Source organism: Pseudochrobactrum sp. XF203 (assembly GCF_020341615.1).
GTDB classification, from domain to species: Bacteria; Pseudomonadota; Alphaproteobacteria; order Rhizobiales; family Rhizobiaceae; genus Pseudochrobactrum; species Pseudochrobactrum saccharolyticum.
Map to the genome: position 1 here is coordinate 1,498,637 of NZ_CP084392.1, position 57,671 is coordinate 1,556,307.

Sequence of the window (57,671 nt, forward strand, 5' to 3'; positions counted from 1 at the left end):
TGAGTTGCATAATAGGGTGTTTCTGCGCTTTGGCAGACATGGTTGAGCAGCAGCAGGCTTTCACCTATTTCAGCCTCACACATCTCAATACGGTCAGGATAACCTCTGTCTTCAGCAAATACGCGTAGTGCACGATGCTGTTTCAGTTTATGATCGGGTAAGCCAAATAGGTGGCGAAACGGCTCCGGTGAAAGCCCTGTGATACGAAAATCCATAGAGAGTCTCCTGTAAATAACAGGAGGATTAAATTGCAGATACAAAGCGGAAACACTGCAATTCTGCTTTTCAAATTCTGATTTGTAAGATTGTTGCGGAGTATCCGGTAATAAAAAAGGCCCCGCAGAACGGAGCCTTTCATTGCAATCGCAATAACGATTTTATTCAGCTGCATCTGCCGGTGCGGCATTGAGCATACCGTAGCGTTCTTCGCCGATTTTGCCGAGCAGTTCGAGCTGGGTTTCGAGGAAGTCGATATGGCCTTCCTCATCTTTCAGCAATTCGTCAAAAAGCTGACGGCTGACATAGTCACCGGCTTCATCGCAGATTTCGCGGGATTTCTTGTAAGAGGCGCGGGCGTCATATTCACCGGCCAGATCAGCTTCCAGAACTTCTTTTACAGTCTGACCGATACGCAGCGGCGCAACAGTCTGCAGGTTCGGATGGCCTTCGAGGAAAATGATGCGGTCGATGAGGCGGTCTGCGTGCTGCATTTCTTCAATCGACTCTTCGCGTTCCTTTTTCGCCAGACGGGTATAACCCCAGTCAGACAGGAGGCGGTAGTGCAGCCAATATTGGTTTACTGCGCCGAGTTCGAGGAAAAGTGCCTCGTTAAGCCGCTCGATGACCTTTTTGTCGCCCTTCATTCCATTTGCTCCCGAATTGTTCACGTAACGCACGAACGCGATCAATATAGACAATGAACTCAGAATCATTGTGCTCGCGCCGAAGATGATATTCTTCAGTCACTCTTATGATCGTTTCAACAACATTTGGGAAGCAGCCGCAGCACCGGCCACGCTTCTTCATAGCATGGTAGACCTTGGCAGGAACAATCAATTGCCAGCAATCTTCATCCAGCATCTGGATGATAGTATTTTCGATTTCTTTGGCAGTAATTACATTGCAATGGCAGACTAGCATGCTGCACCATGCATAGAAAAAGCGGTGTTTAAGCCGGAAAATACGGAAAATGAATTTGAAATATGCAAATGACCTGAAGAAATCATGTTCTGATTTTCATCATGGTCGCTGAAAAAGAAAGCAACCTTGGCTGCATTCATAAAATTATACTGATTCATCATTCCTCCAAATGAATGGGTCAAGGCCAAACATTTAAAGTTGCACTGTAACTGTTTGATTTTCTAATGCTTCACAGAGGCAGGCTTGTCAAATTGTGCAGATTAAAACCATTCTAAAAATCAACAATTTAGAATGATTTTAAACCTGAGTTAAATACCCATATTAATTGAACTATTCGGTACGGAAAAACGGCAGAACGGAGAATTTACGGTAAAATCATACCGCTGTGGCGTGTTGTCACACTGCGTATAAAAACGGAATTTCAACAGGATTTTGAAAAAAACAACGCGCCCCGAAGGGCGCGCTGCATTATCTTCTATATCCGGTTCAACTCAGAACTGGAACTGAGTGGCGACAACGAATGTACGACCCTGACCGGAGCCCGATGTGCTGAGAGCCGGTGTGTATGTTTTATCAAACAGGTTGGTGACTTTGAGGGACAGGTCAACATTTTCATTGAATTTATAGGTCGCGAAAATGTCTACCAGATCATAGGAGTCGGATTTTGTCGGAGGCAGCAAATTGCCCCGTGCATCTGCAGCAGCAACCAGACCGCTGGAAACATAGGAATATTTCACACCGGCAGAGAGCTTCTTATCAAAGAAATAACCGCCGAGGGTCGCCGCAAAAACATCATCCGGCAGATACTGGCTTGCACCAAGACCCGGTGTCTGCGACGGCAGGTCAGACTTGTTATGGGTGTAGGAAAGGCTGCCGAACACATAATCGGAATTATAATGTGTTTCGAGTTCAAGACCTTTCACGCGGGATGTGCCCGGCAGGTTAACAAACTGCAGCTTGTTGAAAGTCGTATTACGCTGCGCTGCGATATAATTTTTAACATCCATATCAAAGTAATTGGCTTTGAAACGGATTGTGTCGCCTGTGGTAATCAGATCATCATGCTTCATGTTCAGACCGATATCCCAGCCGCGCTGCTCTTCAGGCGCGAGATAAGGGTTTGGCACATAGCTGGATGCTGTTCCGCCGGGATGCGTGCCGCCGATCATTGTTTCCTGCAATGTTGGCGCGCGCATTGACTGCGAATAGGTCACATATGGCTGGAGCCAGTCAGTTACATTGTAAGCGAGTGTAACTTTAGGGTTCCATAAGCCTTTGGACTGATTGGCGGAATACATGCCGTTATCTTCAAAGCCCGGAATACCGCTATCGGCTGTACCGTCCAGCTTGTAGAAGTCATAACGCAGACCGGTCAGAACCTGAAGGCGGTCGTAATTCCATTCGACCTGAGTAAAGGCTGCGCCGCGGTTCATGCTTGAATCAACCGGATTAACGCCGACTTTCACACCGCCGGTATTGTCGTGATTGTATTCAACGCCGTATTTCCAGTCGATATACAGATCATTGACTGTGAAACGGGAAGTGTTGGCGGCCGAGAAGCCGATGGATTCATTTTTGATTTCACGGCCAAGGCTCGACAGAGTAGGGCTGTTGCCACCGACATAAGTCAGTTTTGTGCTGTTGAAATAACCGTTGATCGCAAGGTCAATCAGATCATTATCGACAGGCTTGTAGGCGTAATTGGCTGTAAATGTACGGTTCTGCAGCAGCAGATCATAGTCAATTGTCGGCGGCACAGGCATGAAATTCGTCTGCGATGTGCCATATTTATTGTTATAAATCACGCCGCCAAGTGTCAGCTTGTGATCTTCGGCAAATCCGAATTCTGTTTTGAACAGGCCGGAAGTCATTTCCTGACCGGTTTTATTCTGGGTGATGCCGTCACCGTTTTTATAATCATTGGAATCGCGGCGGCTGAGAGCGGCAACAATGCCCACTTCATTGACGCGCATCGCGCCGGCAAGCATTTCAGAGAAGCCGACGCCGTTGCTGCCCCATGATGCTCGGCCGAGAACGCCTTTGTCCTTGCCTTCCATCAATACGTCATCAACGCCGAGTGTTTTGAAATTAACGCTGCCGGCAAGACCGCTGCCGCCTTCAGTGGTCACTGCACCGCGGGTAATATCAACGGAGGACAGCAGATTCGGATCAATATAGCTGTAACCTTGAGCATCATGTGCCGTGGTGCGGAAAGTCTGCGGCGCACCGTCGATCATCATATTCACGCGGCCGGAGCCTTCAAAGCCGCGAATATTGACTGCAACACCCGGATTGGAGCCGTTAATACGGGTGAACACACCCGGAGTTTCACGCAGAACCGTATCCAGTTTTTCACGGCCGTTCAGCTTGATTTCGGTTTTGGAGATTGTGCTGACCGGTGCCGGACGGGATGTAATATCCTGAGGATTAACGGTTTTAACGTTGATTGTGTTGAGCTGCACGTCGCCGGATGCATTTTCTGCAGCCGGTTTTGCAGTCTGAGCCTGTGCCTGCTGGGCATTGGCTGCGCCAGCTATTACCACAAGGCTGATAGCCGTGCTGCCGAGACCGATTTTAAGATATCTGGAGAGGTTGGAAGGCTGCTGCATTGAAAGTCTCCGCATCGTTGCCGCTTATTGGCGGGGCAAGCAAGGCATTAAAATTGCGTTCGGAACCTTGGCGCTTGCATCGGAAAAATGTTCTCAGCAACAATCAGCAGCTTTTCCGTACTGATCTGCGAGTTCCCTGATCCGGCTGGTGCAGGTTCAATTCTGTACTATGCGGAGGCCAGATATCCTCTGTTTTTCCACACAAGTTTATGGACAATCACATGATTTTTAATATGACTCTTAAAGTCCACTATTGCTTCCAATAATTAATATGATATTTTGTGTCAAGAAAACTTCCTGAAAATAAACAGGATGGTTGCATTGATGCAACGGGGGCCAGAAGGCGCCGATAAACTGATCCGGCAGTTTTGTTGAAAAGCCGGATTTGACGATGACACTAATAGACTGCATCCGGCGGATGTGGTCGGTACAGGCGTATAATAATGACTGCAACGCAAACACATTCTCAGTCCCTGACACCGCATGATATCCTGCGTCTGCGCAGTGAAAATCCGAAATCCCGTGAGAGGGACTTTGCTCAGGCTCATGGTATTACCGAGGCTGATTATGTTGCTGCCCATGTCGGCACATCTGCTATTCGCCTGAATGTGGACATTGCTGCAATTCTGAACGGCGCAACCACACTCGGCGAAGTTATGGCGCTGACCCGCAATGAAAGCGTTGTGCACGAAAAAATCGGACCTTATGAAAAAGTATCCGTCGGACCGCATGCGTCTCTCGTGCTCGGCAAGCAGATCGATCTGCGTATTTTCCCGAAAGCCTGGGCCTATGGTTTTGCTGTAGAGAAAACTGACAGCGAAAATAACATCCGCCGCTCATTGCAGTTCTTCAACAAGGCCGGTGATGCAGTTCACAAAATCCATCTGCGCGATGCATCTGATCTGGCCGCCTATGAAGCACTGGTTGCTCAGCTGCGCTCGGACGATCAGAGCCAGACAGTTGAAACCAAAGCTGCAACGCAAAAAGAGCCGACAGACATTGATACAGTTGATGTAAACGGCTTCCGTGAGCGCTGGACAAACATGACTGACGTACATCAGTTCGTGATGATCCTGCGTGATTACGCTGTCAGCCGCAAACAGGCTGTTGAGCTGGCCGGTGAAGAATTCGCCTGGGAACTGGAAGCCGGTACGGTTGAAAGCATGATGAATACGGTTTCCGAAACCGGTCAGCCGATCATGGTTTTTGTCGGCAATAACGGCTGCATTCAGATCCATACCGGCCCGGTTAAAGAGATCAAAATGATGGGTCCGTGGCTCAATGTTATGGACCCGACTTTCCATATGCATTTCCGCACCGACCACGTTCACACCGTTTGGGCTGTTCGTAAGCCTACCAAAGACGGCCATGTGACATCGCTGGAAGCCTATGACGAGCAGGGCGAAATGATTGCCCAGTTCTTTGGCGAGCGTCACGAAGGTGAAGCAGAGCGCACAGACTGGCGCGAGCTGGTTGAGGCACTGCCGCGTCTGGCACGTTCCGCCGCAGCCTGAAATATCTGAAAGCCATGCAGGGTGGTTTATACCGCTCTGCATGGCTCATTTTTAAAATTGCCCGCTGTCTCCCTTGGCGGTGAGTATTATCAATGACGGTCAGGATAGTTATCTTTGGCCGGAACAGTCTCGGATTGACCAATGTCTTTTGCCCGCAGCACTCTTTTTTCATCCCGGATCAGGTCTTATCGTTTGGTTGCAGCTTTTGCTGCCGGTCTGCTTTCTGCCACCACAGGCGTTTTGCCGGTCGCCGGTATGATCTCACCTGCACAGGCAGAAGAGGTCAAAACCTTTACGGATACAACACGGCTGGTGAGCGTTGGCGGCGCGCTGACAGAAATCATCTATGCGCTGGGTCTTGAAGACAAGCTTATTGCCCGCGACCGTACCAGTATTTATCCGGAAACAGTCAAAAAACTCCCTGATATCGGTTATATGCGTCAGCTTTCATCGGAAGGTATTTTGTCTGTTGCACCGACAGCCATGCTGGTGATTGAAGGCAGCGGCCCCGCGGAAACTATGGATGTGCTGAAACGCGCTTCTGTGCCGATGATTATTGTGCAGGATCAATATACCGCTGAAGGCATTACCAATAAAATCAATGCTGTGGGACAGGCATTAGGTGCTCAGGATAAAGCCGCGGCTCTGGCGGAAAAAGTTCGCACTGATCTGAAGGCTGTTGAGGCCGCCACCAGCAAAATCACTGAGAAAAAGCGTGTCCTGTTTATTCTCTCCCGTCAAGGCGGACGCCTCATGGCATCAGGGCGGGAAACTGCGGCTGACGGCATGATTAAGATGGCTGGCGGCATCAACGCGATTGACGAATTTCAGGGCTACAAACAGCTGACCGATGAAGCGCTTGATAAAGCTGCTCCGGACATGATCCTGTTGATGAATACCGGTCCGGATAAAGCATCGAATGATTATTCGGATCTGCTTGCCAATCCGGCGCTGGCTGCCACACCGGCAGGTCGCAATAAAGCTATTCTGGCCATGGACGGGCTCTATCTGCTCGGCTTTGGGCCGCGCGCTGCTGAAGCCGCGCGTGATCTGGCAGAAGGCCTTTATGGCAAGGCTGTTCAATAAGACATTGAATTGGTTCAGCCCGTTGCCGGAAAATTATTCGGCAGCGGGTAACGCATTCTGAAAAGGTAAGAAGCTGTCTTCTGCCGGAATGTGTTTTCATCAAATTTCACATTCGCAGCAGCTTTTCGATTTGCCTGCTGCATGGCTGAAACGGAAAGCATAAGATTTTGACTGATACTGTTGGCGATATGCCTGCTTCCCACTTTGCCAAACGCAATACAGTCGCGGCATCCTCAAATGCGATAAAGCCTGCTGAGAGCGGTAAAGGCGCAGCTGTCATGCAAGGTGACCGTTCGCGTCAGGCGCGTATTCTGATAGCACTTCTCGCGGTTCTGCTGGTGGCTGTTGCATTATTCAGCCTGACAGCCGGTGCTTCGCAGGCATCAAGCTGGTCGGTGCTGAAATCCCTGTTCTCCTCACAGATCAATCCTGATGATATTACAGCGCAGCGCGATCATATCATCATTATGGATATCCGCCTGCCGCGCATCATTCTCGGCATTCTGATCGGCGCTTCACTGGCCGTTTCTGGCGCGGTAATGCAGGGTCTGTTCCGCAACCCTCTGGCTGATCCGGGACTGGTCGGCGTTTCTTCCGGCGCCAGCCTTGGTGCGATTGTCGTTATTGTTTTAGGTGGTACATTCCTTGCACCGGTACTCGGATTTCTCGGCATGTATACATTGCCGCTGGCAGCCTTTATCGGCGGCCTGACGACAACACTGATCCTGTATCGTGTTGCCACGCGCAGAGGCAGAACTTCAATTGCCACAATGCTGCTTGCCGGTATTGCGCTTGGTGCCATGACCGGCGCTTTCAGCGGAGTGCTGGTTTATATTGCGGATGACAGACAGCTGCGCGATCTCACTTTCTGGGGGATGGGTTCGCTGGCCGGTGCCACATGGATTAAAATTCTGACTGCCGGACCGATTATTGCGCTGACATTGTTTGCGGCTCCGTTTCTGGCACGCGGATTGAATGCTCTGGCTCTGGGTGAGGCGACAGCCAATCATCTGGGCTTGCCAATTCAGCGTATTAAAAACACAGCAATCATTCTTGTAGCCGCAGCCACCGGTGCCTCAGTTGCAGTCAGTGGCGGCATCGGTTTTGTCGGCATTGTTGTGCCGCATCTGCTGCGTCTTTCCATCGGGCCCGATCACCGCTATTTGCTGCCTGCCTCTGCATTGCTGGGCGCTTCGATGCTGCTGCTGGCGGATGCTGTCAGCCGTACTATTGTTGCTCCGGCTGAAATCCCGATCGGCATTGTCACTGCATTTGTCGGTGCTCCGTTCTTCCTTTGGATTTTGCTGCGTCGCCGTGGTTTGCTGGACTTGTAATCATGATAGAAACAAAAAATCTGGCCGTTCATCTCAGCGGCAAAACCATTCTGAAAAATGTTAATATCGCAGCTAAACCCGGTGAGGTGACAGCCATTGTCGGGCCGAACGGCTCCGGCAAGACAACGCTGATCCGTGCACTTTCAGGCGATCTGCCTTATACGGGGCAGGCACTGCTTGATGGTGCATTGTTCGAAACCTATAAGCCCTGGCAGATGGCTGAACGCCGTGCAGTGCTTCCTCAGAACAGCGCTTTGTCCTTTCCGTTTACTGTGCGTGAGATTGTTAATCTCGGCCTGACCGGCGGTCGTTCCGGCCTGACGGCAGCGGAAGAAATCCGTTTGCCGGATCAGGCATTGGAGCTGGTCGATCTGAGCGGTTTCGGCGGCCGTTATTATCAGGAGCTTTCCGGCGGAGAGCAGCAGCGCACGCAACTCGCGCGCGTGCTGTGTCAGGTATGGAAACCGGTGCTCGATGGTCAGCCACGCTTCCTGCTGCTGGATGAACCCGTCTCCAGTCTTGATATCCGCCATCAGATTGTGGTGATGGATATTGCCCGTAATTTTGCGGCCAAAGGCGGCGGTGTCATTACGATTCTGCACGATCTTAATCTGACAGCCCTTTATGCAGATCATGTTGTGATGGTGCATAATGGTGAAATAGATGCCAGCGGCTCCGTGGCAAACACACTGACGAATGACCGTTTGCTGCGGGTCTATGAATGTCCGTTGCAGGTTGGTGTCGCACCGCCTGCCGGTCAGCCTTTTGTGCTGCCGCATTCGGTATTCGGTTAAAATAAAAAAGCCCTGAAACTGATGTTTCAGGGCTTTTAAAATTCATGGATAAACGGGATTAGAGCGGTTTATGTCCGGATTGAATCATAGTGCTCGCTCTAGATTTTTTATTTGGTCGCATTATCACGGGCGTCAAGTTGATCCAACTTGACTGTGAAATGCTCTAGTGTGCCGCAGCGACTGCGCGGACTTCCAGCTCATCAATACCCAGCAGCTTGCGTACATTCGGCCGTGCATCAATCAGATCCTGAATGCTGTATTTGCCAAGCACTGTGAAGAAAGCATTCAGTGCTTCGCGCAAAGCAGAATTCAGCGCACAGCTGTCAATCAGCGGGCACTCACTGTCACTGTCGAAGCATTCTGCCATTGCAAAATTATCTTCAGTCACACGCACCACATCAAACAGCGAAATTTCCGCAGCAGGGCGGGCGAGTTTCACGCCGCCATTGCGTCCGCGTACTGTTGTGACAATGTTGTTTTCAACGAGCGGCTGCAAAATCTTGAACAAAAACAATTCCGAGACCGTATAGGCCTTGGCGATTTCAGCAATACGGCTGAGACTGCCTTCATTTGCTGCACAATACATCAGCATCCGAATAGCATAATTGGTCTGTCTGGTAAGACGCATTTCAGGTCCTTTCCCGCAGCGCATCAGGGCGCTGCTAAAAACATGAGCGCAGTTTAGAACTATTCTGAATAAATATGAAGTCCTGTTTTGAAATTAAAGTCACTAAAATTAATCATGTTTTAGTGATTTTGCACAGCCCTTGTTTTAAAGTCACATTTCGGTGACCGTTTACAGGCCGTAATTTTGACTTCAGCCGAAGCGAAATTGCTGATTCCGCAAGAGATTTGCAATATCTGTCAGAGGCTTACTGACACACATCCACCCATTTTGCATTGGTCAGTTCGGCCAGACGATGCGGATTAATGCGCACAGCACTGTTAACAGCACCGGCCGCAGGCAAAACCTCTTCAAAGGCTTTCAGCGAAACGTCACAATAGATTTTCAAATGTTCAGCAACACCGAAAGGGCAGACCCCGCCGACAGGATGACCTGTGGCCTCCAAAACAGAATCAAAATCCAGCATGCGCGGCTTGTTCTGAAACTGATCTTTGAACTTGCGGTTGTCGAGCCGTGCATCACCGCGAGCAACAAGCAGAATAATATCTTCACCAAGTTTGAGTGAAAGTGTTTTGGCGATTTGTGCAGGCTCCACATTATGAGCGGCAGCGGCTTCAGCAACTGTTGCAGTGCTGGTTTCCAGCTCAATAACCTGCACATCCGGTGCTTTTTCAGCAAAAAAGGCTTTCACAGTTTCAAGGCTCATGAGATTTCCTGTGCGCTTTCGTCAGAACAGTCATATCAAAGGGGAATGGTTCTGAATTTCGGGATTGCCTGCATGATGGTACAGAACATCATCCGGCCTCAACAATTATTTGCAAACAAGCACAATAATTTAAGCGGAGGCGATTGACGAAACGACAAGAGTGCCTGTATGTAGCCTTCATTCGCCATCACAGTGCGTTTCAGGCTGATTTGCCTGAGGAGGGGTGGCCGAGTGGTTTAAGGCACCGGTCTTGAAAACCGGCGTGCGGGAGACCGTACCGTGGGTTCGAATCCCACCCCCTCCGCCATTATACAATCGCAAGCCATTGTTTTAATTAATAAATTATAAATCACATCTAGTTCATCCCTACCTTTATCCCTAACTGGCATTTTAATGATGCCAGCCATACCCCCTCGCGCACGCGCGCGTACTGGTAGCGCAATGAAGAACCATCATGACGGAATACGCTATAATTGAAAACTAGCTATACACACCCCATTGCTATGGCACTGGAATCACCTAAATTAACCCGCAATAAAAAAAACAGCGGAGCGGGGCAATGGCACTACTAAAATCAATATTCGCAACACTACTTATTAGCACTATACTTTCAGGGTGTCAGACAAAGCCCATAGAGGCTATGAGCTATGCAGAAAAAATTGAACTAGGAAAAAAACTGCAAGCTATATGCGAGAAACACGGCTTAAAACCATTAACGGAGGCTTACAACAACTGCTTTCGTACCGAGCTAAGCCGTGAAGCTTACCAAAGAAAACAAAATGCAGTTAGAGGCCAGCAAGCAGCGCAAGCCTTCTCTGAAGGAATGCAGAATATGTCCAATAACTATTACAGAGCAGCGGCTTCTAGACCTACACAGCAATCAATAACTTGCTCGCAAGTTCCTGGCCCAACCCCAACAGTTAGATGTAACTAAAATATAAATTCACTATAAACACCAAAGCACCACACTCAAAACCTTCAAAAACTAATTGCGCGATAGTTTTGAGGGTTTTGAAGGTTGAACTTCTAAGTTTTTACAGTTTATAATTTCTGCAAAAGAGGGTCCAACAATAACTATCTGTTGGCCTTCCCCCGTTCTGATTAGGCTGCTTATGGACCTTTCTGCAATGCCTAGTTTCAACCAGCAACTCAACCGACATTGCCACAACTTCTATATCCGTTAAGCCAGCCCAGCCTTTTTGATGAATGCCACGCACTGTAAATTGCTCCGAGGCTGAATCATAAAAAATTCATTTCTATCAGCATCTTGCGATGCGCCTTGTAAGCATGCGGATATTTGCGATATAAATCCACGCTTCAGCAGAAGCGATGGTTCTCTCGAAGTCTTTGACCAATCTGCGGCAACGGCCCAGCCATGCAAGGGTGCGTTCAACCATAGGGCCATGAATGCGCAAAGCTTCGGCGTAGACTTCATGGTCATCATGCCTTGCCTTGGTGTCAAACTCAATATCTTCAGTTTGTACGCTCCATGCTGCTATTCTAGCTATTCCTGCTAACTTGAGGTGTGGAATAGCGGGATTAGCGGAAATAGCAGGTGCAAAGCTTTCAGTTAAAATTTCATCCAGAGCAGCTTGAACCTCAAACTTCATGTTGCGCTCTCACAATTCTGTAGGCCTCTTTTCGTGCTTTTCCCTGTACAACAGCACCTTGTGGCAACCGAACGAGCCATCCGTGTTTTTGAAGAATTGTTAAAGCAGCTTTGGCAGTTGGACTTTCACGCAATTGGTTTGGGCCATACTGCACAACATCACTCGGTATAATTTCATCGTGCGGCCAGCTTTCCAAAATCCACTTGCGCAATACCTCAGCTTTGTCCGTTTCAGCAGAGATTGCTCCGGCATCAGCAAGGCGCTTTGCCTCTGAAAGGTAATATTGTGACAGCGTAATGCCATGTCCCATAACTAGGGCTGATATTTCTGGTGCATTCAAATTCTCCCATAGCGTCAAAACAGCCGCAATTCGTGCGGCCTGTTCTGTTGCCTTGCTTGCATAAGCTCTGATTTGTTCAAATTCTTGCCCAGTTCCTTGCCGCTTCTCAACATACTCATGATAGCGCCAAAGTAGTTCTTTTGCTGGGCCTGACAACGGCAAGTGAATAGGCGCCAACTCTTGAGGGTTCTCACTCGTTGGCATCGGCGAATTTAGAATTTGTTGTAGTCGGTCTGAAAACCTGCTGATAATTTCTTTGCTTCCGTCGTTAAACCCACGCCGCAAACGCAGACCGATATGACTTTGCGGCTCAGATATTAAAAAGCGAGCAAGAAAGCCTTGTCCTGATGCTTCTGGATCCGAGAGCAACGGTCTTGCCGCCACTGGTTGCACCATGAGGTTTGCAGCCAGTCTGCGCCCCCTAAAGATTGTAGCACCATCACCAGCACGTGTGCGGTCGATAGCTTCACCATTCCAGAGCCTTGAAAGACCAGCCATCGTTTTCAGTCTATTATCGCTATTCATAGCGTGCCCACCAATAAACCCGCCTGCCTCATCAGAAAACAATCCAAGAGAAGGACGGCCTACTTGGTAAAGTTTCAACAAGCCTTCAAAAGTTGGCTCCATTGCCGTGACATTCGGATATAATGGTTCTTTTGGCTCTGGCCCCATATCCAAAAGTTCAATTTCAGCAGTTGAAGCTTTATCAGCCTTGCTCCCAGCAGCCTCGGTAATCAGTCGTTTGCGTTTCTCTGCCCAAATTTTATGCACCTTCTCCCATTCGCTATAGGCTTTAAGATGCTCTATGCCACGGGTACGTTCGTATTCTCGCAAACCGCCAATCATGAGCCGGTCGCAGGTGCTTTTACGCTCTCCACTTTCGGCAATAGTTAGGCAAAATAGTGAACAGGGAGCATCCCCGCCTAATGTTTCGACATCTGCGAACCCTTGAACAGCTAGAGACGCAACGGACAACGCCGATTGTGCCGCAATTGCAAAAGGGGCTTGTGAAATATCTTGCACAGCCTCGACCACCGCCTTTAATGGCCCCAGTGCGTCGACTGGGAAAGGTTGGCCGCAAGGTATCTCACGCATTAAAGGTTGGGGGCCTTCAGGCTGAAACGGGATAGGTTCGAGCGCGCTCATGCAGCCCCCCTTTCATGGTAAGAATATCATTCCAATCACGGCCGTCAGGTGCAGGAAGCATTGAAACCTGCCAGCCAAGCGCAGAGGCACGCTCTGCAAGCGAATGTCCGGCTTGCCGTCCTGCATCATCGCCATCGGTTGCAATGGTCAACTCTGCGGGCTTGTCCGGCAAAGACAAAGCTTTCATGCCGCTAGTAGATAAGGCCGCACAGACAGACACGGAGCCTCGCACAAGGCCAGAAAGAAGCGAAAGGCCAGTTTCTATGCCTTCGCAAACAATCAGCCTGTCAGTCCCACCAGAGAGCCGTACAGCGCCACCAGAGACAGAACCAAGCATTGCCTTGGCAGGTTCAACCAGAGCCTTGCCCATGCCGTCAGCACTTAAATATGTCCGGTGTATTGAAAATCTTTCAGCGCCCTCGACCAGCGCCACCATTGCTGGAAGCTGCTGTCCGCTAGGATGCCAGCAAGAAGGATGAAATTTTAGAATATCCCCAATGAGGCAAGTTACGCCTCGGGAACGTAGATATGTTTCTGCCAAAGTACCTTGAAGGGGCTTCGTCATACTCCAACACTGAAGCGCTCGCGCTTCCTGTCGTTTGACTTTTTCCAACTCTTTAAGACGGTGCACCTCCATTTCTTCAGTTGACGGAGGCGCATAATTGCTCGATCCTGCAACCAACCCTAAACATTTGAGCGCCTCCAATATGGACAGAAAGTCACAACCTGCATGACAGCGCAGCAATAGTCGTCCATCATAACCATCTGAAATACTCAGGGCTGGACTTTTGGTGTTGAAATGGGCAGGGCAAAGGCAAATACCATAACGGCCATGCCAATGTCCGTTCAGTGCTTTTGTGATTGTTCGGGCGCTGGTGTTCATGCTGCGCTCCCTTCTGTCTCTACTCGTGAAACATGAGAGCGCATGACATAGAGGGCATGATTATTTTTAAACCTATCGACCATGCGCCACGGCTGATAACTATGGAAGCAAAGGCTTATTTTTTGTTTAGCTAACTGAGTAATTTTCATTTTTTAGCTCAACTATTGCGAGTCGAGCGAAACATACTAAGATAGTGTTCTTACACATCTACCAATAGCAACCTTCGCCCGATACTCGGCGTTGGTTACTGTTGTGAGTTTGGCAAATTCAAAATAAATTCATCTAAGTCACTACGGAGAATGAGGGTTCGTTTGCCTGCTTTGCGGGGCACAATTTTACCCTCTGAAAAAAGCTTATACAGGCTAGATCGTCCAATACCGCTGTATGATACGGCATCAGGAATTGTGAGTGCTATGCGTTGTTCTGGTTTCATTAAATCGTGCCTTTTTGATTGTACACGACCTAAGAATACTTACCTGCATCCATGAGAACAAAAGGACAGCAAATTATATTTTTTAAATGCTTGTCTCTTTTTTTAGAAGTCCTGCTCTATCAAGAGCCTTATAAATGGCCGCTCCATTAAGGGGCTTCCAATCAGCTAAAATATAAGACGCAGCAATAAATTCGATGAACGGGCCTTTTAAATTCTCCCAAGTCCTTGTTAATAAATAATTTCTACTTACTTTAAAGTTATTTTCATAAATATCCGAAAGTTGAGTTAAAATCATTTTTTGTTGACTAACTCCACTCAGCTCATCAAGGATTAAAAAACCATTCTTATCACTGTAACTTGCTTCATCCTTCGCTTTTTTCTCAAGAAGAGAAATCTGGTCAATGATCTCATAGATATCAATATCAGTCGCTTTGTTCATTTGAAGGTGAATAGACAAGCGTCCGCGCAAGATTAAATCATCATTCAGGATATTCGCAGCCTTACTAAGATGCAATATTAACTGTTTCAATTTTTCCTGTCGTTTTTTCTGTCTAGAGTCATTTGCTAACTCTGGATAGATATTAGGTAGCGAGAAAGCGATTGATAACTCATGGCCTAAATCACGACATGCTTTATTGGCAGAAGGCTGATCAGAAGTGAACTTTTCAGGAATTTCCACACCCGCAGCCGACACCTCACTTAGCAGCCATTTTATCGCTTCGACATGCCAGCCTCGCAGCGGCTTGTCCTCTAACGCCTTCATATCATCGTTCATTTACCGTACCTTCAGGGATCTAACAAATGTTAGCGCAAACATAACTAGCCCAAGCTTCCATCAACTCGCGTCGCTTTTGAAGTGCATCCGCACGACGATATGCGCGTTCAGTTGCATCACCCACTCTATGCGCTAAAGACTGCTCTGCAACCTCTCTTTGAAATGCGGTCTCATCACCAACCCAATCACGAAAAGCCGAACGAAAACCGTGAACCGTAAAATCTTGATAATTCATACGGCGCATTAGCATTGCAAACGCCATATTCGATAATGGATTGCCCGCCTTTTGACCTGCAAAAATATATTCCGAAGTTCGAGATGCATGCAGGGAATTAAGAATTTCAATTGCTTTACAAGACAAGGGGACTCTATGCTCCTTACCAGCCTTCATGCGATGCGCTGGCACTGTCCAAATAGCACCTTTAAATTCGATCTCATCCCATCTGGCATTTAACACTTCACCCGATCTGGCAGCCGTCAAAACAAGAAATTCCAAGCCACGTGCAGCCATTGCATCTTTACCTGCAAGAAGGCCCATAAAATTCGGCAGCTGCTCATATGGCATTGCAGCGTGATGCCCTTTGCTAAGCTTTTGCCTAGCAGGAAGGATTGACTTTAAATGCCCACGCCATAAAGCTGGATTCTCACCTTGCCGCCACCCCTTAGCCTTTGCAAAATCTAACACCCGTTCAATCCGTCCGCGTAGCCTTGAAGCGGTTTCATTCTTCTCCTGCCAGATTGGTTCAAGTACCTTTAAAACGTCATCAGTATCAATCAAAGAAACACGTTTAGGCCTTATTGAAGCAGCATAAGTTTCGAGGGTTGAACGCCATTGTGCCTTATGCTTTTCATTACGAAACTCATCGAGCTTGGCATTCAAAAATAAATCACAGCATTCACCAAATGTTGGCTCAGATTCTTTTTTCTTTTCATCAATTGGGTTGAGGCCATCAGCAACCATCTGTCGATAAGCGGCGGCTATTATTCGCGCCCTTGCAAGCCTGACAGTAGGATATGAACCAAGTCCGGTTTCATAGCGCTTACCGCCTTGCTTCCATATAAATGCCCATGACTTTGCACCTGATGGCTTCACATGCAGGTAAAGGCCGCCACCATCACTAATCCTGCCAGCAATAGCGGCAGTTTTGCATTGAACATCTGTTAGCTTATTAATTGCCCTTGCCATGCGTCCCCACCTTTACCCCTAACTTGAGTTAGGGATTATAGCGCATAATGACAAACACAGATAGACAGATAGGCTATTAAAACCTATGTTTTATGGGATTTGTTGAACAATTACGGACAAACTCAAACAGGAGTTCTTCGGACACCCCCTCCGCCATTTCAGTACAGAACAGAGCACTGCTGAACCGGTCAATTTCCCGCTACCTACTACAACAAATATCCGCAATAGCTCGTCTTTCGACCCCTTTATGAACACCTCTCGCTCGGAAATATCGACACGCTGCGCTTTTTCAGTTCGACGATATGCTCGCCGCGCCTTGATCGAACAAACATAGTAGCGATAGTGCCTGCCATCGCTTTTGCGTTGCGCTAACATTTTTTTTGTGGTCCGTTGCGAGAAGTATTCGATGTGCTGCATGCACTTAGCGGGAGCTGTAAGAGTTTGGCTGTAATTTCGATCAACGCTATTTCGTCTGCGCACCACCATATCGCCGATTCTGGATTTATTGTCCGCGTCACCTGCGCGGCTGCCTTGGCTCTTGTGGCTGTGTCTGTCGTTACACCGGCTCAAGCCGCAGGCTCGGATCAGCCTGCACTCAACCCGGCACCGTCGCAAGGCTATGAATTCACAGTCACCCTTGCTGAAGCTCCCGGTCCATTTAAAGTCGTCACCGCCGGCGCTCAATATGATGCTGAAAACTATGCCCGCTGCGGCAAATCAATTCGTCTGGCTGGCACAATCTCCCGTGTTACCAGCCATCAGGAAATCAAGCTGACTAAAATATCCGACACGACCTATCGAGGCATCGTCTATGCCGACCAGCTCATTGATGAAAGTTATTACGGCCGCGATGTCTGCCACTGGAAACTGACGAATGTCAGTGCATCGTTCAAGGCGAATGCCGACAATGTCAGTACAACCCATATTATGAGCCTTCCTGCGAATCTCATTGCCGCTGAAGGCACAGATACCCGGTACTTTTGGGAAGGCTACTACCCTCGCGCCAAAATGGAACGCTTTCGCGACTTCGGTGACGATTCCCTTAAAGAGGCTGTCAGACGCGAGCATGGAGATGAGTTTTTTTCGATTACAATGTCAGCCAAAAAGATATCCGCGCAAATGCCGTACGAGCTGGATTGAATCCCTTTACAACCCGATGCCTCTGGCACGGAATCAACATCAGTCTGGCAGATCATTATCATTGGAGGTTCTATGTTTAAATGCACTGTAATAGCGACATCGCTGGCACTCATGATCATACCGGCTCTTGCTCAGAACGAAGAAAACAATCACGCGGGGCGCTATGAAAGCGAAGGAGGGCAGTCCCTCACAGCCGACCTGACCCATCTCTCTGGCAATCGCTATTCGGTCGAAATTTCCACGACAGTCCCCATCAGTGGCGAGCGGCCCGGTTGCGGCGGCGGTCTCAAGGGGGAAATCGCTATCGAGGCCGATGCAGGAACGCTATCGATTCCCAATGAGGGTTTCATCGCATCAGAAGCCGAATCCGTACTAAACAGCAAACTCTGCAAAGTGAACTTCAAATTCAGCGATAAGTATACGTTGCAAATCGAAGAGGGTTCCGGCTGTACCTTTTATCATGGCGCAAGTTGCAGCTTTGATGGCACCCTCGTGCACGAAGCCAGCGGGATCTAGCTAGATTGCGATTCATTAATTGCCCTTTCCAGAAAGCTCCCTGCGGTTATAACCGTCCGCATCCTGTGTAACACTTGCGTGCTCACTTTCTGCGCCGTCCTGGCGGTAGTTGTTTGTCAATGAGGTCAATATGAGAATAGTCATGGCTATTTTTGTTGTTTTGATCGTTACCTCTTATGCCAATACACAACATCGCATGACAACCCTTGATCAGGACAGAGCGGACTGCACCCGCTTGGGTTGGCGATTGGAGGTCCAACCGAAGGAGGTGTACTGCCATCTTCCAAATGGCGAAGTACGAGACGGCCTGGATCTCATTCTTGACTAGTGACTAGCTAATCCACCTTCGAGCATCACTGCCCTAATTCGGGCTCTGCAAATCTTCTTGCAGACAATAATCAAAAGCGTGGAGCGTGTCGGCCGCAGACGGATTTTCCCAGAACGAGGGAGGAAGACAGGCTCTCGACCCTGCTCAGGGGCCATATTGAGGACCAGAGAGTTGTTCTTGCGCTCCCGCAGCCCTTTTTTGATATGCCTACCCAAAACTCCCATATTTTTCGCCCTCAGACTTATGGTGAGATTGGTTTCCAACGCAGTATTGGCCGGATCAGGCCATAACCCTCCAAGAGCCTGTAAGGCATAAAAAGTTATGGCAGTGGCCGCCAAGCAGAGCAACCACTGCCAGTAGATATCGAAATGACTCTGCCGGTTTTATTCCGACAGGGATATTTTTCTAACCCGATATCGTAATCTTGCCTTTCATATTGGGATGAAAGCGGCAGTAGTAATCGACCGTATCGTCAGCGGTAACGATGTGAGTTGCCACTTTGCCGGGCGGGATCATCACCTCCCAGCCGCCTTTAACTGTGGCAGTGTGGGCAAAAGGATCCTTATTTGTCCATTCAATGGTCTCACCGACCTTTACCGCGATCGTGGCTGGCACGAAGGCCAGCTTTTCAAGGACCACGTGGACAGTGCCGTTATGGGCGCGAGCCAATTGTGTTGCGGCGAGTGTCGCCGCACCGGCAGCGAGTAGCTGCCGTCGGTTGAGAAGGAGCGCGGTCATTTCAGGCTGGCCGCAACATGTTCGGCATGCTGTTCATGGCCTTGAAACAGCTTCAAACCGGTTTCCAGCAGGCCTTTCAGCTCTGCATTCTGAGCAGAAGGGATCAGCAGCGTTTCCAGTGCGCCATTCACCTGCTTGTGATAGGCGACTTCATTATCGATATAAGCCTTGTCGAAGGCAGCTCCCTGAAGCTTATCTAGCTTGGCGCGTTCTTCTTCACCCGCTTTGGCCAGTGACTGGCTGGTGGCATTATCTTCCGGCGTTACATTGAGTTTTTTGACGAGCGCCAGAGCCATTTCATTGACGGCTGCATGGTCTTTCTGCATCGATTCCGCGAAGGCTTTAACCTCGGGATTCGTCGTTTTTGACAGTGCAAGCTTGGCCGCTTCAATATCGATGGCACCGGCACTATAGGCGATATGGGCGATCTGAGGATCGGTCGGTTTGTCAGCAGCCAACCCGAGCGAGCTGGTGAATGCAAGGGCGGCAGTGCCGAGTACAGCGATCAGAGTTTTCATCGGACTCTCCTTGGCGCCGTTTTGCTCAGCGCCTGTTTCGGTTGACACTACATTTGATGTCAGCCCGCCGGAGAGGTTCCCGTTATTTTTCGAGAGCTAGTTTTGTAATCACGGCTTCAGTCAGCTGGGCGCAACGTGTGCCGGCAAATGGGAAGGCGTTGATCAATATCGGCCCGATCTGTTCTTCAAGCTGTGTGCGGATGAGTTTTCTGGCGCGATGCAGGCGGGTCTTGACCGTAGCGACCGGAATATTGAGCGCAGCGGCAGTTTCCTCTGCACTCAGCCCTTCAATCACACGGGCGACGAAGACAAGACGAAAGCTTTCAGGAAGCGCATCAGTGGCTTCCTCGACGAGAGTGAGAAGCTGGCGCTGCGCCATGATACGCTCCGGATCGGCAGTGGTGGAATGGGAAAGCGGAAAGGGAATAATCTCTGCATCCATGTGTCCCGCTGTTGGAGTTGGCACAGTGACTGCTGTGCGCTTCAGGCGCTTTTGTGCCCGAAGTCGCATCAGTGCCACGTTGAGCGCAATGCGCGACAACCATGTCGAGAGCGAAGCACTGCCTTCAAATGTATCAAGATGGGTAAAGGCGTTTAGATAGGCTTCCTGCAACACATCTTCGGCATCCGCATTATTGCGTAACACCGCACGTACGAGCCGGTAGAGGCGTTGGTTATGCGTCTTGATGATCTGACGGACGGCTTCCGTTTCTCCGGCGGCAGCGCGGGAGACGAGAGCCGCTTCTTGCGGTTCAGCGGCGGGCAGCAAAACAGACATGAATTTTCTCCTCTCAGAGACTATTGGATGCCGGTTGTTCCATAAGGTTCCGCAGATTTCACAAATTTAAACGTCATTCAGCTTGTCAGAAGCTGAGTATAGCCTCAAAGCCGTTTTTCTGCCCGCTTGGCGGGGAGGAAAATTGCAGGCGGGCGTGCATCTGACCGGCAATTTCAGTGGCAATGGGAATACCAAGTCCTGAACCCGGCGCTGCAGTTGTGCCGCGGCCAAATCTTTTCTGAACACGCAGTAATTCTTCCGCAGTAAGGTTCTTGCCGCTATTTATAATGCGGATCGTACCGTTTTTATCGGCCTGAATGATAACCGGTTCATTCTGCGCACCATGAAGCAATGCATTTTCAAGCAGGTTCCTTATGACAATAGCAAAAGCGTCTTCATTGACCGGCTTCATCAGACTGGCTTCAGCATGGCGCTGATAAATAATCCGGTCATTGGAAGCCATTTTACGCTGAAATTCCTCCACCAGAAGATCAAGGACGCTCAGGAGATTCACCGGCTTATCCGCAAGCGCTATATTGGCTTCTGCACGTGCCAGCTGCATCAGTTTTTCAACCAGTCGTTTCAGTTTTTGCAGCGATGATTCGATCTGTTCGACCCGCGCTTTGCCCGATGCGCTTTTCACTTCTGTCATCAGCAATTGCGTATGCGCCAATGCACCGGCAATCGGCGTGCGCAATTCATGGGCGCTGTTTGCGGTGAATGCCCGCTCTGCTTCAAGAGCAGATTGCACGCGTCCCATTAGAATATTGACCGAATGCACGATCGGCTGAAGCTCGATCGTCAGTCCTTCAGCTTTTATCGGTGTCAGATCTCCGCTGTCTTTCTCGGATATTGCCTGTCGCAAATCGCCGATAGGATTAACCGAACGCCGCGCAACAAGGCGGATAATATAGAGGCTGAGCGGCACAAGCACGAGGATCGGCAGCAGCAGGGCAAGCGCACCTTCATTGATGGCTTCGCGCCTGTTTTTCATCTGATCCGCGACCTGAACAAAGATCGTATTATCGGCTGCGGCGACAGTATAGTAGCGCGCAGTATCATCCTCCCAGAAACCCTCAGCCAATGGCGCAGGGAAGGCACCGTCGATAATATCCGAGGAGTGAACAAGGATTTTGCCGCTGGCGTCTCTGGCCTGATAGGTCAGATATTGGCGGGATGAGGATTGAGCGCCGTTGTCCAGCGACAGAACTGCACCGGATTGGTCACGATGCATAATGTCGTCGACGATGAGCGGCGTCAGCCGTTCGGTAGTTTCCTGCAAGGCACTGTCAAAAATTTCAGCAAATTCGTCCCGCATCACCAATATGCCGCCGACAGCGGCGACGACCCAAAATGTCACCACAGCCGTGGTTACAGAAAACATGAGACGTCCGATCAGGCTGGGAGACTTCATGTTCTGTCCTCAACTTTGTAACCCACACCACGCACCGTACTTATCCGGTCATGACCGAGCTTTTTACGCAGGCGGCTGATATAGACCTCGACCGTATTGCTCTCAATTTCCGAGCCAAATGCATAAAGCGCTTCTTCAATCTGGGCTTTGGAAACAATAGCACCGGAGCGGTGGAGCAGACATTCCAGCACTGCCCATTCGCGTCCCGAGAGGATAATTTCACCCTGCGGGGACAGGATATTGCGCTCGGAGATTTTGATTTCGAGATCACCGACATGCAGAACCGATGCGCTGTTGCCGCCATATCTGCGTGACACGGCCAGCATACGTGCGGTCAGCTCATCGAGATTGAACGGTTTTACCAGATAATCATCTGCGCCTGCATTCAGCCCTTCAATACGGTCTGATATCTGGTCATGCGCCGTTAATATGATAACCGGCACCGGATTATTGGCGCTCCGCAAATCTTTGAGAATGGTGAGGCCGCTGCCGTCAGGGAGACGCAGATCAAGCAGGATCAGGCCATAAGCAACGCTTGTCGCAGCCAATGCCGCATCTTCAGCCGTCTGCATCCAGTCAACAGCATGACCGCTTGCCAGAACATGATCGCGCACGGCCTGACCAAGTGTATCATCATCTTCAACAAGAAGAACTCTCAAGCAGCAATCTCCGGCGGATAGTCTGAAAACAGGCAGGGTGATGGATTATCCGCAGACAATCCGTCACCCTGTAACCGGTTTCAAGTATATAATGTGATTTCTATCTGCGAACAGCCACAGAATTAGCAACCTGCGGATTTGTCTGCCCGTTCACGCGGCATGAAGAGAGCGTATCCAGAGCCGGAGAATAAACCTGTGTTTTCACCTGCATCAGACCGAGAACTGTATGGAACAGCTTGTCATGAGATTGCGGCTCGGTTGCTTCTTTCGCGAGACAATCCTGCCTGATTGTGGCTTTGGCATCTTTTCCGAGCCACAGCACATAAGGCACGTGAGTCTGCTGTGACGGTGCTACAAAATAGGGGGCACCATGGAGATAGAGGCCAAATTCACCAACGGATTCACCATGGTCTGACATGTAAATCAGCGAGGTGTCGAGCTTGTCCTGCTTGTCGCGCAGCCGGTCGATAACCGATGAAATAATATGATCCGTATAGGCGATACTATTATCATAGGCATTGAGAATTTCTTCGCGGCTGCATTTTGAAAATTCAGCACTCTGACAATCCGGTGTAAAACGGCGATATTCATCAGGATAGCGCAGATAATAAGCCGGACCGTGACTGCCAAGCTGGTGCATCACCAGCACTGTGTCCTGTGTTATGCCGGACATCCATGTATCGAGTTTATCCAGAAAAATCCCGTCCAGACATTCGCCGTTTTTACAATATTTCGGATTGTCTGATGTCGACAGCGCTTCACTTGTCACGCGATCAGCAACAGATTTGTGGCCTGTATTATTGTCCCACCACTCCACATGCACACCGGCATGTTTCAGCACATCGAGCAGGTTTTCCGTCTCCAGACCCTTCTCATGGGTGTACTCATCGCGTGTGTAAACCGAGAACATACATGGCAGGGATACCGCTGTGATGGTGCCGCAACTGCTGGTATCGGAAAAATAGGTGATGTCCTGACGGGCAAGTTCAGGATTGGTGTTTTTCTTATAGCCTCCGAGGGAAAAGCTTTCTGCACGGGCAGTTTCACCTGCAATAACAATCGTCAGACGCGGTTTTCTATTGCCTGAAACAGCATTGGCAACCTTGGCATCCGTACCGAGCGGCTGCACAATAATATTCTGATTTTTACCGGAGCGGATGCCCAGCTTGACAGCATTGCCAATCGGCATCACCGGATTGAGCGTTGCAATCCATTCCTTATGTTCGCGCCCCAGCGAGGTAAAAGTGCTGGCATTCAGCATAAAGAGCGCCACAGCAACAAAAAGCGCAGGAAAGATAAAAGCAGAATTCTGCTTCACTTTTTGCAGGAAGGAACGGTGCTCGATTTTTACCCATAAAATCAGCAGGGAAGGCAGAATGCCAAATATAACGACATGGCGTATGAAGCCGAAGCTGATGAGATGTCCCGCTTCGGCATTGGTTGTGTCGATCGCACTTTGCAGCATTTCCACATCAATGATGGTTCCGAACTGATCGATGAACCATGATGCCGTGGCCGAAACCATAATGAGAAAAATAAACAGCGGTTTGGTGAGATATTTCACGGAAACAGTGATGCAGAGCGCTGTTAACAGGCAGAATATGCCCGCAACAAGCGCCAGAAGCGCGCCGGTTGGCAGCAGCTCCTCTGAGCGGTGCCAGAATGTTGCATTGTTTACTGCGGTCAGATAGCCGGCCGTGATGATACTTAAGGTTACGCTCTCGATATGAGGGCGGCGCAACTCTGCCGGAATATTCAATGCCATGACTCGTCGTCCTTGAAGTTCTGTACTTTGGACAAACGAGTGAATGGTTTTCCTGACAGGAACCTGAACGCGGCTTTCCCTGATCGCTAAATGAAAGTCTGATCTTCGCAAAAAATAAAACGTGCCGGTGCTTTTGCTCCGGCGCGTGCATATTCAATATATGCCTGCGTTTTATTCTGATCTTGTTTTCAGGAATATTTTAGGCACCCAGAAACCGGGTTTCGGGTCAACGATGGCACTCAGCGCACGGGCATAATCAAGAACGAGACCCGGTGTCCATGCCATGGTTTCTGCGCGCTTGCGCATCATGCTGGCAGCCCAGAGTTCCGGATAAACAATCGCACGGAATGCTGAGAAGACCGGCCAGCGTTTATTCCGGTAAACACCTTCCAATGCGGCATCCAGAGCATCAGCCACTGCGCTGGAACAATTGCGGTTTGTCAGATTATAGGTATTGTCGGCCTTGTAGGTCTTCCAGAAAGCACGCAGCTTATCTTCATCAATATTATTGATAACCACCTGTACCGTAGATTCACACCAGTCTGCGGCCTCCGATTTATAATCAGGTAAAAATCTGCCTTCGATATTATTATCGGCTGTGGCGCGCAAAGTGCGGCTGAACTCATTGGGAGAACGGTCAATCTCTACCGCCGGATAGTGGCTGATATAAACATCAGGCACCAGCTCCAGAGCCGCATGGCCGGTGGAGATAACGCCATTGGCATCAACGGCAGCGATATAGCGGCTGATCGCGCGCTGACGCAGCGGTGTCATGGCCGTGCCGGTTGGTGTCCAGACATGAACGATTAATTCGCCGCGTTTAGGGTTTTTCTCATCCGTTTCATGATGCGCTGTCATTGCGGAGAGCAGGCTGCTGCGACCGAAAAGACGTGAAAGCGGCGCACCGGCCTCAAGACTATGAATGCGAAGCGCAACATGGATAATACCGAAGCTGGTGAGCATGATAACCGCGCCGACATTGGCGCCGACAGTGCCTTCATACCAGGTCGGCCATGGCTGCAAGGTTGCAACCGCCAGAATAAGTTCCAGCACACCACCGGCAATACCGGCCTTCCAGCGCGGATAGCGCACAACCCACGCGCTGGCGATACGCATACTGCCGTCAACGAGAAAACACAGGCCAAACACCATGGCCAGAAAGAAATTGCTGGCGGCACTGGAAGTGTAAATAAGAATACCGACAGCAAATAATGCAATCCCTTGCACTATGCGCATCTGTCTGGCTGTGCCTTCGCTACCGGCTGCGGCAAGCAGGCTGAGAGCCGCTTCCGGCACCAGAAAATAAGCAAAAAGATACGGGCGGAGCAGGGTATCTCCGTCCAGTGCATCAATCAGAATAGCAAGGCCGACAAGAAGCCAGAGAACGCCGATGACGAACAGTGTTTTCCAATGTCTCTGGATGATTTCACGACCCAGAAAAAGAAACAGAATACGTATCATGCGTTGATCTCGGTTGTTCTCTTGTAATTGTCATAGTGGCGCTTTTATTCAGTTAAGCGCGAAGAATTTACTATTACATTTAAAATTGTACAGACAGCTAAATAAATATTGCAAAAAATAATAAAAAACCTGCGGGTCATAATATTGTCCGATCAGGCTCCCAATTATGCCTCATTCCGCCGCAAAGCATAGGCATCGTTTATTCTTCGGGGAAAATAATGGTTCGTTCTTTGCGCGCTTTCGGAAAAACACTTGCTGCCGGTCTTGCTGTCACTGCATTGGCTTCACCGGTTTTTGCAGCCGGTAATGACCAGAACCAACGTATTGAGGTCGCTTTTGTACTCGATACAACCGGCTCAATGGCCGGTCTTATTGACGGGGCCAAAAAGAAGATCTGGTCGATTGCCAATACCATCATTGATGTGAATCCCGATGCGGATATTCGTATGGCACTGGTGGCCTATCGTGACCAGGGCGATGAATATGTCGTGAAATCCTATGATATGAGCGCGGATGTTCAGGGGCTGTACGGCAAGCTGATTAAGCTTGAGGCCGACGGCGGCGGCGATACACCCGAATCCGTCAATGAAGCGCTGGATGAATCTGTCCGCAAGCTGCAATGGACTAAAAATGACAATACCAGACGGATCATCTTCCTTGTCGGAGATGCGCCGCCGCATATGGATTATCCGAACACATGGCAATATCCGCAAATTCTGAAACGTGCGAAAGAAGATAAAATCACCGTCAATACAATTCAGGCCGGTGATGATCCTGACACGACCAAAGTCTGGCGGGAAATTGCCCAGCTCGGACACGGGCGTTATATAGAAATTCCGCAGGACGGCGGTAATATCACTGTTATGGAAACGCCGTTTGACAACGAAATTATCGTTGTTCAGCAAAATCTTGATAAAACCGTGATTGCCTATGGTAGTTCAAAAGTTCAGGCTGAGCTTTTCAGTAAGATGGATGCAAAATCTGCCGCTCCTGCAGCTGTAAAGGTTGATAATTCACGCTATTACTCGAAAAAAGGCGGCGCTAAAGAGGTTGTAACCGGCAGCGGTGATCTTGTCGCGGATGTGCAGAACGGCAAACAAAAACTGGATGCCGTGAAGGATGAGGAATTGCCGGAAAATATGCGCGGCAAATCCGGTCAGGAGAAACAGGCAATTCTCGACCGCAATGCACAGGAACGCACGAAACTTGAAGGGGAAATGGCAGGTCTCATCAGCAAGCGTGATGATTATATAGCCAAGAAAACAGCTGAGCTGAGCAAAGACAGTGGCGGAGATTCATTCGATACTGTTGTTAAGGAAACTCTGGTTGAACAGCTGAAATAATATACTGATTTTGGCACTCTGTTCATAGCGGGCAGGGTGCCTCGTGCTGTAAGCATTTTATAAATATATAAGCGGTGAAAGCCCCAGAAGCAGGCCGGCAACGGCGATACTGCTGCGCCAGTAAAACACACCCCACAGGCCGAAAATTAAGGCGATTGGCGCCGTAAAAACGCAATATATAATCGCATAGCCGTCATTTCCCGCACCGAAAAAGACCAGATAATAGAATATAAAGGCCGTCAGCGCGCCAAAAATCACGGATATGATTGCAGACAGGCACCAGTTTTGTTTGCGCGAGGGTGTTTGCTGGCTCATATGTTGTAAGCAATCCGCTCAATAGTCCCGTTACCGGATAATCCGAACAGAACATCCTGAGGGACTTCAAGTTTCAGTGCTTCATTTCTCGGGATATTGGCATAAATACTGCGAATTATCCGGCCGGTCACACCATGCGAAACGATGATTTTGATCTGAGCCTGATGTTCTTCAATAGTAGTCAGTACGTCTTGGACGCGGGCGGACATATCTTCAAAGCTTTCACCGTCCGGAGAGTGAAAGAACCATTCATGGCGTTCCAATCCATCACGGGCATTCGGCCATTCCTGCTCTATTTCGTAATCCGTAAGACCTTCCCATGACCCCATACCAATTTCCATCAGGCGCGGGTCGAGTATGATTTTATCCGGTTTGCCCAGTTTTTCGGCGATTATTTTTGCAGTGCTATGCGCACGGCCTAGCGGGCTGGAAAAGAGAGCAATATCATCGGAGATGATGTTTTTGCGAAGAGTTACACCTGCAGCAGCAGCCTGACGTAATCCGAGCGCGGTTAGCGGAGAGTCGACTTGTCCTTGCCAGCGTGCGGCAGCGTTAAAAATCGTTGGGCCGTGACGAACTAAATAAATCACGCTGCTTTGCTCCTGAGTCCAAGGCTGTTTTGTTTTCGCAGTGATGAGAATACTCAAAAATAATCCCTCAAGCCATCGCTGGCTTGAGGGATAGTTTTTTAGCCGATTATATCGCCGGTGACAGGGCCTTCCCAGTTTGGTTTCCAACCAAGGGCAGGAGCCACATATTTGGCAAAAGATTCCAGCATATGCAGGTTATAATCCGGCCCAAGCTGGTTCGGAATTGTCAGCATAAGAGTATCTGCCAGTGCAATGGCGCGATCATTTTTCAGCTCTTCAATCAGCCGGTCCGGTTCGGCAGCATAGGTACGGCCGAATGTTGAACGGAAACCGTCAATCATACCAACCCCGTCATATCTTTCAGATGCATTACCAAAATAAGCGGCATCCTGTTCGTTCACAATCGGGAAGATGCTGCGGCTGACAGAAACACGCGGAGCGCCGGTATGACCTGCCGCACGATAGGCTTCGCGGAAACGAATAATCTGCTCCGCCTGAAGCTCATCAAAAGGCATTCCCGCATCTTCCGTCAACAAAGTAGATGACATCATGTTCAGGCCTTGTTGTCCTGTCCATTCAGCACTTTCACGGGTCGCAGAACCCCACCAGATATGATCGCGTAACGTAGAAGAGCGCGGTTCAATCGGCATCATCTGACCGCCGGTCGTGCTACGTTCGCCCGGTGCCAGTCGTTCGCCGTCAATTGAACGCATGAACAAATCGAATTTCGTGCGTGCAATATCAGCGCCGCGCGGATCAGTTGAGCCGGTATAGCCAAAGGTTTCGTAACCGCGCACCACTGTTTCCGGTGAACCGCGACTGATCCCCAGTGCAATACGTCCGTCTGCGAGAATATCGAGAGCAGCAGCTTCTTCAGCCAGATATAGCGGGTTTTCATAGCGCATATCGATAACACCGGTACCGACTTCGATATGTTTTGTCTTCGCTGCAATCGTTGCCAGCAATGGCATTGGCGATGCCTGCTGACGGGCAAAGTGATGCACGCGGAAATAAGCGCCGTTCACACCAAGTTCGTCCGCACCAACGCCGATATCGACTGCTTGTTTCAGCATGTCACTGGCTGTCCGCGCCTGCGAACCCTGTGCATTCACATAGTGACCAAAACTTAAAAAACCAAAGGCTCTCATAGAGTTACTCCTGCCGCTCAAGCGGTTTCAATAGCAATTGGTCTTGATATAGTATGCGGGTGGAAGAGGCGCAAAGCTTGCAAATAGGACACTGTGTTCATCATGTGACCTATAGTGAGGAGAAATCCCCTCATTGCGTTGTTGGTCATTTTTTGACCTGATGTCTTGATACCTGATTATAGGCAAGAGGCATTTGCAAGGGATAGTATTTTTGCTGGATCTACCTCATGTATTGTTACAGCTATTTGAAATGGGGTTCGAGTAATTCTTGTCGCTAAGTAGCAGGCTGGCATTTTATCCCCCAGCAAACTGATATCATTTGTGGAAGCTATGAATGCATTAGAAATGTTTCATAGCTATACACACGGCCGGAGTGAGTACGAATATTGGCTTTATCGTCCTTACTCTGAGAGTTTTCCGTGGTTTAGCGCACGTTGAAACTTCACCACAAATTTATCATAATCTGCGCCGTAATATCCGCCCGTTCTCATGGCGCAGGCAGCGATAAATGACGGCTCCGAATGATAAAAAACAACACGCACATTCCGAAACAACACTGCAGCCTGAAGGGCTTGTACAGTCATCCCGACGCTTTGACCTGATAAAGCGCTATCAGCATTTTTTCTTTCCTGTTGCCGGTTTCGTTGTCGTTCTGCTGGCAATCTATGTATTGGAAAATATGCTGCAGAATACGTCCCGTTCACAGACAATGGCGGCGTTTCATACGATTTCATGGCAAACAATCAGCCTTGCCATATTTTTCACAATGCTCAGCTATGCCGCTGTTGCACTATATGACGTGGTCGCAGTCGAGACGATTGCTCCGGGGCAGATTCCAAAACGTCTTGCAGCGATTGCAGGAGCGGCAGGCTATGCAATCTCTAATGCGCTTGGTTTTTCACTGCTTACCGGTGGTGCATTGCGTTACCGTATTTATGCGGCGGAAGGCATCAGCCTTGCCGATATAGGCAAAATAGTCGGCACATCATGGTTTGCCATCTGGTTCGCCCTGATTATCATGGTTGGCGCGGCACTGTTGATTGACCCTCAGGACGTGCCCTGGCTGTCCGCTTTTGACAGCCGTATTGATATTGTGGCCGGACTTGTCATTCTTGGTGGCATCGGCTGGCTTATTTACTGGCTGTCACACAGCGAACGCCATATCAGGATCGGCACTTTCAGCCTGCGATTACCGGATTCAAAAGGTGCTATGGTTCAGATATTCGCCGGTCTGGTTGATGTCGGTGCTGCAGCTGCTACACTTTATGTGCTGATGCCGGATGGCGCGGTTCCAAGTTTTGCGGTTTTTGCTATTGTTTATGTAATTGCGGTGGTGCTGGGTATTGCCAGTCATGCACCTGGCGGGCTTGGTGCTTTTGAGGCAACAATCATTGCCGGTCTTGGCCTTGGCGGCAATCCGGAAGCCATTGCAGGCTTACTTGCCTATCGCGTTATCTATACGGTCTTGCCATTGGTTACCGCGGCAGCCGGTCTGTTATTCTGGGAGATCATGCGCCGTCGGCATATGCTCGGCAAACAGGCACGACTTGCCAAACGTCTGGTTGAGCCGCTGATACCGGGACTGAGCGCCAGTATTATTTTTCTGGGCGGAATTATCCTGCTGATTTCCGGAGCCACGCCGGATAAGCGCTATCGTGTGGAATTGCTGTCTGACATTGTGCCGGAATTTCTGGTTGAAATGTCTCATCTGGCCGCGAGCTTGGTCGGGGTTGCCTTGCTGATTGTTGCGCGGGGGCTGGCAAAACGGCTGGAGCGTGCATGGCTGGCGGCATTGCTCTTACTTTTAAGCGGCGCTGTTTTCTCCCTTTCGAAAGGGCTGGATTGGGAAGAAGCTGTTACGCTTTGTCTTTTTTCTGTCGTGCTCTGGGAGTTTCGCGATTCATTTTATCGTCGCCCGATCACCGGTAGTTTTGAGCTAAGCTGGCATTGGATTGTGACCGTTGGCACAACATTGCTGGTTTCTACCTGGCTTGGTTTCTTTGTGTATCGCCATGTCGAATATTCCAGTGATCTTTGGTGGGATTTTGCATGGAATAGCAATGCACCACGTTTTTTGCGTGCCACAGTACTGGTTTTCGCTGTTGTCGCTGCTTTTGGTCTGCATACATTAATCAACCGTCATAGCCAGCGCAGACAAAATACCAATCATGACATTCCTGAAGCCGTGCCTGCTTTAGTTGCGGCCTGTCCTCATACGGATGCGGCTCTTGCTATGGTGGGGGATAAACAGTTTCTCCTTGCGCCTGACGACAGTGCTTTCATCATGTATGCGCAGTCGGGCGGTAGTCTGATTGCATTGGGTGAACCGGTTGGCCAAATCTCTACGGCAAAAGAACTGGCATGGTCATTTCACGCTTTGGCAGATCAGCAGGCATTACGCACAGTGTTTTACGGAGTAGGTCCGCAAAGTCTGCCATTGTTTCTGGATATGGGATTGGTAGCCCTTAAGCTGGGTGAAGTGGCGCGGGTGGAATTGGCGGATTTCTCTCTTGAGGGCGCGCGGCGTCAGCCTTTCCGCTATGCAGATCGTAAAGTCAGTAAAGACGGGTTAGTCTTTGAAGTTATTTCTGCAGCAGATGTACCGCCTTTGTTGCCGCGCTTGCGTGAGATTTCTGATGCCTGGCTGGAGTTTAAATCCGGAAGTGAAAAAGGCTTTTCACTCGGATATTTTGATGAAGATTACCTCAAGCGGTTTGATCTGGCTGTGCTCCGGCAGCAAGGCGAAATCGTTGCTTTTGCCAATTTATGGCGCGGTGGTGACAAATACGAAATTACCGTCGATCTGATGCGTTATATGCCGAATGCGCATAAATTACTGATGGATGCGCTCTTTGCCAAATTGCTGATCTACAGCAAAGAGCAGGGTTATAAATGGTTTAATCTCGGAGCAGCGCCTCTGTCAGGTTTAAGTGGCAGCAGGCTTGCTTCCCGATGGAACCGGTTTGGTTCTTTTGTCTACAGACGTGGCGCAGATCTTTATCATTTTGACGGGTTAAAGGCGTTTAAGGAAAAATTCGAACCTGTCTGGACACCGCATTACATGGTTTGCCCCGGCGGATTTGAAACGCCGCGCGCACTTTTGGACGTTACGAAACTGATTAACGGCAGTCCGCTGGAGTTTATTCGCAAATGAAAGCAAAACGGCTTGTGGGACTCTTCGGATTGCTGGTGTTGATTGCAGCAGGTATCTATTTTTCTATGCATCCGGGCAAAGTGCTTCGTTTCTGGGCAAGTCTGACTGTTTCGGACAAGCCGGTAACGCATGTAAGTGCGGAGCGGCTGTCAGAGATTCCTGTTTATATGCCGAAAGGCGATCCGGCAGGACTGGCGATTATTATCAGCGATCTTAACGGAGGCGGCGATCGTGAACGCCGTTTTGCCGATGCGCTGCTGGCACGCAACCTGATTGTCTTGCCGGTTGATCTCCGGCAATGGCGTGCAGTACTCGATAAAGAGGATGGTGAATGTAATTATCTCGATTCAGACTTTGAAGCGATCACCAAAGAGGCTTTGCGTACGTTGGATCTGAATGTTTATTTTCATCCTGTTGTAACCGGTATCGGGCAGGGGGCGACGATTGCTTACGCCGCTGCGTCAGATTCACCCGATGCTACAATTGCCGGTGCTGTCGGAATTGATCCCGTGCCCGCCAGTACACGTCTGCCATCCTGTACCGAACAGGCGCTGGCCAGCAAAACGCCGGACGGCGGTTTCACTTATGAATATGGTAAGGAACTTCCGGTTTCTGCTTTGCTTATTGCAGCGGGAGGCTTGCAAGCCAACCAGCCGGAAGCTGCACGCGAACAGAATATTGCGATATTGCAAAATATGCCTGATCCGGATCAGCGTTTACGCGTGGCCGCTGATGAGGTGCTGTCAATGGCCGGGCAGGATGCTCAAAATGCAGCTATGCCGGTTGTTGATTTACCTGCACGTGGCGGCAAAGCAAAATATGTAGCGGTTTTTTATTCAGGAGACGGCGGCTGGCGCGATATTGATAAATCCATCGGGGAGTGGTTGCAGACGCAGGGTGTGCATGTGATTGGTGTGGATTCTCTGCGTTATTTCTGGAGCGAGCGTAAACCCGAGGATATTGCGCGCGATACAACAGCTTTACTGAAGAAAGCAGATCCGGGCGGAAAGTTACCTATAGCGGTTCTGGGCTATTCATTCGGTGCTGATACATTCCCTTTTGCATGGAAATATCTTGATCCGGCACTGCAAAACCGGATCAGAATGGTAGGATTGCTGGGAGTCTCAACCACAACATCTTTTCAGATTTCCGTTCAGGGATGGCTCGGTTTTGAAGGGGAACAGAAAACGCTGCCGGCTATTCTTTCCATACCACAGGATCGGGTCGTCTGCGACTATGGTGAAGATGAAGAGGATACGGCTTGTACTGCGGATGCTTTAAAAGGTGCGGATATTATGAAAATCAGCGGCGGGCATCATTTTGACGGGAATTATGAGGCACTCGCCCAAACATTGTTGCAGAAAATGCAGAAACTTGCAGCAGTGTTGTAATAATAAATAAAAAATCCACCACGGATAATATACCTGACAAAAGCACATCTATTATATCGATAAAATAATGGGAGAAGAGTGTGCTGATTAAGCAAGATATCTTCATGATAATATGGTTAAAGCAAAGAAACAATGTTTCGTATATTGTTTTGCAACTCAGAGATGCGATTGCCACTTAATGATAAAATATCCAAAATGACAATATAGTCTGTTCGCGTATAACTGATGCTTGATATGTTTTAGATCAGCAGTAAGATTTTACACAAATTGCAGGCGGAAACCTCTGACTGGTTCGACAAATAATAATTCATACTGAAAACAGCGCCTTATCAGCGCAAGTTTTGTCATTGAGAGGATAATGATATCAGAACGTGCAGAACGCTTAAAAAAATAGCACCAGCTAAGTCATTGAAATAGCTGGTGCGGACGGCGGGACTTGAACCCGCAAGCTCTAAGAGCGGCAGATTTTAAGTCTGCTGAGTTTACCGATTTCTCCACGTCCGCAGTGCAAGATGTTTTATGCACCTGAAACCTGCCTTTTGATCCGTGATTTGCTGGCGGAAGTCAAGGCGCAGATTGCGCGCTGAGTGAAAAATCTGCCGGAATATCACTCGGCATAAATATATTCTGCAAAAATCAATATTGATTGAAATCAGTAATTTAGTCTCATGTAACTCACGTCACATAAGAGTGGCCACGACCGGACTATGCCGGTCGCGGCAAGATAATCTTAAACTGAACGCGTAATGCCGCCATCAACGCGGATATTCTGGCCGGTAATATAACCCGCGCCGTCAGACGCCAGAAATGCGATGGTTTCGGCAATTTCCTGCTCGGTGCCGTAGCGCTGCATTGGTATGCGATCTTTGAATTCCTGCTTTTCCGGCAGGCTGTCGATAAAGCCCGGCAGAATATTATTCATGCGGATATTGTCAGCAGCATATTTGTCTGCAAACAGCTTGGTATAGGAGGCGAGGCCGGCGCGGAACACACTGGAGACCGGAAAAGCCGGATCCGGCTCAAAGGCTGCAAATGTTGAGATATTGATGATCGAGCCGCTTTTTTGCGCCTGCATGATTGGCGTTACCAGTCGCACAGAGCGCACCACATTCATGAAATAAACATCCATGCCGCGATGCCAGTCTTCATCTGAAAAATCCAGCAAACCGCCACGTGGCCCGTGGCCCGCGCTATTCACCAATACGTCTACGCGACCCCATTTCTGATGTGCGCTGTCGATAAGCTTTTGCAGGTCATCATTAGACTGGTTGCTGCCGGTTACGCCGATGCCGTCATAGGTCTTTGCCAGCGCTTCACCTTTGCCAGATGAGGATAACACAGCAATCTTATAGCCGTTATCCGCCAGTTTGCGTGCTGCCGCTGCGCCCATACCTGAACCACCGGCAGTAATAATCGCTACTTTTCCGTCCATATTCTATCGCTCCCGATTTGAATTTTCCTGAAGCTGCCATGAAAATGCTTTTGCTGTAAAGTATTATATAGTCAGTGTTATAATAATTATTGTGCTGTTTGAGAGACGCCGCTTAGCTGTGTAATCCGATGAGATAATTGCTTAAACAATCAAAACAAACTGGTAATTTCCGGCTAAACTTGGCAAAACTGATTTTTGCCTGCGCCGGATATTTATGACCGGTCATGCCATGGAGGCTATCTTGTCATCATCAGATCTTAAAAAGTCAAAAACTGAAATCAAATCATGGGCAGCATCTGCGCCTGTTCTGGTTGATGTTGCCATGGGGCGCAAACCGGCCGATCTGGTAGTGCGCAACGGTCGTCTGGTCAGCGTCTATTCAGGCGAGATTGTTGCGGGCATTGATATTGCCATTGCCGAAGGGCGTTTTGCCTATGTCGGCCATGATGCAACCCATTGCATTGGTGCGACAACCAAGGTTGTGGATGCCGAAGGCCGCTATCTGGTGCCGGGTCTGTGTGATGCGCATATGCATGTCGAGAGCGGCATGGTGACAGTCACAGAATTTACCCGTGCGGTTGTTCCGCATGGCACAACTTCCATGTTTATTGATCCGCATGAAATCGCCAATGTGCTTGGGCTTGAAGGCGTGCGGCTGATGCATGATGAAGCTATGGCCATGCCGGTCAATGTCTATGTGCAGATGCCAAGCTGTGTGCCTTCTGCACCGGGACTGGAAAATGGCGGCGCGGAAATCGGTGCGGCAGAAGTGCTGGAAGCCATGAGCTGGCCGAATATTATCGGTCTTGGTGAAGTGATGAACTTCCCCGGCGTTGCCAATAATGACCCGACCATGCGCGGCGTGATTGATGCCACCATGAATGCAGGCAAGACTGTCGGCGGCCATTATGCTTCGCCTGATCTTGGCCGTGCGTTCCACGGCTATGTGGCCGGTGGCCCTGAGGATGACCATGAAGGCACACGCGCGGAAGATGCGATTGCCCGCGTGCGTCAGGGGATGCGCGCAATGCTGCGCCTTGGTTCCGCATGGTTCGATGTGGCAACACAGGTCAAAGCGATTACCGAGCAGGGCTTGGATTCCCGTAATTTTGTGCTCTGCACCGATGACAGCCATTCCGGCACTCTGGTGCATGAAGGCCATATGGATCGCGTTGTGCGTCATGCCATTGCGCAAGGCTTGAAGCCGGTGACGGCCATTCAGATGGCGACGATTAATACGGCTCAGCATTTCCGCTTAGAGCGCGAAATCGGCTCTATCACACCGGGTCGCCGTGCGGATTTCCTGATCGTGTCTGATCTCTCGGCGCTGACGATTGAGCGCGTTTACGGACGCGGTGTGTTGCTGGCTGAGCAGGGCAAACTGGTTGCGGAAATTGCACCTTATAAATATCCGGCAAAAGCGAAAAACACGGTAAAGCTTGGTCGTAAGTTCTCGGCACAAGACTTTGATATTCAATCACCAAAGCCAACTAAAAATGTAACGGCGCGCGTTATCGGTGTCATTGAAAATCAGGCGCCGACCCGTGCATTGGAAGCCGAACTTTCCGTGAGCGACGGCATTGTGCAGATGGATCGTCGTAATGATGTTTGCCAGATTGCTCTGGTGGAACGCCATCGCGGTTCAGGACAGATTACCAATGCTTTCGTGTCCGGCTTTGGCTATACGCTCGATTGCGCGCTGGCTTCAACCGTTGCCCATGACAGCCATCACATCATCGCTGTCGGCACCAATAAGGAAGATATGGCGAAAGCCGTTAATCGTCTGGGTGAAATCGGTGGTGGCGTGGTGCTTTATTCCAAGGGCAGGGAACTGGCCTGTGTGGAAATGCCGATTGCCGGACTGATGTCTGATGAACGTGCCGAGATCGTTGCAGCAAAAGCGGACAAGCTGGTGAAAGCCATGGCTGCGATGGGTTGCACATTGAATAATGCCTATATGCAGCACTCGCTGTTGGCTCTTGTGGTGATACCGGAACTGCGCATTTCCGATATCGGTTTGGTGGATGTGCGTAGCTTCGAGAAAGTTGATTTGTTCCTATGAGTGATTTTATACAATCGGTAAAACAGGCTACGCAGCAAATGCGCGGCCTGTTCGGCGAAACACCTTTGCTGCGCAATGATTATTTGTCGCGCAAATATGGTGCGGATATCTGGCTGAAGCGCGAAGATTTGACGCCGGTACGCTCCTATAAAATCCGTGGTGCATTCAATTTTATTTCTGCCGCGATTAAAAAAGCCGATCCGAATGCGGTTTTTGTCTGTGCGTCTGCAGGCAATCATGCGCAGGGTTTCGCCTATGTCTGCCGCCATTTCGGCCGCAAGGGCGTGGTCTTCATGCCGGTGACAACGCCGCAGCAGAAGATCGACAAGACCCGCGCTTTCGGTGCCGAGTTTATCGAAATCCGTCTGGTCGGCGATATTTTTGACCAGTGCTATGCCGCCTCGCAGGATTATGCCAAGGCTGAAGGCGGGGTGATGGTGCCGCCATTCGATCATATGGGCATCATCACCGGTCAGGCATCGGTTGCGCAGGAAATTTCCGAGCAATTGCCGGAAGGCAAAATCCCCGATCTGATGATGCTGCCGGTTGGCGGCGGTGGTCTTTCTGCCGGCGTTACACTTTATGTGAAAGCACTGGGCTGGCCGACAGAGTTTCGCTTTGTCGAGCCGCAGGGTGCGCCAAGCCTCAAACTCAGCCTTGAAGCAGGCAAGCGCGTCAAGCTGCAGACCGTCGATAATTTTGTTGACGGTGCGGCTGTTGGTGAGCTGGGCGCAGAGAATTTCAAAATTCTCAAAACCTATCCGGCATCATCCGTTATTAATGTGCCGGAGAACCGTCTTTGCGGCACGATGACGGAAATGCTCAATGTTGAAGGCGTGGTGCTGGAGCCAGCCGGTGCTCTGGCAATTGATGCTCTGAAAGATTTCAAGAAGAGCGAACTCAAAGGCAAAACCATTGTTCTGGTGGTTTCCGGCGGTAATTTCGACTTTGAACGTCTGCCGGACGTCAAAGAACGTGCGCTGCGCTATGAAGGGCTGAAGAAATATTTCATCTTCCGCTTCCCGCAGCGTCCGGGTGCGTTGCGTATGTTCCTCGATCTGCTGGGGCCGGAAGATGATATTGCTCGTTTCGAATATTTGAAAAAATCGGCGCGAAATTTTGGTTCTGTGCTGATCGGCATTGAAACGAAAGATGCGAAGAACTTCGCTATTCTCGATAAGAAGTTCAAGGAAGCGGGCTGGGCCTATCAGGATATTACCGATAATCAGGTTCTGGCTGATTTCATCATCTGATGAAGGTTTAAACAGTGTCCTATGTTTATTTGCATAGGACACTGTTGTTTATTTCATTTGCTTTTTAAAACGAAAGCGCCCATATGCAGGTCAGGCGCTTGGGTCTGATGCAAGCTATTGCATTAGGGCTTTCCATGCTGGACTTCGTTGCGTCTTGAAACTTTGCCTCATGAAGAGGTGAAATAATCCGGTCATTCCGTACCGGATACGGCAGCGCAAGTCGCGTGAGAACATCAATGTTCCGGCGCTTCGTCGTATAAAAATTTGTTTCCGGATTGCCAGCTGCGCATGGTGGTCTGATGATGCGTGTGTCCGGTTCTCCCGACCGGCGGCGCATATCGAAAGCTTATATTTTGACAAATCAAAATGAAACCGACCTGACCGCAGTTGCGGAAATTCAGGATACCAGCGGCTTCGCCGCTAAAACTGAAGATAATGCCGGCTTTGCCGCTTTGGGCATTACCGGTCTTTTGCTGAAAAATCTGGATGCAGCGGGCATGACTTCGCCAAAGCCAATTCAGCAGCAATCCCTGCCAGCCCAGCTTAAGGGCAAAGACATTCTGGGTATCGCGCAGACCGGCTCCGGCAAAACTGCGGCCTTCTCCCTGCCGATCATCGAGCAGATTCTGGCACTTGGTGATAAGCGTCTGCCTAAAACCTGCCGCGCTCTGATCCTCGCACCAACCCGCGAACTGGCTGTGCAGATTGAAGAAACCGTTCGTGTGCTCACCAAAGGCGCACATCTTTCGACCGCATTGATTTTGGGCGGTGTTTCTCGTGCCTCTCAGGTGCGCAAAATGGCGCCGGGCGTGGATATTCTGGTGGCAACACCGGGTCGTCTGACCGATCTGGTGCGTGATAAATGCGTTGATCTGTCCGCTACTAAATGGCTGGTTCTGGACGAGGCCGACCGTATGCTGGATATGGGCTTTATCAATGATGTGAAACGCATTGCCAAAGCAACGCGCTCTGACCGTCAGACAGCTTTGTTCTCGGCAACCATGCCTAAGGAAATCGTGGCACTGGCTGAAGGCCTGCTGCGTGATCCGGTGCGCGTTGAAGTTTCGCCTGCCGGTACAACTGCAGCTGAAATTACACAGGTAGTTTATACCGTACCGACCAAGGACAAGAAAAAAGCGCTGTCCGGCCTTTTGACCAATCCGAAGCTTGAAACCGTTATTGTCTTTACCCGTACCAAACATGGCGCGGATGCGGTAACTCGCACGCTGGAAAAAGACGGCTACTCCGTTGCTGCCATTCACGGTAACAAATCGCAGAACGCCCGTCAGCGTGCGCTGAACGGCTTTAAAGACCGTTCTGTGCGCGTGCTGATTGCTACTGATATTGCTGCGCGTGGAATTGACGTTCCGGGTATCAGCCATGTCATCAATTATGACCTGCCGGATGAGCCGGAGAGCTATGTGCACCGTATTGGCCGTACCGGTCGTAATGGTGCCTCCGGTGCAGCGATTACGCTTTATGACGGCGGTACAGAACATGCAAAGCTCAAGGCTGTAGAGCGTGTTATCCGCAATAAGCTGACATTGAAAGACTTGCCACCGCAGTTTGGTCCGTTGCCGGAACGCACAGAAAAACCAACCTTCGAGCACGAATGGCCAAAGCCTGATCCGCGTGCCACCGGCAAGCGTAAAACCTCGCGCCCGTATAAAAATCTGGATAAAGCACCGCAGCGCACCACTGGTTTTTCCGATGTGCGTGAACTTTATGATGATGCCGCACCTGCCAAGCCACGCGAAGCAAAGCCTGCACAGGGCGAACGTGGCCGTCAGAACCGCAATCATTCCGGTCGTGGCGGCAAAAGCTCCGCTCAGGGCGCCGGTTATAATTCCGGTCAGGCCAATAGCGGCAAGCCTGCGAATAAAAAGACCTTCCACCGCAATAAGAAACGTGCGGGTCAGGACTGGAACAGCTAATTTATAAGTCTGTTCTAAACCTTGCATAATAGTGAAATAAAACACCGCAGGAACGCTTTCCGGCGGTGTTTTTTATTGTCGGATGCAGGCTTGCCGGAAAACTGTACCTTGAATAAGCTGTTCAGCAACAATAGGTTCGGCGCAGCAATGCGTATTTCTGCGCAGAATTAAAGGACAAATATAATGGTGCAGTCAGGTGTAACAAATTCTGTGATCGAGGCGATCGGCAATACGCCGCTGATCCGCCTGAACAAAGCTTCAGAGCTCACCGGCTGCGAGATTTTCGGCAAGGCTGAATTTGCCAATCCGGGACAGTCCGTCAAAGACCGCGCGGCGCTTTATATTATCCGTGATGCAGAAAAACGCGGGCTTTTGCGCAAAGGCGGCGTGATTGTGGAAGGCACTGCCGGAAATACCGGTATCGGCCTGACCATGGTGGCCAAAGCACTTGGCTATCGCACTGTTATCGTTATCCCTGAAACACAAAGTCAGGAAAAGAAAGATGCTCTGCGTTTGCTGGGTGCGGAACTGATTGAAGTTCCGGCTGTTCCTTACAAGAACCCGAATAATTATGTCCGGCTCTCCGGCCGCTTGGCCGAGCAACTGGCCAAAACCGAACCGAATGGCGCGATCTGGGCAAACCAGTTTGACAGCCAGATCAACCGTCAGGCGCATATTGAGACAACAGCACCGGAAATCTGGCAGCAGACTGAGGGCAAAATTGACGGTTTCATTTGTGCGGTCGGTTCCGGTGGCACACTGGCCGGTGTGGCAGAGGGGCTGCGCGGCTTCAGCAAAGATATCAAAATCGGTCTGGCTGATCCGGAAGGCGCGGCGCTCTATTCCTATTACACCACGGGCGAACTGAAGGCTGAGGGATCATCCATCACGGAAGGTATCGGGCAGGGACGCGTTACCGGTAATCTCGAAGGTTTCAAGCCGGATTTCGCCTATCAGATCAGCGATGCAGATGCTTTGAAAATCGCTTTTGATCTGGTGCAGGAAGAAGGTCTCTGCCTCGGTGGCTCATCGGCCATCAATATTGCCGGTGCTATCCGCATGGCGAAAGATCTCGGCAAAGGCGCACGGATTGTGACAATTCTGGCTGATTACGGTAATCGCTACCAGTCAAAAATGTATAATCCGGCCTTCCTTGAAGAGCGTGGCCTGCCGGTGCCGCAATGGCTTCTGACACGTTCAGACATTGCAGTTCCTTACGAGGTGTAAAACCTAGTCTCTATGTTGTTATCATAGTTTCAGGAAAAGCGGTTTTACTTTTCCTGAAACTGCTTTAAACCTCTCGCAAAAGACTTTTTCTTAAATGTTTGCATGAGGGTATGATGACACAGAGTCTGGAAACCAATCCGCTTTTCCGCGAAGATGCTTATCTGAAAGCGACGCCGGCCAAGGTGATCGGTCTCACGGATGAAGGCGGCGTTATTCTCGATCAGACCGTGTTTTATGCCACATCCGGCGGTCAGCCGGGTGACAGCGGTTTGCTGCGCCGTGCAGACGGCAGCATCATTCAGATTGCCACCACTGTTAACGGCGCAACCAAGAATGATTTCATTCATGTGCCTGCTGAAGGTGAAACACTGCCGCAGCTTGGTGAAGAGTTGATTGCAGAGATCGACTGGGAGCGCCGTTTCAAGCTGATGCAAATGCATACAGCCTGCCATTTGCTTTCCGTGATTTGTCCGTTTCCGGTGACCGGCGCTTCAGTTAATATTGATGACAGCCGCATTGATTTCGACATGCAGGGCAATGACCTGACAAAAGAGCAGGTCAGTGAAAAGCTGATGGAAATGGTCAATGCCGCATCGCCGGTGACTACAAACTGGATCAGCGATGAAGAACTGGCTGCCAATCCTGATCTGGTAAAATCCAAGAATGTGCGCCCGCCGGTCGGGCAGGGACGTATCCGTTTAGTGCTGATCGGCGACAATGGTTCCGTAGACTCACAGCCATGCGGCGGCACGCATGTGGCCAATACCTCCGAAATCGGTGAAATTCATATCGGCAAGGTTGAGAAAAAAGGCAAAGAAAACCGCCGCTATCGTATCCGTTTCGGTAAGGCTCCGGCATAATATCGCTGCTTTTCCTTGTCATTATCAGGAAAACAAAGCAGTTGAGCGATCCGGCGTGCATAATGAAATATGCACGCCCTGAAATGAAGATCGGAACCCTATGAGCGATCCTACGGATAACGACGATAAAACGCTCGCTGATGAAGTGAGCGTTAATATTACCCGGCTGGAAATGGCTGCACCGTTAAATGTCGCGGTGCCTTTGCCTGCAGGTCTCCGGCTGGCAATCATGCTGGCAGAAAATATGCCGGTGCATCTCTATCGCTATCTTTATGAGGTCATCGGCAAGCCGCATCACTGGATGCTGCGCCGTATGCAGAATGATGAGACTGTTACCTCGATCATTCAGGCCGAGGAAACCCGCATTCTGCTGCTCTATGTGGATGGTTGTCCCGCAGGTTTTGCTGAAATGCGGCTCAATCTGCCGGAGAGCGTTGATCTGCTCTATTTCGGTTTGGTGCCGGATTATCAGGGGCGGGGTCTGGCAAAATTCTTCTTTGCCGAGGCTCTGGCAGCAGCATGGTCGCATAATCCGGAAAAACTGCGCCTTGAAACCAATACGCTTGATAGCCCCCGCGCTTTACAGCTCTATCAGCGCATGGGCTTTTCGCCCGTTTCCACGGCTGAGGATGTGATTACGCTCTGGAAATAGAGCGTAATCCGTCAGAAATTGCGCCGGTCCCGGCTTTCTTCTGCATCTGAAATCAGGTGAATTTTCCTGGCATCTGTTTCAGCTGTTTCTGCCGGTTCAAAAACAATGCAGTTCCGCCCCTGATTTTTTGCCTCATAAAGACAATGGTCGGCACGGCTGAAAATCTGCGAATTGCTGTCGCTTTTATGGGCAAGGGCACCGCCCGCACTGATTGTCAGCGGTTCAACATGGCTCTGTGATACATAAAACGGCGTGTTCTCTATTTCCACGCGAATACGCTCGGCAACGCTGATAGCGGCAGCGCGGCTGGCATTGGGCAGGTAAACGCAAAATTCCTCACCGCCGACACGGCCAACCAGATCACCCTTACGGGTCACATTCTGCAAAGCATAGGCAATCAGCTTTAAGGCGCGGTCACCGACTGTATGGCCGTATTTATCATTGATATTCTTAAAGTGATCCGCATCAATAAGCAGTAACGCGCCTGCATCTTGACGGGAGCGGACAGTGCGCATCATTTCAAAGAAAGCCTCTCGATTATAGAGGTTGGTCATATAATCGATCTTTGAACGCGCCTGTAATTCATGATGGGCTTTCTCCAGATCGGAAAATGCTTTTGAAAGCTGCGTATTACGGTGAAACACCACCGTCATTGCCGGAAAAGCGGTAATCAGAGGGAGGATCAGACTCAGGCTGATGCTGAGCGTGCCAACCGGCTCATTGCGGATAAGCCCGACAATCATGTTGATTGCAACACAAAGCAGCGCAGCCGCAGCAGAAACAATAAAGGCTTTTATAAGAGCTGATTTCATAGTCTGTTCAAATATCCCTGAGCGTATGCTGTAGTCTGAATATTTCAGTTAATGACTGGAAATGCTGAATAGAAATTACTGGCCAACCCGATATTCTCCTCCACATAAAGGAATAGTTCTTTCAAGCCTATTAAAATCAGGAATTGGCGTAAATTCTTTATAAATAAGAGCTTTTTATTTTAGCGATACATAAACCTGCATTATACGAATAGCCCCGTCAGTGCCAAAATTATCATGCCAAGTCCGGCCAGAGAGACAACCCAGATCAGGCTTCGCACATAAGGAATCCCGAAAGCATAAGCGGGAATATAAAAGATGCGCCCGATAACATAGATCCACGCGCCTGCAGCAGTGAGGCCGCTTTCCCGACCGGCAATATGGGCAATAAGCACGGCAGCGAGAAACAGGGGCAGGGTTTCATAAAGATTGCGCTGCGCCCGTTCCAGCCGTGCGGTGATAATGCCGACAGGCGGCCCCGCCTCATCACGTGGTCCGGCATTATAATCCAGACCTGTCTCACCGTTGCGGAAAAACGCGGGAAGCAAAACCTGAATAATTGCTACAATAAGCATGACGACAGCAAGGTTCAGTTCTGTACTCAAACTCTTCTTCCTTCATCGGAGGCAGATGCATGTCCGCAGCATTTCTGACAGCGGTTTATTTCAGGAAAAGATCAAAGCGGAATTTCATCTGTCCCCAGCGAAATATAAACTTGGTTAACGCGGGCACATCAAGAGAAATCCGGTGCCGGGATTTTGGGGCGGATAAAGCTGCTGGCAGATATTCGTTTGTTTCTTCATGGCAATAAACCATTGTTAATAAAGCGAGTTAATCAAATAGGGTTTGTTGTTCTGCTGATTATCAAAAAAGAAATTATCCCCCGAAATGCACATAAATAATGAAAGATCTGATTTAAATATGTAGGCGAAAAAACCGGCGGGCAAGGTTTGGGGATTTGCTTTGTGCGGATTTTTAAGATTCTATCAATTAATTCTTGCGAACAGTCGCCAAATGTTGTGCATTTTCCGCTCTGAACAAAGGCGGGGATAAAGGTTTTGAAACTGTTTCGTTTTACAAGTGACAGGCTGGCATTGTCTGACTGGTATAAATGACAGGGGAAATGCCGGTTTTGTTGCAGACTGAATGTTGTTGTTTGTAATGGGTTTGAGTAGCGTAATGAAGTCATTTCAGAAACAGCCGCATGGGCCTGTTGCAATGAACAAGAGCGGGGGCCGGATGCTGCATTCTTCTCGGGTGAAACATATTCTTTGTCTTGGTGTGGTGGGATTGCTGGTTACAGCCTGTGCCTCTCCCCAGCCGGAAGTGAAGAAGAAAAAGCGCTCCAAGGAATATTTTGCAGAATCCGTCTATGGCGTAAAAGCCAGCCCGCGTGTAGCCAATGGCAAGAAAATCCCGCGCGGCGGCGGCCGCAATCAGGTTGGCAAGCCTTATAAAGTCAAAGACAAGTGGTATAAGCCGAAGGAAGACCCGAATTATGTGAAGGTCGGCCGCGCTTCCTGGTATGGTTCGGCCTTTCATGGCCGTCTGACCGCCAATGGCGAGGTCTATGACATGACCCACCTGACAGCCGCGCATCCGACCATGCCGCTGCCAAGCTATGCCCGCGTCACCAATACCGCCAATGGCAGTTCAGTTATTGTACGCGTGAATGACCGCGGCCCTTATTCCAACGAGCGTATCATTGACATGTCGGAAAAAGCGGCTGAAATGCTGGATTACAAGCATCACGGCACCGCGAATGTTAAAGTGGAATATGTTGGCCGTGCACCTTTGCATGGTCAGGATGATGCATTCCTGCTCGCTTCTTACCGCCCTGCGGGTGGCGACAGCATCGGCCAGCCTGCGACAGGCGTGATGATGGCCATGAACGGCCCGACACCGACATCTGCACCAAACCGTGCAGAACAGGGTGCGGCCAGCGCATTTGACCAGATTTCCGCACAGCCGGAACTGCCTTTCGGTTACGCTGACGGCGCAGCGCCTGTGCTGCCATCTGTTATTCCTGTGCCGCTGGATAAGCCATATGGCCTCTATGCATCTGCGCAGAATGATATTCTGGTCAGCGCCTATGCCGGAAACCGCATCGCTCAGGCCAATGAGGGTATCTATTCCAAAGTGCTGATGCCGGATGCAGCCTCTGCCGAATGGCGCAATGCGCAGGCTGCAAAATATCTGCAGGCCGGTGCGGAGCAGGGTGAGTTTGTTGATCTCGGTACTTTCAGCAGCAAGGATGAGGCAGACCGTATTGCCTCTGCGCTTAAAAATATCGGAACAATCAGCAGCAGCATGACCCCGCAGGCTCAGGGCGATTTATACAGCCTGACTGCAAAATCACGCAGCGGCAATAATGACGCGCTGTTGCAGGCCGCATGGGCTGCCGGTGCAAATGATGCTTTTGTGGTGCGTGCCGAGTAATTTTTTACAGCGTGATATATCGTGTTCAAACGTCCGGCTATGCCGGACGTTTTTGTTTCAGCTTCATTGATCGTCAATCATCGTGAACTATTTTTGAGTCTGTTACAGAGAGAAATCACAACCGGAGAACAAGGTGGCCTGCTTTACCGGCACATATGAAAAGACAAAATCTGCAGGAAAGCTGCGTTTTGCTGCTGTGCTGATCGTGAGCCAGTTTATACTATCTCATGCGCAAGGCGCCGAGCCGCCATTTGCGGTGAAGTCCGAACAGGTTTTGCTGTTCGATTCCGATACAGGCAGCGTCTTATTCGCCCGCAAAGCCGATGCGCCGTTTCCGCCGGCCTCTCTGGCAAAGCTGATGACCGCGGAAGTTGCGTTTCATGCGCTGACAACCGGAAAATTGCAACCGGAAACCAGTTTTACAGTCAGTGAACATGCGTGGCGCACCGGTGGTGCACCTTCGGGTACGGCAACAATGTTTGCCAAAATCAAATCACAGCTGACAGTCAATGACCTGATACAGGGCATTACAGTGCAATCCGCCAATGACGGCGCGATTGTACTGGCAGAGGGCATGAGCGGCAGTGAGCAGGCTTTCACCGTGCTGATGAACCAACGGGCGCAGGAACTGGGGTTAAAAAGCTCCGTTTTTGCGAACCCGACCGGTTTACCACTGGATGGTGCTACCCAAAAAGTAACGCTGAACGATATGGTGAAACTCGCGCAGCATCTGCACAAAACCTATCCGCAATATTATCCGCTTTATGCGCAGGAAAGCTTTACGTGGAATAATATTATGCAGCGCAACCGCAATCCTTTGCTGCGGTTGAATCTGGGTGCTGATGGTCTGGCTATGGGCGGCACCAAGGATTCCGGCTTTTCTTTTGTCGCATCCGCTGAATCCGGTGGGCGGCGCATATTTATCGGGCTGAACGGAGCCAAAACCATTCAGGACAGAACCGAAGATGCTGAAAAGCTGATCCGCTGGGCAATGAATGATTTCGTTAAACTGCCGGTTTTTACTGCGGGTACAGAAGTGGCTCAGGGCTCACTCTATGGCGGAACGCAAGGATCAGTCGGGCTTGTGGTTCATGATGCGGTTTCCGTGCTTGTGCCTGTTCAGGATAAAGGCAAACTGCGCTCGCAAGTGATTTATCAGGGGCCGGTATCGGCACCGGTCTCCAAAGGACAGGAAATCGGCCGGATTCAAGTGCTGCGGGATAAGGAAATATTGCTCGAACGCCCTGTCTTTGCTGCGCAGGATGTGAGTGAGGGAACTTTGCGCAACAAGTCGATGGATGCGCTCTATGAGCTGGCGACAGGCTGGATACGTCGTTTGCTGAAATAAGACTGCTTGTTTCCTTTGTCAGTTTTATTTGACAAAGCTATGCCTATCCCTCATTAAACTTATAATTATTAACGGTGTACAGCGTAGGAAAATCAGAGCTTTGTCAGGATTGCTGATCACATTTGAAGGCGGAGAAGGCGCGGGGAAATCCACGCAGATTCTTGCTTTGGCTGATCATCTGCGCGCTCAAGGCTTTGAGGTTATGGTCACGCGTGAACCGGGCGGCTCAGCAGGGGCAGAGGCTGTGCGCCATGTCATCCTGAGCGGTGCGGCAGAAACCTATGGCCCTGCGATGGAGGCACTGCTATTTGCCGCCGCCCGCAGCGATCATATTGACCAGAAAATCCGCCCTGCGATTGAAGCCGGACAGATTGTGCTCTGCGACCGTTTTATTGATTCAAGCCGTGTTTATCAGGGCATCAGCGGCAATCTTGATCCGCAATTCATGCGCTCGGTTGAGCGTATTGCCATTGATGGCACTATGCCTGATCTGACTTTCATTCTCGATATTCCGGCAGATAAGGGCTTAGCCAGAGCAGGCTTGCGTCGCGGCAATGAAGTGGCAGATCGCTTCGAAAAAGAAACTATCGCCACCCACGAAGCGCGTCGTCAGGCATTTCTGGCTATCGCCGCCGAAGAGCCGCAACGTTGCAAGGTAATTGATGCGGACCGCTCGGTGCATGAGATCAGCGCTGAAGTAGCTGCACTCGCCGATGCTGTTCTGAGCCCGCAAGAGGTGTCTGCCCATGGCTGAACAGGCACCCAACAGTACCTATGATGCGATTGATGGTGTTCCTGCACCCAATGCGACCAGTTTTCTGACTGCGCATGAGGAAGTGCGCACATTTCTCGCGCAGGCCTATCAGGAAGGTCGCATGCATCATGCGCTGTTATTCGAAGGCTTGCAGGGCATAGGTAAAGCGACAACCGGATTTCATCTTGCCGGACATATGCTGAAATATCCCGACAGTGCATCAGCGCCGCAGCAGCTGAGCACGCCGGATCTGGATGCCGCGCCGTATCGTCAAATGTCACAAGGAATGCATCCGGCGCTGCTGCATATTACACGACCGTTTGATGCGAAAACCGGCAAATACCGCACGGCGATTACCGTTGAAGAAATCCGCCGTATCACGCATTTTCTGAGCCGCACGTCCGGTGACGGCGCATGGCGCATCGTTATTATTGATCCTGCGGATGATATGAACCGCAATGCTGCCAATGCTTTGCTGAAAACGCTGGAAGAACCACCGGCACGGGCGCTGTTTATTCTGATTTCGCATTCATCCGGCCGTTTGCTGCCGACGATCCGCTCGCGCTGCCAGTCACTGGCTTTCAAGCCGCTGAATGATAATGAGCTGAAGCGCGCGCTGGAAGTTGCAGGCAGAGATGTCGGCATTGATGTACAGGATCAGGCTTATTTCACTGCACTCAGCGCGCGGGCGGAAGGTTCTGTGCGCAAAGCTTTGTTGCTGGTAGCGCATGGCGGTTTAGAAATCACTGATACAGTCGATGCTGTGCTGAGCGGCAATCACTTTGATCTGCCAAAGGCGCAGGCGCTTGCCGCTGTGCTTGGTGGCCGTGAAGCCGATGTGCAGAACCAGCTTTTCCTTGAATATTTGCTGGATAAAGCTGCCGCGCAGGCACTTGGTCTTGCTGAACAAGGGCAGGTGGTGCAAGCCAGTCAATGGTCGCAATTCTGGGATGATCTGCGTCGCGAGGCGATGGAAACGGAAAGCTATAATCTTGACCGCAAACAGGCGGCACTGATTATGATGGAAAAGATGCATCGCGCTATGCGCAGCGGCATGCCGGTCTAAGGTTTGAGACCGGCTGATGCCGCCGAGCAAACCGGTCACTGTGAAAGGGCAGAAATATGCCATTCACAGGATCAAGAAACCGCATAAACAAGCATGAGTTTCTGAATTCGATGCATTTAGGGCTGACTTACGGTCTGACATGCGATATGCCGGTTTTATCAGTTATCATCATATTGACTTCATGAGATAAAATATCTCGACAAGACGGATCCGACATGAGCCGCGAAAAATTTTACATCACTACCCCGATCTTCTATCCGAACGGCACACCGCATATCGGCCATGCCTATACATCGATTGCCACCGATGCCATGGCGCGCTTCCAGCGTCTGGACGGCAAAGATGTGCTGTTTCTGACCGGTACAGACGAACATGGTCTGAAAATGCAGCAGACCGCCGAGAAGGAAGGCATTACGCCGCTTGAACTGGCTGACAAAAACTCCGCCGTGTTCCGCGAAATGCTGGCGAAAATCGGTTCCAGCCATGACCAGTTCATCCGCACCACGGAAGAACGCCATTACAAAGCCTGTCAGCATATCTGGGAGCGTATGGTCGCGAATGGCGATATCTATCTCGACAGCTATGCAGGCTGGTATTCGGTTCGTCAGGAAGCTTATTTCGACGAGAGCGAAACAACCGTCGGTGAAGATGGCGTTCGCCGTGAGCCGATCGGTTCGCCGGTAGAATGGCATGAAGAAGAAAGCTATTTCTTCCGTCTGTCCAAATACCAGCAGCCGCTGATCGATTATTTCGTAAAGCATCCGGAATTTGTCGGTCCGTCTGAGCGCCGCAATGAAGTGCTGAGCTTCATCAAATCCGGCCTGCGTGATCTGTCCGTTTCCCGCACCACATTCGACTGGGGCGTGCCGGTTCCGGGCAATGACAAGCATGTGATGTATGTCTGGGTTGATGCGTTGACCAACTATCTCACCGCTATCGGTTATCCGGATATGGATGCGGAGAAGGCACAGTTCTGGCCTGCAACTGCCCATATTCTCGGTAAAGACATTGTTCGTTTCCACGCGGTTTACTGGCCTGCGTTCCTGATGTCTGCCGGACTGCCGCTGCCGGAACGTGTTTTCGCCCATGGCTTCCTGTTCAACCGCGGCGAGAAAATGTCGAAGTCGGTCGGCAATGTGATCGATCCGTTTGCATTTATCGACCGCTATGGTCTGGATCAGGTGCGCTACTTCTTCCTGCGTGAAGTGCCTTTCGGTCAGGACGGCAGCTACAATCACGAAGCGATTGTCAACCGTACCAATGCCGATCTGGCCAATGATCTGGGCAATCTGGCGCAGCGCTCGCTGTCGATGATCGCCAAGAACTGCGAAGGTAAAGTGCCGGAAAAAGCTAACTTCCATGAGGAAGATACGGCTATTCTGAAACTGGCTGAAGAAGCAATTGAACTTGCCCGCAATGCGATGAAGGTTCAGGCCATTCATCAGGCGCTGGCGGCAATCTTCAATGTTGTATCCGAAGCCAATCGTTACTTCGCAGCTCAGGAACCTTGGGCACTGCGCAAGACCGATCCGGTACGTATGGGCACAGTCTTGTATACGACCGCAGAAGTGCTGCGCCGCGTTGCAATTATGACTCAGGCCTATATCCCGACATCTTCAGCCAAGCTGCTCAATATTCTGGGTGTTGCAGAGGATAAGCGCAGTTTCGCTGATCTCGGCGATGTGCTGATCAGCGGTGCTGAACTGCCTGCACCGGAGCCGATCTTCCCGCGTTATGTGGAAACTGAAGAGTAATATCTTATATCAGATACGGGCGAATTATCGCCCGTATCATTTTCCCGAGTGCTAAGCCTCGGGCAGGACTTTTATTATGCTTGTAGACAGCCATTGCCATCTCGATTTCGCTGATTTTGCAGAAGAGCGTGACGCGATTATTCAGCGTGCTCTCGATGCCGGTGTCGAAAAGATGATCACCATCTGCACCCGTGTGAAGAAATTCGATCAGATTTTAGCGCTCGCGGAGAGCTATGATCCGGTTTATTGCTCGGTCGGCACCCATCCGAATAATGCCCATGAAGAGCTGGATGTAACGGCTGATGAACTGGTACGTCTTGCGCAGCATCCGAAAGTCGTGGCAATCGGTGAAGCTGGTCTGGATTATCACTATGATTATTCAACACCGGAAGCGCAGCGCCAAGGCCTGCTGACACATATTGAAGCGTCACGCCGCACGCAATTGCCGCTTGTGATTCATGCGCGCAGTGCGGATGAGGATATGGCAGCATTGTTGCGTGAGGAAACCGCCAAAGGCGCGTTTCCGTTTATTTTGCATTGCTTCTCGTCTGGCATTGAACTGGCGCGTACCGGCGTTGAGCTTGGCGGCTATGTGTCTTTCTCCGGTATCATCACTTTCAAGAACTCTGCCGAAATTCGTGAAGCGGCAAAAATCGTGCCGCATGATCGTCTGCTGGTAGAGACTGATGCACCTTATCTGGCACCGATGCCACATCGCGGAAAACGCAATGAGCCGTCCTATGTTGCGCATACAGCTGCGGTTCTGGCGGATGTAATCGGTGTGAGCGATGCGGATATCCGCCGGATGACCGGTGAGAATGTGCTGCGTCTGTTTACTAAAATACCTCGCTGATTATGTTCGTTCAAACTATCAGATAATCATTTCAACCTTTTGATATTTAATTATTAAAAGGCGTATAAAAGCGGAACTGGCACATGTCTGACTTCTATCGCTTTACGGTTCTTGGTTGCGGCTCATCTCCGGGTGTGCCGCGTCCGAATGGCGATTGGGGTAAGTGCAATCCGGACAATCCGAAAAACCGCCGCCGCCGTGCATCACTGTTGGTGGAGCGTGTCAGCCCTCATGGCACGACGCGTGTGGTGATCGATACAGGGCCGGATTTTCGCGCACAAATCATTGACGGGCTGGCAGGCAAAACTGACCGTCATATCGATGCGGCGATCTATACGCATCCTCATGCCGACCATATTCACGGTATTGATGATTTGCGCAGTTTTGTGCTCGACAGTAAGAGCCTGATGCCAATCTATGCAAATCGTCTGACGCTCAACCGGCTTTATGAGGCTTTCGGCTATTGTTTCGCCACGCCCTTCGGCTCAAGCTATCCGCCAATTCTTAAAGCCCATGAAATCGGTAATACCGAGAGTTTTACCATTAACGGGGCAGGCGGTCCGATCCGCTTTAAGCCAATGCCGATGGTGCATGGCGATATTACCAGTCTCGGCTTTCGCATTGAAAATGTGGCCTATTGCTCGGACGTGAATGAATTTCCGCCGGAAACAGCAGCATCTCTGGAAAATCTGGATGTTTTGCTGATTGATGCTCTGCAATACAGGCCACATCCAAGCCATTTCAGTCTGGATGAAGCGCTGGTATGGGTTTCACGCCTGAAACCGCACCGTGCCATTCTCACCCATATGCATGTGCCGCTGGATTATGATGAAGTGCGCGCTCTTGTACCCGAGAATGTCGAGCCAGCCTATGACGGTATGGTTTTTGAAGTTCCCGCAAATCACTGATTTAGCTCAGCCTGTTGTTTTTATTTGCAATCGGGCAATCCTCTCCGTAGTTTCCTGTCGTGCAGTTATTTCAGGAGGCCATATCGCAGATATGGAGCAATAATTGCAGCATGAGGAGGAAACTGATTTATGAAATTTACATTTGCTGAGCCTCAGCGCGCGCATAATCCGGCCATGTTTTTATCTGCCGGTGCCCGCAAACCCAATCCGGAAGTGCCTGAGCGCATACAGCGGCTTTTAACCGGCGCTAATGATGCCGGACTTGCAATGATTGCAGCGCAGGATCACGGTCTGGCACCGGTCAGCGCCGTGCACAGCCCTGAATATCTGGAATTCCTGCAGGTCATTTACGGGCAATGGCAGACAATCAGTGGCGCATCCGATGAGGTCATTCCGAATATCCATCCGAACCGCCGCGATTTTTCCTATCCGACATCACCGGTCGGTCGTGCTGGCTATCATATGGCCGATACGGCCTGTCCGATTGCTGCAGATACGTGGAATTCTGCTTATTGGAGTGCGCAGACGGCAATTGAAGCAGCCAGATTGGTGCAGAATGGCGAGCCTGCAGCCTATGCTTTGTGCCGTCCGCCCGGTCACCATGCCTATGCCGACATGGCGGGCGGCTTCTGCTTTCTGAACAATTCCGCCATTGCTGCACAGGTACTGCGCGAGAGCCATGACCGCGTGGTTGTTCTCGATGTGGACCTGCATCACGGCAATGGCACGCAAGGCATTTTCTATCACCGTGCCGATGTGATGACAGTTTCCATCCATGTTGATCCGGCGGTTTTCTATCCGTTTTTCTGGGGGCATGCCTCAGAGCGCGGTGAGGGCGCAGGCCTTGGCTATAATTACAACCTGCCTTTGGCTCGCGGTTCCGGCAATCAGGAATTTTTGGATGCGCTGGATCTGGCATTGGATCGTATCCGCGCCTATCGGCCGGGTGCTTTGGTTCTGGCGCTTGGGCTTGATGCTTCCGAGCATGATCCGTTTGGCGGTTTTACCGTCAATGAGCAGGGTTTCACCAGCATTGCTCAGAAATGCGCAAGCCTGAATTTACCGACAGTGATTGTGCAGGAAGGTGGTTATATCTGCGATCAGTTGGGCGGAAATCTCACGCATTTTCTGCGCGGCTTCGGCGGATAATCTACATTCAATGAATATTTGCTGAGCAGGCGGTCAAGAAACTGCCTGCTCAGTCAATAAAATTGTTTAAACGAACTTGATTTTGTGTATATTCAAAGCTGTTTTATATAAATTTCATTTGTATTTATTGTGATTTTAAAATTATTATTATTTTTAGTTTTATTTGATCTTACATATATGTGCGTTCAGGAATAATCCGGCATCAAATAATCCTTACAGGGGAAATATCCGATGTGTTTAGCCTGCAATCCCGGAGTTACAGCCATTCTGAGAAACGCCGCATCACGGCGTAATTTTTTGAAATATATGGGAGTGGCGGCCACTTCTGTTTTCGCCGCCTCAGTTATGGAAAGCAGAACAGCGCTGGCCGCAGCTTCTGCTGACGGATCCGCTGATGTGATCTTTAAGGGCGGCACTATCCTCACCATGAATAAGGAGAATGCCCGCGCTGAAGCTATTGCCATTCGCGGCGATACTATTCTCGGCGTCGGAACGGCTGAGGATATGCAGGCTTTAAGCGGCTCTAAGACGCGCATTGTTGATCTTGGCGGCCGCACATTAATGCCGGGTCTGATTGATCCGCATATGCATTCGACCTTTGTGGTGCTGGATGACTGGATTGACGTCAGCCCGATGGCCACACCGACCTTTAAGGATGTCTGGCTTCAGCTGAAAGCTGGTGTAGACAAGGCAAAATCAGGTGACTGGATTCGGGCGAAGAATTTTGACCCCAGCATCACCAAAGATGCCCGCCCGCCGACAATGGCAGAGCTTGATGCACTGGCGCCGGACAATCCGTTTTTCATGATGGAGAGTAACGGACATATTGCCTATGCAAATAGTGCTGCCATGAAACTGGCTGACATTACGGAAGACACCAAAGACCCTTCCGGTGCACGCTTTGTGCGTGATGCAAATGGCAAACTCAGCGGCAGGCTTGAAGAGAGCGCGGCGCAGGAACCATTTATCGAGAAGATGCCGCAACCAACGGCAGCGGAAGTACAGAAGCGCATTCGCGGATTATTCGATCATGCGGCATCTGTGGGCTGCACAAGCCTGCATGATTGCAGCATTGGTATGTTGTCCGGCGTCAATGATATTGCGCTTCTTGATGCCGTGATGGCTGATAATCCGCCGGTGCGCTATCGCGGGATGCTGATTTCAACATTGATGGATGAATGGGACAAGCTTGGTATCAAACCCGGTCATGGCAATGACCTGTTCCGTATTGATGGTATCAAAGCCTGGGCAGACGGTTCCAATCAGGCAGAAACCGGCTATCAGCGCGAGAATTATCTGGGCAGCAATAGCCGCGGGGCACTGAATTACAGCCTTGAGCAAATCACCGAAGTCATAAAGCGTGCGCATGATGGCGGCTGGCAGGTCGGCGTTCATGCCAATGGTGACGGGGCAATTGACACGGTGATTGAAGCCTATCAGACCGTGCTGCAAGGCTCGGCACCGAATGATCTGCGCCACCGGATTGAGCATTGCAGTGTTCTGCATCCTGAGCAGATGGAGAAAATGGTGCGGCTTGGCCTGTCGCCGTCTTTCCTCGTCGGCCATGTACGATGGTGGGGCAAGGCCTTCCGTAATCGCATTCTGGGGCCGGAGCGGGCGAAATATTATGACCCTTGCGCCTCGGCTTTAGCCGCCGGTTTGCGCATTTCGCTGCATTCCGACTGGAGCGTAACGCCGATTGAACCTCTGCGCTATGTGCAGGATGCGGTTGCCCGTGTGATGAATGAGGGCGGCGGTGTCTTCTTCTCCGACGAATGCATACCGGCAGAAGCCGCATTGCGTGCTGTAACCATTGACGCTGCATGGCATTGTCATATGGATGATAAGGTTGGCAGCCTTGAAACCGGAAAATATGCGGACTTCGCCATACTGGAACAGGACCCGACTAGCGGCGTGAAAGATATCGGCAAAATCAAAGTCAGCGAAACATGGATGGCAGGCGAGCAGCGCTATACAGCCTGACATTTTCGTGAGTGCCTGTATTTATTGCGCAGCCTGATTTACCATACCTCATCCATCCTTGAGGTTTGATTATGTCATCGGGTAAACTCAAAGAAACGCTGACGGTGGGCGATGTTGCCCGCCGCAGTGGTGTTCCTGTTTCCACTATCCATTTTTATGAAGCAAAAGAGCTGATAGCCGGATGGCGCACCGCCGGTAATCAGCGGCGCTACCACCGTGCGGTTCTGCGCCGTATTGCTATTATCCGCATTGCCCAGCGTGCCGGAATTTCCCTGTCGATTATCCGTGATGCATTGGAAGATCTCCCGCATGACCATGTGCCGACAGCACGGGACTGGCGGCAATTTACCAATGCATGGAAAGATATGCTGGAGGAGCGCATTGTCAGCCTGATGCAGCTGCGCGATCAGATTGCCACCTGTATCGGCTGCGGGTGCCTTTCTCTGGCGGATTGTCCGTTGCGCAATCCGGATGATGAACTTGGTGAACAAGGGGCAGGGCCGCGCCGCCTGCTGAGAAAAAAACTTTAACACAACAATACAAATACGGCTTGACCTCAACTTTGGTTGAGGTTCTATAAGCGTGTCGGTGCTTGCGACGACTTGTCATTTTTGGCCGGTTGTCACGGCATTCTTTTGAGATGCTGCATGAATTTCTCCGTGAAAAATCCGGTGAGGTCTGCGGCGGCAAAGGAACCTTTGCGTTCACACGCATTTTGGAGAGCCGACATGAGAAATGATACGACGGGCGCAGTACCAGCCGGTGCTGATGCCGCCATGGTAAAAAGAGATAATGCTCCGGCCGGCTGGGGTGAATTATTCAGCGGAAAAAACGGAATTTATGCGCTTGCCCTTGCCGGTGGCGTAACTTTACATGCCGTCAATATGTATATCGCTACGACGGTTATGCCTTCCGTGATCGTTGAAATCGGCGGGCTCGATTTTTATGCATGGACAACAACCTTATTCGTAGTCGCCTCTATTCTGGGCGCGGCTCTGACCGCTAAATTACTGAAAAGCACAGGGCCGCGCGGTGCCTATCTGGTCGCCACATTGTTATTTGGCACCGGCACGCTGATTTGTTCACTGGCGATCAATATGCCGGTTATGCTGCTCGGACGTGCGGTACAGGGACTGGGCGGCGGCTTTCTCTATGCGCTTGCCTATGGCCTGACACGGATCGTGCTGCCCGAGCACCTATGGGGGCGGGCGATTGGCCTGATCTCGGCTATGTTTGGTATGGCAACTCTGATTGGCCCCGCAATCGGTGGCGTTTTCGCCGAGTATAGCGCATGGCGTGCGGCTTTCTGGTCTTTACTGCCCTTTGCTGCTTTGTTTGCCGTGCTGGCTTTCACAACTTTACCAAAGCGCAGCTGGGATAAGAATGAGCAATCCTCCATACCGGTTTTACAGCTTATTCTGCTGACCGGTGCAGTGCTGGCGGTTTCAGCCGGCAGCCTGTCAAAAGAATTGTCATGGAATATGATCGGTCTGGCCGGAGCGCTGACTATGGTTGTCGCCATAGCTCTCGTGGATATGAATGCCAGATCCCGCCTGTTACCGCGCAAAGCTTTCAATATTTCCACACCGCTGGGGGCGCTCTATCTGATGATTGCTCTGCTGATGATGAGCATGCAGCCGGAAATTTATGTGCCTTATCTGTTGCAGAAACTGCATGGTCAGACTCCGCTCTGGGCAGGCTATCTTGCAGCACTGATGGCAATCGGCTGGACAGCGGCTTCTTTCCTCA

Annotated in this window: 51 protein-coding genes, 2 tRNA genes and 1 pseudogene (2 of these 54 running past the window's edge); 28 read left to right on the top strand and 26 right to left on the bottom strand. The window is 50.3% G+C overall.

The features are described from left to right. The 4 genes from LDL70_RS06610 to LDL70_RS06625 form a co-directional block, all read right to left on the bottom strand. Positions 1-215 carry the beginning of a DUF1203 domain-containing protein gene (locus LDL70_RS06610; protein WP_225687911.1) on the bottom strand. 250 nt of this gene lie to the left of the window's left edge, so only the first 215 of its 465 coding nucleotides appear in the window; it begins with the start codon at positions 213-215; its stop codon lies off the left edge, out of view. A 162-nt stretch (positions 216-377) separates the two neighbouring features. Continuing rightward, positions 378-863 (bottom strand): bacterioferritin, encoded by a 486-nt coding sequence (gene bfr / locus LDL70_RS06615; RefSeq protein WP_022712114.1) that lies wholly within the window; start codon positions 861-863, stop codon positions 378-380. Beyond that, entirely contained in the window at positions 829-1,140 is a 312-nt protein-coding gene (locus tag LDL70_RS06620) for a (2Fe-2S)-binding protein (protein ID WP_075655248.1), read from the bottom strand. Before LDL70_RS06620 ends, bfr begins: the two co-directional genes overlap by 35 nt. Before the next feature lie 491 nt (positions 1,141-1,631). Next, positions 1,632-3,749, bottom strand: a complete 2,118-nt coding sequence (locus LDL70_RS06625; RefSeq protein ID WP_225687913.1) for a TonB-dependent receptor domain-containing protein — start codon at positions 3,747-3,749, stop codon at positions 1,632-1,634. 443 nt (positions 3,750-4,192) lie between these two features. On the opposite strand from LDL70_RS06625, the gene LDL70_RS06630 reads away from it, so the two are divergent. The 4 genes from LDL70_RS06630 to LDL70_RS06645 all read left to right on the top strand — a co-directional run bounded on the left by LDL70_RS06630 (position 4,193) and on the right by LDL70_RS06645 (position 8,477). Next, positions 4,193-5,263, top strand: coding sequence for a hemin-degrading factor (locus LDL70_RS06630; protein ID WP_225687915.1), 1,071 nt, complete (start codon positions 4,193-4,195; stop codon positions 5,261-5,263). Positions 5,264-5,455: 192 nt separating this feature from the next. After that, positions 5,456-6,349: a hemin ABC transporter substrate-binding protein gene (locus LDL70_RS06635; RefSeq protein WP_225687917.1), complete on the top strand. Its 894-nt coding sequence runs from the start codon at positions 5,456-5,458 to the stop codon at positions 6,347-6,349. 278 nt (positions 6,350-6,627) lie between these two features. Continuing rightward, positions 6,628-7,683, top strand: a complete 1,056-nt coding sequence (locus LDL70_RS06640) for an iron ABC transporter permease (protein ID WP_225688436.1) — start codon at positions 6,628-6,630, stop codon at positions 7,681-7,683. Between the two features lie 2 nt (positions 7,684-7,685). Further along, positions 7,686-8,477, top strand: a complete 792-nt coding sequence (locus tag LDL70_RS06645) for a heme ABC transporter ATP-binding protein (RefSeq protein ID WP_225687919.1) — start codon at positions 7,686-7,688, stop codon at positions 8,475-8,477. Between the two features lie 163 nt (positions 8,478-8,640). Here the strand turns inward: LDL70_RS06645 and rirA are convergent, their stop codons facing one another. Together rirA and LDL70_RS06655 are read right to left on the bottom strand one after the other, a co-directional pair. After that, positions 8,641-9,105 carry an iron-responsive transcriptional regulator RirA gene (rirA, locus tag LDL70_RS06650; protein ID WP_022712105.1) on the bottom strand — a complete coding sequence of 155 codons (465 nt, stop codon included), beginning with the start codon at positions 9,103-9,105 and terminating at the stop codon, positions 8,641-8,643. 244 nt (positions 9,106-9,349) lie between these two features. Continuing rightward, positions 9,350-9,808 (bottom strand): YbaK/EbsC family protein, encoded by a 459-nt coding sequence (locus LDL70_RS06655; protein WP_022712104.1) that lies wholly within the window; start codon positions 9,806-9,808, stop codon positions 9,350-9,352. A 217-nt stretch (positions 9,809-10,025) separates the two neighbouring features. Here LDL70_RS06655 and LDL70_RS06660 point away from each other — a divergent pair. Beyond that, positions 10,026-10,115, top strand: a tRNA-Ser gene (locus LDL70_RS06660). A gap of 252 nt (positions 10,116-10,367) precedes the next feature. Continuing rightward, entirely contained in the window at positions 10,368-10,742 is a 375-nt protein-coding gene (locus LDL70_RS06665) for a hypothetical protein (RefSeq protein ID WP_225687921.1), read from the top strand. 325 nt (positions 10,743-11,067) lie between these two features. On the opposite strand, the pseudogene LDL70_RS06670 reads toward LDL70_RS06665, so the two are convergent. The 6 genes and pseudogenes from LDL70_RS06670 to LDL70_RS06695 form a co-directional block, all read right to left on the bottom strand. Continuing rightward, positions 11,068-11,205: pseudogene (locus tag LDL70_RS06670) on the bottom strand (IS5/IS1182 family transposase); the annotation flags it as partial. A 202-nt stretch (positions 11,206-11,407) separates the two neighbouring features. Continuing rightward, positions 11,408-12,904, bottom strand: coding sequence for a YfjI family protein (locus LDL70_RS06675; RefSeq protein ID WP_225687923.1), 1,497 nt, complete (start codon positions 12,902-12,904; stop codon positions 11,408-11,410). After that, the gene (locus tag LDL70_RS06680) at positions 12,870-13,787 is read right to left on the bottom strand and encodes a toprim domain-containing protein (protein ID WP_225687925.1); all 918 of its coding nucleotides are present in this window, start codon (positions 13,785-13,787) and stop codon (positions 12,870-12,872) included. Before LDL70_RS06680 ends, LDL70_RS06675 begins: the two co-directional genes overlap by 35 nt. Before the next feature lie 244 nt (positions 13,788-14,031). Beyond that, positions 14,032-14,220, bottom strand: a complete 189-nt coding sequence (locus LDL70_RS18045) for a helix-turn-helix domain-containing protein (RefSeq protein ID WP_225687927.1) — start codon at positions 14,218-14,220, stop codon at positions 14,032-14,034. An 82-nt stretch (positions 14,221-14,302) separates the two neighbouring features. Next, positions 14,303-14,995, bottom strand: coding sequence for a hypothetical protein (locus tag LDL70_RS06690; RefSeq protein ID WP_225687929.1), 693 nt, complete (start codon positions 14,993-14,995; stop codon positions 14,303-14,305). Between the two features lie 19 nt (positions 14,996-15,014). Beyond that, a complete protein-coding gene (locus LDL70_RS06695; protein ID WP_225687931.1) occupies positions 15,015-16,181 on the bottom strand; it encodes a site-specific integrase in 1,167 nt (388 codons plus the stop codon). 441 nt (positions 16,182-16,622) lie between these two features. Here LDL70_RS06695 and LDL70_RS06700 point away from each other — a divergent pair, with 441 nt between their 5' ends. After that, on the top strand, positions 16,623-17,321 hold the full coding sequence (locus LDL70_RS06700) for a hypothetical protein (protein ID WP_225687933.1): 699 nt from the start codon (positions 16,623-16,625) through the stop codon (positions 17,319-17,321). A 111-nt stretch (positions 17,322-17,432) separates the two neighbouring features. Further along, positions 17,433-17,837 carry a hypothetical protein gene (locus LDL70_RS06705; RefSeq protein WP_225687935.1) on the top strand — a complete coding sequence of 135 codons (405 nt, stop codon included), beginning with the start codon at positions 17,433-17,435 and terminating at the stop codon, positions 17,835-17,837. 733 nt (positions 17,838-18,570) lie between these two features. Here the strand turns inward: LDL70_RS06705 and LDL70_RS06710 are convergent. The 7 genes from LDL70_RS06710 to LDL70_RS06740 form a co-directional block, all read right to left on the bottom strand. Beyond that, positions 18,571-18,903 carry a cupredoxin domain-containing protein gene (locus tag LDL70_RS06710; RefSeq protein ID WP_225687937.1) on the bottom strand — a complete coding sequence of 111 codons (333 nt, stop codon included), beginning with the start codon at positions 18,901-18,903 and terminating at the stop codon, positions 18,571-18,573. Continuing rightward, positions 18,900-19,421, bottom strand: coding sequence for a DUF4142 domain-containing protein (locus LDL70_RS06715; RefSeq protein ID WP_225687939.1), 522 nt, complete (start codon positions 19,419-19,421; stop codon positions 18,900-18,902). The genes LDL70_RS06710 and LDL70_RS06715 overlap by 4 nt, the downstream gene beginning before the upstream one ends. Positions 19,422-19,503: 82 nt before the next feature. Further along, entirely contained in the window at positions 19,504-20,199 is a 696-nt protein-coding gene (locus LDL70_RS06720; protein ID WP_225687941.1) for an RNA polymerase sigma factor, read from the bottom strand. Between the two features lie 85 nt (positions 20,200-20,284). Further along, positions 20,285-21,613, bottom strand: coding sequence for a HAMP domain-containing sensor histidine kinase (locus tag LDL70_RS06725; protein WP_225687943.1), 1,329 nt, complete (start codon positions 21,611-21,613; stop codon positions 20,285-20,287). Further along, positions 21,610-22,272, bottom strand: coding sequence for a response regulator transcription factor (locus LDL70_RS06730; RefSeq protein WP_220159632.1), 663 nt, complete (start codon positions 22,270-22,272; stop codon positions 21,610-21,612). Before LDL70_RS06730 ends, LDL70_RS06725 begins: the two co-directional genes overlap by 4 nt. 100 nt (positions 22,273-22,372) lie before the next feature. Further along, positions 22,373-24,037, bottom strand: coding sequence for a phosphoethanolamine transferase (locus LDL70_RS06735; protein WP_225687944.1), 1,665 nt, complete (start codon positions 24,035-24,037; stop codon positions 22,373-22,375). A gap of 171 nt (positions 24,038-24,208) precedes the next feature. Then, on the bottom strand, positions 24,209-25,498 hold the full coding sequence (locus LDL70_RS06740; protein WP_075655220.1) for an HdeD family acid-resistance protein: 1,290 nt from the start codon (positions 25,496-25,498) through the stop codon (positions 24,209-24,211). Between the two features lie 218 nt (positions 25,499-25,716). On the opposite strand from LDL70_RS06740, the gene LDL70_RS06745 reads away from it, so the two are divergent. Beyond that, complete coding sequence (locus LDL70_RS06745) at positions 25,717-26,841, top strand: VWA domain-containing protein (RefSeq protein ID WP_225687946.1); 1,125 nt, start codon at positions 25,717-25,719, stop codon at positions 26,839-26,841. A gap of 57 nt (positions 26,842-26,898) precedes the next feature. On the opposite strand, the gene LDL70_RS06750 is transcribed toward LDL70_RS06745, so the two are convergent. From LDL70_RS06750 to LDL70_RS06760, 3 genes are read right to left on the bottom strand one after another with little or no spacing between them, the layout of a single operon-like run. Continuing rightward, a complete protein-coding gene (locus LDL70_RS06750) occupies positions 26,899-27,156 on the bottom strand; it encodes a hypothetical protein (RefSeq protein WP_151159188.1) in 258 nt (85 codons plus the stop codon). Continuing rightward, positions 27,153-27,803, bottom strand: a complete 651-nt coding sequence (locus LDL70_RS06755) for a histidine phosphatase family protein (RefSeq protein WP_225687948.1) — start codon at positions 27,801-27,803, stop codon at positions 27,153-27,155. Before LDL70_RS06755 ends, LDL70_RS06750 begins: the two co-directional genes overlap by 4 nt. A gap of 41 nt (positions 27,804-27,844) precedes the next feature. After that, positions 27,845-28,894 (bottom strand): LLM class flavin-dependent oxidoreductase, encoded by a 1,050-nt coding sequence (locus LDL70_RS06760; RefSeq protein ID WP_075655216.1) that lies wholly within the window; start codon positions 28,892-28,894, stop codon positions 27,845-27,847. A gap of 508 nt (positions 28,895-29,402) precedes the next feature. Here LDL70_RS06760 and mprF point away from each other — a divergent pair. Both mprF and LDL70_RS06770 read left to right on the top strand, forming a co-directional pair. Next, the gene (mprF, locus tag LDL70_RS06765) at positions 29,403-32,048 is read left to right on the top strand and encodes a bifunctional lysylphosphatidylglycerol flippase/synthetase MprF (protein WP_370637787.1); all 2,646 of its coding nucleotides are present in this window, start codon (positions 29,403-29,405) and stop codon (positions 32,046-32,048) included. Next, entirely contained in the window at positions 32,045-33,439 is a 1,395-nt protein-coding gene (locus LDL70_RS06770) for an AcvB/VirJ family lysyl-phosphatidylglycerol hydrolase (protein WP_225687950.1), read from the top strand. Before mprF ends, LDL70_RS06770 begins: the two co-directional genes overlap by 4 nt. A gap of 418 nt (positions 33,440-33,857) precedes the next feature. Here LDL70_RS06770 and LDL70_RS06775 read toward each other — a convergent pair. Next, a tRNA-Leu gene (locus LDL70_RS06775) sits at positions 33,858-33,943 on the bottom strand. Between the two features lie 226 nt (positions 33,944-34,169). Then, complete coding sequence (locus tag LDL70_RS06780; RefSeq protein WP_022712091.1) at positions 34,170-34,871, bottom strand: SDR family oxidoreductase; 702 nt, start codon at positions 34,869-34,871, stop codon at positions 34,170-34,172. Positions 34,872-35,193: 322 nt separating this feature from the next. Here LDL70_RS06780 and ade point away from each other — a divergent pair, with 322 nt between their 5' ends. The 6 genes from ade (at position 35,194) to LDL70_RS06810 (ending at position 42,859) form a co-directional block, all read left to right on the top strand. After that, complete coding sequence (gene ade, locus LDL70_RS06785) at positions 35,194-36,933, top strand: adenine deaminase (protein ID WP_225688440.1); 1,740 nt, start codon at positions 35,194-35,196, stop codon at positions 36,931-36,933. Further along, positions 36,930-38,186: a threonine ammonia-lyase IlvA gene (gene ilvA, locus LDL70_RS06790; protein WP_225687952.1), complete on the top strand. Its 1,257-nt coding sequence runs from the start codon at positions 36,930-36,932 to the stop codon at positions 38,184-38,186. Before ade ends, ilvA begins: the two co-directional genes overlap by 4 nt. 377 nt (positions 38,187-38,563) lie before the next feature. Next, positions 38,564-40,120, top strand: coding sequence for a DEAD/DEAH box helicase (locus tag LDL70_RS06795; RefSeq protein WP_370637815.1), 1,557 nt, complete (start codon positions 38,564-38,566; stop codon positions 40,118-40,120). A 183-nt stretch (positions 40,121-40,303) separates the two neighbouring features. Further along, positions 40,304-41,347, top strand: coding sequence for a cysteine synthase A (locus LDL70_RS06800; RefSeq protein ID WP_225687954.1), 1,044 nt, complete (start codon positions 40,304-40,306; stop codon positions 41,345-41,347). 113 nt (positions 41,348-41,460) lie between these two features. Beyond that, positions 41,461-42,207 (top strand): alanyl-tRNA editing protein, encoded by a 747-nt coding sequence (locus LDL70_RS06805; RefSeq protein WP_075655777.1) that lies wholly within the window; start codon positions 41,461-41,463, stop codon positions 42,205-42,207. A gap of 100 nt (positions 42,208-42,307) precedes the next feature. Then, on the top strand, positions 42,308-42,859 hold the full coding sequence (locus tag LDL70_RS06810) for a GNAT family N-acetyltransferase (RefSeq protein WP_022712085.1): 552 nt from the start codon (positions 42,308-42,310) through the stop codon (positions 42,857-42,859). An 11-nt stretch (positions 42,860-42,870) separates the two neighbouring features. Here the strand turns inward: LDL70_RS06810 and LDL70_RS06815 are convergent, their stop codons facing one another. Both LDL70_RS06815 and LDL70_RS06820 read right to left on the bottom strand, forming a co-directional pair. Beyond that, positions 42,871-43,671, bottom strand: coding sequence for a GGDEF domain-containing protein (locus LDL70_RS06815; protein ID WP_225687956.1), 801 nt, complete (start codon positions 43,669-43,671; stop codon positions 42,871-42,873). Between the two features lie 200 nt (positions 43,672-43,871). Then, the gene (locus LDL70_RS06820; protein ID WP_225687958.1) at positions 43,872-44,273 is read right to left on the bottom strand and encodes an MAPEG family protein; all 402 of its coding nucleotides are present in this window, start codon (positions 44,271-44,273) and stop codon (positions 43,872-43,874) included. A gap of 634 nt (positions 44,274-44,907) precedes the next feature. Here LDL70_RS06820 and LDL70_RS06825 point away from each other — a divergent pair. From LDL70_RS06825 to LDL70_RS06875, 11 genes are all read left to right on the top strand, one after another. After that, the gene (locus LDL70_RS06825; protein ID WP_225687960.1) at positions 44,908-46,107 is read left to right on the top strand and encodes a septal ring lytic transglycosylase RlpA family protein; all 1,200 of its coding nucleotides are present in this window, start codon (positions 44,908-44,910) and stop codon (positions 46,105-46,107) included. Between the two features lie 133 nt (positions 46,108-46,240). Next, entirely contained in the window at positions 46,241-47,455 is a 1,215-nt protein-coding gene (locus LDL70_RS06830) for a D-alanyl-D-alanine carboxypeptidase family protein (RefSeq protein WP_225687962.1), read from the top strand. A 100-nt stretch (positions 47,456-47,555) separates the two neighbouring features. Further along, entirely contained in the window at positions 47,556-48,209 is a 654-nt protein-coding gene (tmk, locus tag LDL70_RS06835; RefSeq protein ID WP_225687964.1) for a dTMP kinase, read from the top strand. Next, positions 48,202-49,275 (top strand): DNA polymerase III subunit delta', encoded by a 1,074-nt coding sequence (locus tag LDL70_RS06840; RefSeq protein WP_225687966.1) that lies wholly within the window; start codon positions 48,202-48,204, stop codon positions 49,273-49,275. Before tmk ends, LDL70_RS06840 begins: the two co-directional genes overlap by 8 nt. Before the next feature lie 215 nt (positions 49,276-49,490). Continuing rightward, the gene (metG, locus tag LDL70_RS06845) at positions 49,491-51,029 is read left to right on the top strand and encodes a methionine--tRNA ligase (RefSeq protein ID WP_225687968.1); all 1,539 of its coding nucleotides are present in this window, start codon (positions 49,491-49,493) and stop codon (positions 51,027-51,029) included. Positions 51,030-51,105: 76 nt separating this feature from the next. Beyond that, positions 51,106-51,882: a TatD family hydrolase gene (locus LDL70_RS06850; RefSeq protein WP_116089360.1), complete on the top strand. Its 777-nt coding sequence runs from the start codon at positions 51,106-51,108 to the stop codon at positions 51,880-51,882. 83 nt (positions 51,883-51,965) lie between these two features. Further along, complete coding sequence (locus LDL70_RS06855; protein WP_225687970.1) at positions 51,966-52,790, top strand: MBL fold metallo-hydrolase; 825 nt, start codon at positions 51,966-51,968, stop codon at positions 52,788-52,790. Positions 52,791-52,919: 129 nt separating this feature from the next. Then, positions 52,920-53,939 (top strand): histone deacetylase family protein, encoded by a 1,020-nt coding sequence (locus LDL70_RS06860; protein WP_225687972.1) that lies wholly within the window; start codon positions 52,920-52,922, stop codon positions 53,937-53,939. A 231-nt stretch (positions 53,940-54,170) separates the two neighbouring features. After that, positions 54,171-55,922: an amidohydrolase gene (locus LDL70_RS06865; RefSeq protein ID WP_225687974.1), complete on the top strand. Its 1,752-nt coding sequence runs from the start codon at positions 54,171-54,173 to the stop codon at positions 55,920-55,922. Positions 55,923-55,993: 71 nt separating this feature from the next. After that, positions 55,994-56,452, top strand: coding sequence for a redox-sensitive transcriptional activator SoxR (gene soxR, locus LDL70_RS06870; protein ID WP_022712071.1), 459 nt, complete (start codon positions 55,994-55,996; stop codon positions 56,450-56,452). 198 nt (positions 56,453-56,650) lie between these two features. Continuing rightward, positions 56,651-57,671, top strand: the 5' portion of a protein-coding gene (locus tag LDL70_RS06875) for an MFS transporter (RefSeq protein ID WP_225687983.1). 446 nt of this gene lie beyond the right edge of the window; 1,021 of the gene's 1,467 nt are visible here — the first part of the coding sequence; it begins with the start codon at positions 56,651-56,653; its stop codon lies off the right edge, out of view.

Bases quoted from the DNA above. Each gene is read 5' to 3' on its own strand.
- bfr (WP_022712114.1), bottom strand. From the start codon at position 863: ATGAAGGGCGACAAAAAGGTCATCGAGCGGCTTAACGAGGCACTTTTC.
- LDL70_RS06620 (WP_075655248.1), bottom strand. From the start codon at position 1,140: ATGCTAGTCTGCCATTGCAATGTAATTACTGCCAAAGAAATCGAAAAT.
- LDL70_RS06625 (WP_225687913.1), bottom strand. From the start codon at position 3,749: ATGCAGCAGCCTTCCAACCTCTCCAGATATCTTAAAATCGGTCTCGGC.
- LDL70_RS06630 (WP_225687915.1), top strand. From the start codon at position 4,193: ATGACTGCAACGCAAACACATTCTCAGTCCCTGACACCGCATGATATC.
- LDL70_RS06640 (WP_225688436.1), top strand. From the start codon at position 6,628: ATGCAAGGTGACCGTTCGCGTCAGGCGCGTATTCTGATAGCACTTCTC.
- LDL70_RS06645 (WP_225687919.1), top strand. From the start codon at position 7,686: ATGATAGAAACAAAAAATCTGGCCGTTCATCTCAGCGGCAAAACCATT.
- rirA (WP_022712105.1), bottom strand. From the start codon at position 9,105: ATGCGTCTTACCAGACAGACCAATTATGCTATTCGGATGCTGATGTAT.
- LDL70_RS06655 (WP_022712104.1), bottom strand. From the start codon at position 9,808: ATGAGCCTTGAAACTGTGAAAGCCTTTTTTGCTGAAAAAGCACCGGAT.
- LDL70_RS06665 (WP_225687921.1), top strand. From the start codon at position 10,368: ATGGCACTACTAAAATCAATATTCGCAACACTACTTATTAGCACTATA.
- LDL70_RS06675 (WP_225687923.1), bottom strand. From the start codon at position 12,904: ATGAGCGCGCTCGAACCTATCCCGTTTCAGCCTGAAGGCCCCCAACCT.
- LDL70_RS06680 (WP_225687925.1), bottom strand. From the start codon at position 13,787: ATGAACACCAGCGCCCGAACAATCACAAAAGCACTGAACGGACATTGG.
- LDL70_RS18045 (WP_225687927.1), bottom strand. From the start codon at position 14,220: ATGAAACCAGAACAACGCATAGCACTCACAATTCCTGATGCCGTATCA.
- LDL70_RS06690 (WP_225687929.1), bottom strand. From the start codon at position 14,995: ATGAACGATGATATGAAGGCGTTAGAGGACAAGCCGCTGCGAGGCTGG.
- LDL70_RS06695 (WP_225687931.1), bottom strand. From the start codon at position 16,181: ATGGCAAGGGCAATTAATAAGCTAACAGATGTTCAATGCAAAACTGCC.
- LDL70_RS06705 (WP_225687935.1), top strand. From the start codon at position 17,433: ATGATCATACCGGCTCTTGCTCAGAACGAAGAAAACAATCACGCGGGG.
- LDL70_RS06710 (WP_225687937.1), bottom strand. From the start codon at position 18,903: ATGACCGCGCTCCTTCTCAACCGACGGCAGCTACTCGCTGCCGGTGCG.
- LDL70_RS06715 (WP_225687939.1), bottom strand. From the start codon at position 19,421: ATGAAAACTCTGATCGCTGTACTCGGCACTGCCGCCCTTGCATTCACC.
- LDL70_RS06720 (WP_225687941.1), bottom strand. From the start codon at position 20,199: ATGTCTGTTTTGCTGCCCGCCGCTGAACCGCAAGAAGCGGCTCTCGTC.
- LDL70_RS06725 (WP_225687943.1), bottom strand. From the start codon at position 21,613: ATGAAGTCTCCCAGCCTGATCGGACGTCTCATGTTTTCTGTAACCACG.
- LDL70_RS06735 (WP_225687944.1), bottom strand. From the start codon at position 24,037: ATGGCATTGAATATTCCGGCAGAGTTGCGCCGCCCTCATATCGAGAGC.
- LDL70_RS06740 (WP_075655220.1), bottom strand. From the start codon at position 25,498: ATGATACGTATTCTGTTTCTTTTTCTGGGTCGTGAAATCATCCAGAGA.
- LDL70_RS06745 (WP_225687946.1), top strand. From the start codon at position 25,717: ATGGTTCGTTCTTTGCGCGCTTTCGGAAAAACACTTGCTGCCGGTCTT.
- LDL70_RS06750 (WP_151159188.1), bottom strand. From the start codon at position 27,156: ATGAGCCAGCAAACACCCTCGCGCAAACAAAACTGGTGCCTGTCTGCA.
- LDL70_RS06760 (WP_075655216.1), bottom strand. From the start codon at position 28,894: ATGAGAGCCTTTGGTTTTTTAAGTTTTGGTCACTATGTGAATGCACAG.
- mprF (WP_370637787.1), top strand. From the start codon at position 29,403: ATGACGGCTCCGAATGATAAAAAACAACACGCACATTCCGAAACAACA.
- LDL70_RS06770 (WP_225687950.1), top strand. From the start codon at position 32,045: ATGAAAGCAAAACGGCTTGTGGGACTCTTCGGATTGCTGGTGTTGATT.
- LDL70_RS06780 (WP_022712091.1), bottom strand. From the start codon at position 34,871: ATGGACGGAAAAGTAGCGATTATTACTGCCGGTGGTTCAGGTATGGGC.
- ade (WP_225688440.1), top strand. From the start codon at position 35,194: ATGGGGCGCAAACCGGCCGATCTGGTAGTGCGCAACGGTCGTCTGGTC.
- ilvA (WP_225687952.1), top strand. From the start codon at position 36,930: ATGAGTGATTTTATACAATCGGTAAAACAGGCTACGCAGCAAATGCGC.
- LDL70_RS06800 (WP_225687954.1), top strand. From the start codon at position 40,304: ATGGTGCAGTCAGGTGTAACAAATTCTGTGATCGAGGCGATCGGCAAT.
- LDL70_RS06805 (WP_075655777.1), top strand. From the start codon at position 41,461: ATGACACAGAGTCTGGAAACCAATCCGCTTTTCCGCGAAGATGCTTAT.
- LDL70_RS06810 (WP_022712085.1), top strand. From the start codon at position 42,308: ATGAGCGATCCTACGGATAACGACGATAAAACGCTCGCTGATGAAGTG.
- LDL70_RS06815 (WP_225687956.1), bottom strand. From the start codon at position 43,671: ATGAAATCAGCTCTTATAAAAGCCTTTATTGTTTCTGCTGCGGCTGCG.
- LDL70_RS06825 (WP_225687960.1), top strand. From the start codon at position 44,908: ATGCTGCATTCTTCTCGGGTGAAACATATTCTTTGTCTTGGTGTGGTG.
- LDL70_RS06840 (WP_225687966.1), top strand. From the start codon at position 48,202: ATGGCTGAACAGGCACCCAACAGTACCTATGATGCGATTGATGGTGTT.
- metG (WP_225687968.1), top strand. From the start codon at position 49,491: ATGAGCCGCGAAAAATTTTACATCACTACCCCGATCTTCTATCCGAAC.
- LDL70_RS06850 (WP_116089360.1), top strand. From the start codon at position 51,106: ATGCTTGTAGACAGCCATTGCCATCTCGATTTCGCTGATTTTGCAGAA.
- LDL70_RS06855 (WP_225687970.1), top strand. From the start codon at position 51,966: ATGTCTGACTTCTATCGCTTTACGGTTCTTGGTTGCGGCTCATCTCCG.
- LDL70_RS06860 (WP_225687972.1), top strand. From the start codon at position 52,920: ATGAAATTTACATTTGCTGAGCCTCAGCGCGCGCATAATCCGGCCATG.
- LDL70_RS06865 (WP_225687974.1), top strand. From the start codon at position 54,171: ATGTGTTTAGCCTGCAATCCCGGAGTTACAGCCATTCTGAGAAACGCC.
- soxR (WP_022712071.1), top strand. From the start codon at position 55,994: ATGTCATCGGGTAAACTCAAAGAAACGCTGACGGTGGGCGATGTTGCC.